Raw genomic sequence first — 54,112 nt, 5'->3', positions numbered from 1 at the left:
TTTTTGTATCACACATTCTGCCGTATTTATACCGCAATAAACGACACAAGCTGCCGCACGCTTGCGTGATGAGCGATGTGGTCGATCAGGCATTGGGGCAGGCGCTGCGCAAGCTGCGCACGGAGCGGGGCTGGAGTCAGTCCGACTTGGCCCTGCGCGTGCAGATGGATCGCAATTACCTGTCGCTGATCGAGCTGGGTCGCAGCAGCCCCAGCGTGCGGATGCTGCTGCGCCTGTGCGCGGCGCTGGATGTGCGGGCTGCCGATGTGCTGGACGATGTGGAGCGGCGCGTGCTGGCGCAGCAGTCCGGGTTGGCGGGGTGATGGTGTTTTAGGAAGCCAGGGCCAGCAGCAGCCCCAATATGCCCAGTACCAGCCCGGCGATGGACATGCCCCGGCCTGTGGTGTGGTGAAAGGTGCCGACGGCCCCCAGGGCGATGGCGATGCCGGCAAACATCAGGGTGCCGATGTAGACGTCCAGGTCGTCATCGGCTTCTGTCAGTCCAATGGCGGCCAGCAGCGCCAGAATGCCGATGATTAGCCCGGTGATGGGCAGCCAGAGTGCGTTGGTTGATGCCGTAGCAGCGGGCAGGTTTTGCGGTGCGCCGCAGTGCGGGCAGGTGGGGGCGGTTTCGTGCAGCGTGGTGCCGCAGCCTCGGCAAAAACTCATGGTGGGGCTTTCTGGATGTGGGGGCGGATTACCGGACTTCGCCGTTGTAGAAAATGCTGGCGTCGCCTTCTTTTTTGACCATCAGCTTGTTGCCTTCGGAAAAGGTTTCCACGTTTTCCGAGCAGCCGTCGATTTTGTGCTTGTCAGAGATGCTGTCTGCGGCTGTGTCCACTTGGAAGGCGTAGGTGGTGGCAGGGCAGATTTTTCCGTTCTCTCCGGTAGAGATGATGAAAATGTAGTTTTTGCCAAATTGGTAAATTTTTTCAAATCCCAGGTAGCCGATCATGTCAGTATCTTCAAATAAATAATCCAGCAGATTGGTATTTTTGTAGATGATATTTTTCGGATAGCTTGATATTTGAAATAGTTGCCCCGTTTCATTTTCTGAAAGGAAAAGAGGCTCGTATTTTTGTATGGAGGCGGTGTGCGGCTGGGATGCTTCCAATATGGGCACAGACCGGGGTGCTGCCGGGGGGCTGGGTGTGCTTGGGGTTTGGGCCAGCATGTCCAGCACTTCATCGGGGACGGAATTTTGGGCACGGTTTTCGTAGATCGCCACGCCGACACCAATCGCACCGCCGATGACGATCAACGCGCCGATGATGATGAAGGCCCAGCGGTTCCATTGCTTTTGCACGCGCTGGAAGTGTTCGACGCTGTCCCACTCCTTGTTCTGCCAGGCCCATTCGCGCCCTTTGATGCCCAGGACGATAGCCATGATGAGGCCGACGTAGGGGATGAGGGCGAGCAGGCCGATCCAGGTTTTGTTGCCGATGGCCCAGACCCAACTGAGCAGGAATGCGCCCCACGACCAGCCCCGGATGCCGTCGGGTACGGCTTTCTTTCCTGGCGCGGCAGGGGGCACGACGGCAGTTTGCGCTGCGCCGCAGTGCGGGCAATGTCGGTCGGCGGCGGCAATCTGTTGGCCGCATTGTGTGCAGAAGAGTGTGGACATGGTGGGCCTCCGTAATATCAGGCGTTGAAAATAATGGCGGCGATCAGGCTGCCAATCCAGAGGTAGAAATACAGGGGGCCGTCTTGCAGGTGTTTGCTTCTTTTGAAGATATACACGGGTACCAGCCATGCGGCACCGATGGGTTGGGTGTCGATACCGTGTTTTTTCAGGTGTTTTTCATCCTGTGTGCATAGCCCAATGTTCAGGATGACCGTGACCCAAAAGAAATAGCCATTGTGAAAAGCAGTGTCGGCTTGGATACTGCTGCTGTAGAAAATATGGGCGATGATGTATTCAAACAGCACACCAATAATCGGGGCAAAAGCTAATACCCAGATAAACCTGTTCAAAGGGCCAAAATAGCGGTTGCCCGTTGTGTCCAATGGCTGGGTCGGGTCGGCAACGTGCGGGGTGTTGTGTGCTTGCTTTTCGCCGGGATGGGCAAAGGGCGTTTTTTCCGCCAGGGGCGGCAAGGGCTGTTGTGCCAGCCGGTGTACCAGGCAGGATGGGTCGTGTTCCGGGGTAGGTTTGCCGCATTGGGAGCAAAAGGAGGACATGGGCTTCTTTCCATTCAAGGGTTGGATGGCGGGCGCAGCGGTGAAAGCCGGAGGCCGTGCAATCCAATGTAAGAAGCCGGTGCGGCACCTTGTGTCGGTTCGTCCAGGGTGCGTAAAAAAAGCGCCTCCAGATCGTGCTCTGGCAGGCGCCGGGGGCAGGAAAACCTGCGGAGCAGGTGTGGCAGGGGGCGTCAGCTCTGCCGGGCCATGGCTTCGCCCAGGCGCACGGGGCGGGCGGCTTGCCAGTCGGGATTGAATTGCAGTCCACCCTGCGGCATGAGCAGCACGACGGTGGAGCCGAGCAGGAAGCGCCCCATTTCCTCGCCGCGTTGCAGGTGGATGTGCTGGTCGGTGTAGTGCCATTCGCGCAGCGTGCCGGGGCGGGGCGGATTGACCAGTCCGTGCCAGACGGTGGCCATGCTGCCGACGATGGTGGCGCCGACCAGCACCAGCACGAAGGGGCCGAACTCGCCCTCGAAGACGCAGACCACACGCTCGTTGCGGGCGAACAGGCCGGGTACGCCCCGGGCGGTGGTGGGATTGACCGAGAACAGGTCGCCCGGCACGTGGATCATGCGCAGCAGCCGTCCGGCGCAGGGCATGTGGATGCGGTGGTAGTCACGCGGGCTTAAATAGATGGTGGCGAAGTGGCCGTGGGCGAATTGCGCGGCCAGTTGCGCGTCGCCGCCGACCAGGGCCTGGGTGCTGTAGTGGTGGCCCTTGGCCTGAAAAATCTGGTCGCCTGCGTTGCCGGTCAGGGCGCCCAGCTGGCTGATGGCACCATCGACGGGGCAGACCCAGTCGGCATCGGCCAGGGGGCGCACGCCGGGGCGCAGGGGCCGGGTGAAGAATTGGTTGAAGGTTTTGTAGGCGGCGGGGTTGCTGTCCAGCGCCTCGTGCATGTTCACCTTGTAGCGCTGGATGAACCAGCGGATGACCGCCGTGGTGGTGCGGCCGCCTTCCAGGCCGGCCAGGGTGCCCATAAGGCGGGTCAGGGCTTGCTTGGGCAGCAGGTATTGGGGCAGTACGGCAAGGCGGTCGGACATGGAGATTTTGATAAAAAACGCCCGCAAAGCAATGCCTGGCGGGCGTTGGTAGCTATTGAAAATTTTTTTAAATGATGGCGTCGGCAGGTAGGCGCTGGAGCATGGCCAGGCTGCTGGCGATGCGTTCGCGCAGGTCGCGGCGATCGACGATCATGTCCACGGCGCCTTTGTCCTGCAGGAATTCGGCGCGTTGGAAGCCTTCGGGCAGTTTCACGCGCACGGTGGTTTCGATCACGCGCGGGCCGGCAAAGCCGATGAGGGCGTTGGGTTCGGCCATGACGATGTCGCCGACGAAGGCGAACCCGGCAGAGACGCCGCCCATGGTGGGGTCGGTCAGCACGCTGATGTAGGGCAGCCCTTTTTGCGCCAGGCGGGTCAGGGCGGCGTTGGTCTTGGCCATCTGCATGAGCGAGAGCAGGCCTTCCTGCATCCGTGCGCCGCCGGTGGCGGTGAAGCAGATGAAGGGCACTTTCTGCTCGATGGCGGCTTCCACGCCCCGGCAGAAGCGCTCGCCGACGACGGAGCCCATGCTGCCGCCCATGAAGTCGAACTCGAAGCACGCGGCGACCAGTTCGATGCCTTTGACGGTGCCGCCCATGACGACCAGGGCATCGGTCTCGCCGGTGTTTTCCAGGGCTTCTTTCAGGCGCTCGGGGTATTTGCGGCTGTCCTTGAATTTCAGCGCATCGACGGGGATGACTTCCTGGCCGATTTCATAGCGGCCCTCGCCGTCCATGAAGTGGTTCAGGCGGTCGCGGGCGTTGATGCGGTGGTGGTGGCTGCAGGTGGGGCAGACGTTCTGGTTTTTCTGCAAATCGGTTTTGTACAGCACCGATTCGCAGCAGGGGCATTTCACCCACAGGCCCTCGGGGATCTGCTGGTGGCGCTCTTTGGGTTCGGTTGCTTGGGCCTTGGTCGGCAGCAGCTTTTCAAGCCAGGACATGGCTCCTCCTTCAATCTAGCGACAGCGGCCAGCCGGTATTGCTGGCCAAGGGCGGCATTATGCGTCCATTGCCTTGCGGATGCCGCGCAGGAAGTCCACCGCCAGGGGGGTGACTTTCTCGTGCGGCTGGTCTTCCAGCAGCTGGATGATACGGCTGCCGATGATGACGGCATCGGCCACCTGGGCCACGGTGTGCGCGGTCTGGCCGTCGCGGATGCCGAAGCCCACGCCCACGGGGATATGGACATGCTGCTTGATGCGGGCCAGCATCCGGGTGACGTCGTCGGTGTCCAGCGCTGCCGAGCCGGTCACGCCCTTGAGCGAGACGTAGTAGACGTAACCGGAGGCCACCTGGGCGATTTCCTGGATGCGTTCGTCGCTGCTGGTGGGGGCCAGCAGGAAGATCATGTCCATGCCGTGGGCCTTGAGCTGGGCGGCAAAGTCGGCGCACTCTTCGGGCGGGTAGTCCACCACCAGCATTCCGTCCAGCCCGGCAGCGGCGGCATCGCGCACGAAGGCACCGGCGCCGTGCTGCTGGTCGTAGCGCTCCACCGGGTTGGCGTAGCCCATCAGCACCACGGGGGTGTGCTGGTTCTTCTGGCGAAATTCGCGCACGTAGCCCAGTACCTTGGCCAGGTTCACGCCGTTGGTAATGGCGCGTTCCCCGGCTTTCTGGATGACGGGGCCGTCGGCCATCGGGTCGGAAAAGGGCACGCCCAGTTCGATGATGTCCACGCCTGCTTCCACCATGCCGTGCATCAGGCCGGGGGTGATGGCGGGAAAGGGGTAGCCGGCGGTGATGAAGGGGATCAGCGCCTGGCGGTCTTCGCTGCGCAGTCTGTCGAATGTTGCGGTGATGCGGCTCATGTTTTGTCGCTCCCTTTGACCTTCAGCCCTCGCATGGAGGGGCGATCGTAAAAATCTTCGCCGGACAGGTCGGCCACGGTGCCGATGTCCTTGTCGCCCCGGCCCGAGAGATTGACCAGGATGGATTGCTGCGGACGCATTTCCCGGGCCAGCTTCATGGCATAGGCCACGGCATGGCTCGATTCCAGCGCGGGGATGATGCCTTCGGTGCGGCACAGGCGGTGGAAGGCGGCCAGCGCTTCGTTGTCGGTGATGCCCACGTATTGGGCGCGGCCCAGTTCCTGCAGCCAGGCGTGTTCCGGGCCGACGCCGGGGTAGTCCAGCCCGGCGCTGATGCTGTGCGTTTCGGTGATCTGGCCGTCTGCATCCTGCAGGATGAAGGTGCGGTTGCCGTGCAGCACGCCGCTGGAGCCTTTTTGCAGCGATGCGGCGTGCTTGTCGGTATCCAGCCCCTCGCCTGCTGCCTCCACGCCGATCAGGCGCGTGTTCTCGAAGGGGATGTAGGGGTGGAAGATGCCCATGGCGTTGCTGCCCCCGCCCACGCAGGCGACCACCGCATCGGGCTGGCTGCCTGCCAGCTGCAGGCTGGCCAGCAGCTCGGGCATTTGCACGAGGCATTCTTCGCCGATCACGCGCTGGAAGTCACGCACCATCGCCGGGTAGGGCGCCGGGCCGGCCACGGTGCCGATGATGTAGAAGGTGTTGTCCACGTTCGCCACCCAGTCGCGCATGGCTTCGTTCAGCGCATCTTTCAGGGTCTTGCTGCCCGATTCGACCGGTACCACGGTGGCGCCCAGCAGCTTCATGCGGAACACGTTGGGGCTTTGGCGCTTTACGTCCTCTGCACCCATGTAGACGATGCACTCCAGGCCGTAGCGGGCGCAGATGGTGGCCGTGGCCACGCCGTGCTGGCCGGCGCCGGTTTCGGCAATGATGCGCGGCTTGCCCATGCGCCGGGCCAGCATGGCCTGGCCGATGACGTTGTTGATCTTGTGGGCGCCGGTGTGGTTGAGGTCTTCGCGCTTCAGGAAGATTTGCGCCCCGCCGATTTCCTGGCTCAGACGCTGGGCGTGGTACACGGGCGAGGGACGTCCCACGAAGTGCGCCAGCTCGCGCTGAAATTCGGCCTGGAAGTCGGCATCGTTCTGGTAGTGCGCCCAGGCGTCGCGCAGCTCTTTCAGGGCGAAGGTCAGTGTCTCGCTGGCAAAGCTGCCGCCGTAGGGGCCGAAGTGGCCGGTAGCGTCGGGGTAGTGGTATTCAAACATGGATCAATGGCTCAAAAAGGGGTGGCATCGGCTGCACGCACGGCAGCGACGAATTGCTGGATTTTTTCGGCATCCTTGATGCCTTTCAAAGCGCTGCCATCGGGCGCGGAGGCTTCCACGCCGGAGCTGACATCAACGGCCAGCGAGCGGCAGCGCGGGCGCAGCAGGCGCACACCATCGGTCACGTTTGCAGGTGTGAGTCCACCAGACAAAACGAGGTGAGCATCGACGTTTGGAGGAAGCAGTGACCAATTGAAGGTTTGGCCTGCGCCACCGTAGCCGTCCACATGGGCGTCCAGCAGGATGGCCTGGGCCTGAGAGTATTGATCGGCGTATTTTAATAGGTCAAAGCTGTGCCCGGCTTCGCCCAGTGGAATACGTGCGGCCCGCAGGAAGGGCAGCCGCCCGGCATCGCTAGCCTGCCAGCATTGCTGCGGTGTTTCATCGCCATGAAATTGCACGGTTGCGCCCGCCACCAAAGCGCAGGCAGCTATCACTTCTGTAGGCGTTGGATTGACGAACAGCAGCACCGGCGTGACGAACGGCGGCAGCCGCCGGGCCAGTTCGGCGGCCCGCTGGGCGGTCACGGCACGCGGGCTTTTGGCGTAAAGCACAAAGCCGATGGCGTCCGCCCCGGCGGCGACGGCGGCATCCACGTCCTGCTCGCGCGTCAGGCCGCAAATTTTGATACGGGTGCGGGCAAGTGAGGGGGTCATGTCAGGGCAGCCAGGCAAAGGCCGGGGTGCTGCCGGGCAGCCCCCAGCAGGGGTCGTATACGGGGCCGAGGAAGTACAGGCCGTCGGGGCTGAACGTGGGCGCTGCGGCATCGCGCGAACGGGCGTCCAGCACCTGCTGCATCCAGTCCACGGGCTGGCTGCCCTGGCCGATGTAGATCAGGCAGCCCATGATGTTGCGAATCATGTGGTGCAGGAAAGCGTTGCCCTCGAACTCGAAGCGCCAGTAGCCGCAGGGCATCTCCTGGTTCTCGCGCATCGGGGCATTGCCCGCCGGGGTAAAGGAAATATCGATGCGGTGCAGCGTTTTGACGGGCGTCTTGGCCTGGCAGGCCGAGGCGCGGAACGAAGAAAAATCGTGTTCGCCCAGCAGCAGTTGCGCTGCCTGGCGCATCGCCTCCGGTTGCAGGGGCATGAACACCCAGCCGACGCGCCCGGCCTCGACGCTGGGGCGCACGGGCGATTGCAGCAGCACGTAGGCATAGCGGCGGGCCATGGCGCTGGCGCGGCAGTGGAAACCTTCCGGCCCGCCCGGCACTTCCCGCGCCCAATGCACGGCAATGTCCGGCGGCAGAAAGGTGTTGGTGCCGCGCACCCAGGAGTTGGGTGCCCGTTGCAGGTCGGTATCGAAATGCACGACCTGCATCAGACCATGCACCCCGGCATCGGTGCGGCCTGCGCACAGGGTATGGATGCTCTGCGTAGCAAAGCGGCCTAGGGCCGCTTCGAGTTGGTCTTGAACGGTGTTGCCGCCGGGCTGGCTTTGCCAGCCCTGGTAGCGGCTGCCGCTGTAGCTCACCCCCAGGGCTATGCGCATGGCCGCTCCTGGACGCGATGGCGGGACGGAGTGCAGAAAATGGCCATCAGTCCAGTTCGCTCAACATTTTCTGGGCCCGTACTTTCAAGGTGCCGTCGGCTTCGGCCAGGACTTCCTCGATCAGTGCGCGGGCGCCTTCGGCATCGCCAATCGTGGCAAATTCCTGGGCCAGGTCCAGTTTCGTGGTGAGGGGATTGTTGGCGGCGCTGTCGGTGGGCAGGTCGTTGAACTGGATGGAATCCAGGCCCAGGTCGGGCGTTGCTGCCGGGGTGGCGGCGGAATCCCCCAGGTCGAGCTGGCTCAGGCCGAAGTCGTCCGGGGCAGCAGGCTGGTCGGCATCGCTGAAATCCAGGGTGCTTAAACCGAAGTCATCCGCCGTCGCTGCCGGTGCGGGCGTTTCAGGCAGGGCAAAGTTGCTGTCCAGGGAGAAGTCCAGCGTTTCCCCGCTGGGGGCAGCAGCTTCCGGCGCGGGTGTTGCAGCGGCGGTCGGCAGGTCCAGGTCCAGGGCGTTGAAGTCGAATGCCGGCACGGCATCCTGGGTGCTGGAGGGGCCTTCGGCGAACTGGGTATCTTGAATTTGCGAGGGCAGGTCCTGGTTCGAGGGCGGTGCGGCAACGTCAAGCTGGCTGTCCAGTGCGGCAATGAACTGGTCGGTTGCGTCGTCGCCGGGGGCAGCGGGTGCTGGCGCTGGTGCTGTGGATTCAGCCACGGCCTGGGCAAAACCGGAGGTGGCCGCAGGGGCTGTTGCCGGGACGGGCTGGTCGTCGGTGTACAGCGCGTTGTACGGATCCATGCTGAAGCCCAGGGCGCGTACCCGTTCCCAATCGGCGCCTGTGCCATGGGTCAGGTTATGCACCGTGCGGGCCGTGATTTCCAGCTGGGTCAGGTCTTGCTGCTTGGCGTAGATTTCAGCCAGCTTGACGTGCAAGGGCACCCGGTCGGGAGCGGTGCGCAGGGCTTCGCGCAGGATTTTCAGCGCTTCGTCTTCCTTGCCGTAGGCCAGATAGACATCGGCTTCGGCAATGGGGTCTACGTCGCCGCTGGCGTCCAGCTGGCTGGGGGAGTAGGCCATGGTGCTGGGGGCACCTTCGCTCTTGGTGTCCACTTGCTGGCCGCCGCTGCTGTCAAACAGCGAGTCTGGTGGCAATTGGCCTACGTCCAGGCTGGTGTCGGCAAAATTGGTGGGGCTGGGTTGCTGCTGCTTGCGTTTGCGCCATACCAGCAGGCCGAGCAAGGCCACGATACCGGCTGCACCGGCGGGCACCAGCGGATTGGCAAGCAGGTCGTCGACGAGCGATGGTTCCGGGGGCGGTGGCGGGGGCGCAACGGGTTGTTTCCGCGCGGGTTTCTTGGCTTCCTCGGACTGGGGAGCGGCGGCGGGTTCCGGTGCCGGTTGCTCGACGGCGACATCGGCTGCGGGGGTAGGCAGGTCGGCGGGCACGGCGAGCGTGGCGGCAGGTTCTTCGGGGGCTGCGTTGGGCGCGGCCGTGGTTTCAGGCGAAGCGGCTACGCTGCCGGCAACCACGGGGGCTTCCGGGGCAGCGTCGTTGCTGATTTTTTCCAGTTCGGCAAGGTTGCGCTGCAACTCTTGCGCCCGGGCGTTCTGGGCGGCAGCCTGTTTCTCTTGTGCCAGCTGCTCTTCTGCCTTGGCGGCGACAGCGCCTTTCGACAGCGTCAGCTTGTCGGCCGGGGTGCTTGCAGTGCCGCTGTCCTGCACCTGGGCTTGTACCTTGCCCGAGGCGCTGCGTTCGGCAGCGGCGACCTGTGCCTTGGCCGTGCGTTCGGCCAGCTTGCGCCGGTAGGCGTTGAAGTCTCTGCTCTGGGCAGCGACGATCTGCCGGGCTTCCCTGGCCGAAGTGCTGTGCGCTTGCTCGGCATCGGGCATGTTCAGGACGGCTCCGGCCTTGATGCGGTTGATGTTGCCGCCGATGAAGGCCGAGGGATTGCTGTGCAGCATGGCGACCAGCATCTGGTCGAGGGAGACGCCCGAGATGGCATGGGCTGCGGCAATGCGCCCGGCGGTATCCCCGGGGCGGACGGTGACGTTGCCGGCGGCCGGTGCGGTCGCAGCGGGGGCTGCCGTGGCCGGTACGGTGGCCTGTACCCGGGGCTGGGAACGGTAGCTGCGGCCTGTTTGCGCCGGGGGGCTGGCCTGGGCGGCCACGGTGGGCGCCGGGGCGGCTGTCACGGGGGGTGGATCCAGCAGCAGGGTGTAGCTGCGCGTAAGGTTGCCCGCGTTCCAGTTGGCCTGCAGGATGAGATCGATGAACGGATCGTTGACCGGCGTGGTGGTCGAGAGTTTGATTTTCGATACGCCCTGGGCACGATGCACCAGTTCGATACGCACGCTACGGGCAATGGCACCGAACTCCATGCCGTGGGCCTGGAAAATGTCCGGCGTGGCCATGGCGGTTTGCAGGGAGGCGGCTTCGGCCGCGCTCAGTTCCGGGATATCTATTTCGGCACGCAGAGGCTCGCCCAGATGCGACTGTACATGGATGGCGCCCAGTGAAAGTGCTGCGGCATTGGGGGCGTAGAACGCTGCGCATAGACAGGCAGCGGAGGCAAGGGCAGAGAATTTCCAACGGCGCATAGTTGTGTTCATATCCCGGTCATCAACCGCTTCTGGGCGGCAAGTTTTTTCTAGCAGCAGCGCGAGAGGTGCTGCCCTGTGCGATGTCATTGGAGCGACAGGCCAAGTAAAACGCAATTATGGCGACGCCCCATCTGTTTACCGAAGAATAAGCACAGGCAGGATGGCTTAGTCTGGGGAAAAGCGGTGATTGTGGCGACTAAAACACAGTTTGTTTTTTTCTGAAACAAAAAAGGAGGCCGCGTGGGCCTCCCTTTCTTCGTGACACGTCAAGACGTTGGGGTTTACGCCTTGAGCAGGATGCGCAGCATACGGCGCAGCGGTTCGGCAGCGCCCCACAGCAGCTGGTCGCCGATCACGAAGGCCGACAGGTACTGCGGCCCCATGTTCAGCTTGCGCACGCGGCCCACGCCCACTTGCAGGCCGCCGGTGATGCTGGCCGGCGTCAGTTCCTTGACGGTCAGGGCGCGGTCGTTGGCGACGAACTTCACCCAGGGGTTGCCCGCCTGGATCAGCGCCTCGATCTCGGCCAGGGGCAGGTCTTTTTTCAGCTTCAGCGTCAGCGCCAGCGAGTGGCAGCGCATGGCGCCCACGCGCACGCACAGGCCATCGACGGGAATGGTGGTCGGGGTGCCCAGGATTTTGTTCACCTCGGCCTGGCCCTTCCATTCTTCCTTGGACTGGCCGTTGTCCAGCTGAGCGTCAATCCAGGGGATCAGGCCGCCAGCCAGCGGCGCACCGAAGAACTCGGTCGGTACATCGCTGCGGATGGTCTGGGCCACCTGCCGGTCGATTTCCAGAATGGCCGACGACGGCGTGGCCAGCTTGTCGGCCACCGCGCTGTGGATCACGCCCATGCCTTTGAGCAGCTCGCGCATGTGGTTGGCGCCGCCGCCGGATGCGGCCTGGTAGGTCATGGAGCTGACCCACTCCACCAGCCCGGCCTTGAACAGGCTGCCCACGCCCATCAGCAGGATGGAGTTGGTGCAGTTGCCGCCAATCCAGTTCTTGCCGCCAGCGGCCAGCTTCTGCTCGATCAAGTCCTGGTTCACCGGGTCGAGGACGATGACCGCATCGTCCTGCATGCGCAGCGCCGAAGCGGCGTCGATCCAGTGACCATTCCAGCCCGCTGCGCGGATTTTCGGGAACACCTCGTTGGTGTAGTCGCCGCCCTGGCAGGTGATGACGATGTCGCATTTGGCCAGCTCGGCAATGTCGTGGGCGTCCTTGAGCTGGGTGTGCGTCCTGGCCATGTCGGGGGCGGCGCCACCGGCGTTGGAGGTGGAGAAGAACACCGGCTCGATCAGGTCGAAATCGCCTTCGGCCTGCATCCGTTCCATCAGCACGGAGCCGACCATGCCGCGCCAGCCTACGAGGCCAACCAATTGCTTACTCATAAAAACGCCCTTTCAGTTAGAAAACAGTGTCGCCGGACTGTTTCTGCCCGGCTCGTCAGGCCGGTTCCAAGGGCGCACGACGAGCCAGGCTGGATCAGCCGGTAATCGTGGTAGTGGTAATGGGGGCACGCGCAGCGCCGTCCGGCAGGGCGGACGGCAGGGAGCAGGGGGTGGGCAGCGCGTGGAACATAAGGGCTGGATTTTAGAGGAAACCCGATCACCGGCGTTACTTCTGAATGGCGATATCTTTCGTCGTTTTGACGAAAAGCTACGGTTGATTTGGTCGTTTCGATATTGCTTTGGTCTGGATGATGGCCCTGCCGGGATAAAAAGACTTCTTTAGAACACGTTCTTAAAATCCAGCCATTGTTTTGCGCGGCAGGGCCTGCGCATTTTTTTAGAACCTGTTCACGATCTCGGCGCGAAGGGGTGCGGGATGCGGATCGGGATGATCTGCCAGGCGCAAACCGCAGCCATAGCGGTGCTATGGCGAGGATTTGCAACGACGCAGAGCGCCCGAGACCGCGACTGCACACCCGCGCGGAGATCGTGAACAGGTTCTTATGCTCTTTCCCGGAAAACCTACGCCATGGACGCCCCCCACGTACTCTGCACCGAAGAAGAAATCACCGCCCTGGTGCATCGGTTCTACGACCGCATCCGCCAGCACCCGAACCTTGGCCCCATCTTCAATGGCCACATCGACGACTGGCCCGCGCACCTGGACAGGCTGGTGGACTTCTGGTCAAGCGTCCTGTTGCGCACCGGGCGCTTCAGCGGTGCGCCCATGCCCAAGCACGTTGCCCTGCCCGGTTTGAATGCCGAGCTGTTCCGCCAATGGCTGGCCCTGTGGCGCACGACCGCTGCCGAGCAAGCCAATCCGGCGCTGGCCGAGCAGGCCGTTGCTGCGGCCGAGCGCATTGCGCAAAGCCTGTGGATGGGCTATCAGGCGTATGCGCAGGGGGTGGATGTGCCGCAATCGCTGTAAACGACCTGCCAAATGCAACAAGGGCGCTACACCCCCAAAAGGTGCAGCGCCCTGGTCTTGATGGCGGCAATTACAGCGCTGCGACCACCGCATCGCCCATTTGCACGGTATTGACCTTGGTGGTGCCTTCGCTCCAGATGTCGGCGGTGCGCAGGCCCTGGGCCAGCACTTTCTGCACGGCGGCTTCGATGCGCTGGGCGGCGGCTTCGTGGCCCAGGCTGAAGCGCAGCATCATGGCGGCGGACAGGATGGTCGCCAGCGGGTTGGCGATGCCCTGGCCGGCGATGTCGGGGGCGCTGCCGTGGCTGGGTTCGTACAGGCCCTGCTTTTTGTCGTTCAGGCTGGCGCTGGGCAACATGCCGATGGAGCCGGTGAGCATGGAGGCTTCGTCGCTCAGGATGTCGCCGAACATGTTGCCGGTGACGACCACGTCGAAGCGCTTGGGGGCCTTGACGAGCTGCATGGCGGCGTTGTCCACGTACATGTGGTCCAGCTGCACGTCGGGGTACTGCTGGCCGACTTCGGTCATCACGTCTTTCCACAGTTGCGAGGTTTCCAGCACGTTGGCCTTGTCCACGCTGGTGACGCGCTTGCCGCGTTTTTGCGCAGCCTGGAAGGCGACGTGGGCGATGCGTTCGATTTCCGGGCGGCTGTAGCGCATGGTGTCGAAGGCTTCCTCGGTGCCGGGGAAGTGGCCGTCTGCGGCGGTGCGGCGGCCCCGGGGCTGGCCGAAGTAGATGTCGCCGGTCAGCTCGCGGATGATGAGGATGTCCAGCCCGGCAATCAGCTCGGGCTTGAGGCTGGAGGCGCCGACCAGCTGCTCGTAGCAGATGGCGGGGCGGAAGTTGGCGAATAGGCCCAGGGCCTTGCGCAGGCCGAGGATGGCCTGCTCGGGGCGCAGGGCGCGTTCCAGCGTGTCGTATTTCCAGTCGCCCACGGCGCCGAACAGGATGGCGTCGGCCTCTTGCGCCAGCTTCAGGGTGGCGGGCGGCAGGGGGTGGCCTTCGGCCTCGTAGCCGGCGCCGCCGACGGGGGCGGTTTCCAGGTGCAAATCCAGGTTCAGGGCGTTGAGGACTTTGACGGCTTCGGCGACGATTTCCGGGCCGATGCCGTCGCCGGGCAGGACGGCGATTTTTTGGGTCATAGGATTTCCTTGGATATTTTCGATAGCTGTTTCCGATGATTTTTATTGGTTTTCAGATATAAAACATCCTGAAATCCAATGTTTTACAGCGGAAACAGCTCTTGTTTTGGATGCGATCAGCGCTGCACCAGGCTGTGTGCCAGCCAGGGTTTGCGGGCCAGGCGCTCGGTCTCGAAGGCGGCGATCTTGTCCTTGTGGCGCAGGGTCAGGCCGATGTCGTCCAGGCCGCCGAGCAGGCATTCGCGGCGGAAGGGGTTGACGTCGAAGGGGATTTCTTCGCCCTGGGGGCGCACGATCACTTGACGCTCCAGGTCGATCGTCAGCTCGTAGCCGGGGAAGGCGAAGACTTCGTCGAACAGCAGATCGACGGTGGCCTCGGGCAGCACGATGGGCAACATGCCGTTCTTGAAGCAGTTGTTGAAGAAGATGTCGGCAAAGCTGGGCGCGATCACGCAGCGAAAGCCGTACTGCTCCAGCGCCCAGGGGGCGTGTTCGCGGCTGGAGCCGCAGCCGAAGTTCTTGCGGGCCAGCAGGACGCTGGCGCCCTGGTAGCGCGGCTGGTTCAGCACGAAGTCGGGATTGGGCTTGCGGTCGGATTCCGGCACGCCGGGCTGGCCGGGCTGGTCGAGGTAGCGCCATTCGTCGAACAGGTTGGGGCCGAAGCCGGTCTTCTTGATCGACTTGAGGAATTGCTTGGGGATGATGGCGTCGGTGTCCACGTTCTCGCGGTCCATCGGTGCCACCAGCCCTTGGTGGATGGTGAATTTCTGCATGTCAGTGAGGGGTTACTTGGAGATTTCCTGAATCTTCTCGCCCGCTTTTTCGATGCCCTCGCCCGTGGCCTGACCGGCACGTTTGGTGTCCTGCTTGACGCCGGACCAGGTGTTGCCGCAACCGCTCAGGGCGAAAGCCAGGGCCAGGGAGATGAATACAGCAGTCTTTTTCATGGTGTGCTCCTTGCAGGGGTGAATGAAAAACGAGGGGGTGAGAAACGGGGAAAAGTTCCGGTGCTTCGGATTCAGGCAAATTGGCGGATATCGACAAAATGCCCGTGGACGGCGGCCGCAGCGGCCATGGCCGGGCTGACCAGATGGGTGCGCCCGCCCGCGCCCTGGCGGCCTTCGAAGTTGCGGTTGCTGGTGCTGGCGCAGCGCTCGCCCGGCTCCAGCCGGTCGGCGTTCATGGCCAGGCACATGCTGCAACCGGGTTCGCGCCACTGGAAACCGGCGGCGGTGAAGATGGTGTCCAGCCCTTCGCTTTCGGCCTGGGCCTTCACCAGACCGGAACCGGGCACCACCATGGCCAGCTTGACGTTTTTCGCCACTTTGCGGCCCAGCTTCTGCACCACGGCGGCGGCGGCCCGCAGGTCTTCGATGCGGCTGTTGGTGCAGCTGCCGATAAAGACCTTGTCGATGCAGATGTCGGTGATCGGCTTGCCCGGCTCCAGCCCCATGTAGGTCAGCGCCCGCTCCATCGCGGCGCGTTTGTTGGCGTCTTTTTCCTTGTCCGGGTCGGGCACGCGGGTGTCGGCGCCGACGACCATCTCCGGGCTGGTGCCCCAGGTGACCTGCGGCACGATGTCCGCGCCTTGCAGGGTGACGATGGCGTCCCACTGCGCGTCGTCGTCCGAGTGCAGCGTCTGCCAGTACGCCACGGCCTGCTCCCACTCCACGCCCGTCGGGGCCAGGGGGCGGTTTTTCACGTAGGCGATGGTTTTCTCGTCCACGGCGACCAGACCGGCGCGGGCGCCGGCCTCGATGGCCATGTTGCACACCGTCATGCGCCCTTCGATGGACAGGTCGCGGATGGCCTGCCCGGCAAACTCGATGGTGTAGCCGGTGCCGCCGGCAGTGCCGATCCTGCCGATGATGGCCAGCACGATGTCCTTGGCGGTGATGCCCGGGGCCACCTTGCCGTCCACGCGCACCAGCATGTTCTTGGCCTTTTTGGCCAGCAGGGTCTGCGTGGCCATGACGTGTTCCACCTCGCTGGTGCCGATGCCGTGCGCCAGTGCGCCGAAGGCGCCGTGCGTGCTGGTGTGGCTGTCGCCGCAGACCACGGTCATGCCCGGCAGCGTTGCGCCCTGTTCCGGCCCCATGACGTGGACGATGCCCTGGCCCTTGTCCATGAAGGGGAAGAAGGCGGCAGCGCCAAACTCGGCGATGTTGCTGTTCAGCGTGGTGATCTGCTCCTTGCTGATCGGGTCGGCAATGCCGTCGTAGCCGCGCTCCCAGCCGTCGGTGGGGGTGTTGTGGTCGGCAGTGGCCACGACCGAGCTGATGCGCCACAGCTTGCGCCCGGCCAGACGCAGTCCCTCGAACGCCTGCGGGCTGGTCACTTCATGCACCAGGTGACGGTCGATGTAGAGGATGGAGGTGCCGTCGTCCTCGGTGTGGACGACGTGCTCGTCAAAAATCTTGTCGTACAGGGTGCGTCCCATGCTTGCTAACTCTCGGGTAGGGATGAAAAAAAGCCTGCCGCAGCAGGCTGTGGGAGGGATTCTAGGTAGCGTTCGGGGCGGCTGGCTCCCAGCCTTTTCCGAGGTGTTCCACCAGCAAACGCGATGTCACCGGCAAGGCGTCGAAGTCGCGGGCCACCAGGCTCAGGGTGCGCTGTGCCCAGGCATCGGTCAGCGGCACGCTGCGCAGGCGGCCCACGCCGTGCATCAGCTCGAAAGCACGGTGCGGAATCAGGCCCACGCCCAGGCCGTTGTCGATCATGCGGCACATGGCATCCAGGCTTGTCACCTGGATGCGCTGGCGCAGCGTCGTGCCGCTGCGGGTGGCTGCGCCGCGCATGGCCAGGCTGATGGAGCTGCCGCCGTGCAGGCCCACCACGTCCCAGTCCAGCACTTCGTCGAACGAGACGGCGGTGCGCTCGGTCAGCGGGTGGTCTTCCGGGGCCACCAGCACCAGGTGGTCGGCGCGGTAGGGGCGGGTCTGCAGGCCGTTGGGGTCGGTCTGGCCCATGTTGCAGATGCCGATGTCGGCCGTGCCCTCATGCACGGCTTGCAGCACGTCGGCGGACAGGTGTTCCTGCAGGTCGATCTTGATCTGGCTGTGTTCGCGGGCAAAGCTGCCCAGGTCTTCGGGCAGGAACTGCACGATCGACGAGATGGTGGCGTGCATGCGCACATGACCGCGCACGCCGTCGGAATATTCGGACAGTTCGCCCTGCATCCGCTCCAGCCCGTACAGCACGTTGCGGGCATGGTGCAGCAGGCTCTCGCCCGCCGGGGTCAGCGTCACGCCCCGGCTGTGGCGGTAGAGCAGGGCGGTGTCCACTGCGGCTTCCAGGTCGGACAGGCGCTTGCTCACCGCCGAGGCGGCGATGTACTCGCGGTCGGCCGCCCGGCCGATGCTGCCCAGCTCGCACACTGCAACAAACAGTTGCAATGAGGTCAGGTCGATGCGGCGGGCGAAGCTGCGTTCAGAATTTTTCATGGCAAGTCCTCTTGAATTACGAAGTATGAAGGCGAAAATCGCATAAACAACCGCTTTGGTATCGCAAAATGCGATTTCAAGCAGCGTTTTATGGAATCTCAGACATCGTTAATCATGCAGGCAAAACACCCGGCAGTGAAGACTTTTCGCCCCCTGCCTACACTGCCCGCCCTATGAACACCATCACCATCTTTCACAACCCCGGTTGCAGCAATTCGCGCGGCGCCCTGCAACTGCTGCGCGAGCGCGGCATCGAGCCGAACATCATCGACTACCTGGCCACCCCCCTGACCGCCCCGGAACTGGCCGAGCTGGTCGCCCACATCGGCCAGCCCGTGCGTGACCTGCTGCGTAGCAAGGAGGCGCAGTACCAGGCGCTGAACATCGACAACCCGGCTTTGAGCGAGGCGCAGATTTTTGAATTTGTGGCGCAGCACCCGAATCTGCTCAACCGCCCCATCGTCGTCACGCCCAGGGGGGCTGCCCTGTGCCGTCCGCCGGAGAAGGTGCTGGAATTGCTCTGACAACGGCGTTGGCGAGCGGTTACCGCTGATGCTGTAGGCCGAAAAGCCTTTCGATTGCATAAATCGAAAGGCTTTTTTTCAATACTGCCCCAGGGCATCCCTAGGTAGATCAACGTACCGCCGTTTGCCCTTAGGCACTTGCCCCAATGTGATGTAAGAAAACCGTAATTAGGATCGGCCGCTCAGATTTATTCATTTGTAGCGCATGAGTGACACGATTCTTCAAACCACCGGCCTGACCAAAGAGTTCAAGGGCTTCACTGCCGTCAGCGATGTGAATCTGGCCGTGCGCCGAGGCTCTATCCATGCGCTCATCGGGCCGAACGGCGCAGGCAAGACCACTTGTTTCAACCTGCTGACCAAGTTCCTGGTGCCGACCTCGGGCCGCATCGTTTTCAACGGGCAGGACATCACCCAGGAACAGCCGGCGCAGATTGCCCGCCGGGGGGTGATCCGCTCGTTCCAGATTTCTGCGGTGTTCCCCAACTTCACCCTGCTGGAGAACGTGCGGCTGGCCTTGCAGCGCAAGCTGGGCACCAGCTACCACTTCTGGCGCAGCAGCAAAAGCCTGCACCAGCTGGACGACCGCGCCCGCCAGTTGCTGGCCGAGGTGGGGCTGGAGGATTTGGCCGACGAGGTCACCGTCAACCTGCCCTATGGCCGCAAGCGTGCCCTGGAGATCGCCACCACCCTGGCGATGGAGCCGGAGCTGATGCTGCTGGACGAACCCACCCAGGGCATGGGCCACGAGGATGTCGATCGCGTCACGCAACTGATCAAGAAGGTGTCTGCGGGCCGCACCATCCTGATGGTGGAACACAACATGAAGGTGATCTCCTCGATTGCCGACCGCATTACGGTTTTGCAGCGCGGCACCGTGCTGGCCGAAGGCAATTACGCTGAAGTTTCAAGCAACCCGCAAGTGATGGAGGCCTACATGGGCAGCACCGACGGTGAATTGCAGGGGGCGCATTGACATGACGGCACCCGCACTGGAAATCAAGGACCTGCAGGCCTGGTACGGCGAATCGCATGTGCTGCACGGCGTGGACATGGTGGTGCAGCCCGGCGAGGTGGTCACGCTGCTGGGGCGCAACGGCGCAGGGCGCACTTCCACGCTTCGCGCCATCATGGGGCTGACGGGCGCCCGCCAGGGCTCGATCAAGGTCTACGGCCAGGAAACCATTGCCCTGCCCACCTACCGCATCGCCCACCTGGGGCTGGGCTATTGCCCGGAGGAGCGGGGCATTTTCTCCAGCCTGTCGTGCGAGGAGAACCTGCTGCTGCCGCCGCCGCTGAAAACCGGCCATGCCAGCATGTCGATTGAAGAAATCTATGGCATGTTCCCCAATCTGGCCGAGCGCAAGAACAGCCAGGGCACGCGCCTTTCGGGCGGTGAGCAGCAGATGCTGGCAGTGGCGCGGATTCTGCGCACGGGCGCCAAGCTGCTGCTGCTCGATGAAATCTCCGAGGGGCTGGCCCCGGTCATCGTGCAGGCGCTGGCCCGCATGATCACCATGCTGCGCGAAAAAGGCTTCACGGTGGTGATGGTGGAGCAGAACTTCCGCTTCGCCGCGCCCCTGGCCGACCGTTTCTACGTGATGGAGCATGGCCGCATGGTCGAACACTTCACCGCAGCCCAGCTGCAGGAAAAAATGCCTGTGCTGACCGAGTTACTGGGCGTTTGACCCGATTTTCCCCCCCAACCACAACAGGAGACAGACATGCAAACACGCAAACTCACCACACTGGCAGCCGCCCTGGGGGCCGCAGGCCTGGCCCTGTGCGCGTTCCAGGCCCAGGCGCAGGAGAAGGTCAAGATCGGTTTCATCACCGATATGTCCAGCGTGTACGCAGACGTGGATGGCAAAAACGGCGCCCTGGCCATCCAGATGGCCATCGACGACTTTGGCGGCAAGGTGCTGGGCAAGCCGGTGGAGCTGCTCTCGGCCGACCACCAGAACAAGCCCGACATTGCCGCCAGCAAATCGCGCGAGTGGGTGGACACGCAAAACCTGACCATGCTGTTTGGCGGCACCAACTCCGGCGTGGCCCTGGCAATGGCCAAGGTGGCGGACGAGAAAAAGCGCGTGTTCTTCGTGAACGGTGCCGGCTCTTCGGCGCTGACCAACGAGCAATGCACGCCCTATACCGTCCACTACGCCTACGACACCGTGGCGCTGGCCCGGGGCACGGGTTCTGCCGTGGTGAAGGACGGCGGCAAGAGCTGGTTCTTCCTGACCGCCGACTACGCCTTCGGCCATGCGCTGGAGGCCGATACCGCCAAGGTCGTCAAGGACAGCGGCGGCCAGGTGCTGGGCAATGTGCGCCATCCGCTGAATGCCTCGGACTTCTCCTCCTTCCTGCTGCAGGCGCAGAGCTCCAAGGCGCAGATTCTGGGCCTGGCCAACGCCGGGGGGGATTTTCAAAACGCGGTCAAGGCCGCGCGTGAATTTGGCATCAACAAGAATATGAAGATGGCCGGTTTGCTGGTGTTTTCCACCGACATCCACAGCCTGGGGCTGAAGAACACCGAAGGCCTGTACCTGACCACCAGCTGGGACTGGAACCTGAACGAGCAAAGCCGCGCGTTCGGCAAGAAGTTCTTCGCCAAGACCAAGCGGATGCCCACCGACGTGCAGGCGGCCAACTACTCGGCGACGATGAACTACCTCAAGGCGGTGGAGGCCGCCGGCACCATCGATGCCGATGCGGTGATGGCCAAGCTCAAATCCACGCCCATCGACGACTTCTACGGCAAGGGCGTGATCCGCCCCGATGGCCGCTATGCCCACGACATGTACCTGATGCAGGTCAAGGGCCAGAAGGAGTCCAAGGAAGCCTGGGACTACTACCGCGTCGTAGCCACCCTGCCTGCCGCACAGGTCTGGACGACCAAGGAAGAAACCAAGTGCGCCCTGTGGAAGTAACCGCGTCTGATCAACCCTTTTTGCAGTAGTCATTCCTATGGAAATTTTCGGTATCTCCGCCCCGGCGCTGCTCAGCCAGCTCCTGCTGGGGCTGGTCAATGGCTCGTTCTACGCCATTCTCAGCCTGGGGCTGGCGGTGATCTTCGGCCTGCTGAACGTCATCAACTTTGCCCACGGGGCGCTGTTCATGCTGGGGGCCTTGCTCACGTGGATGGGGATGGAGTACCTGGAAATCAACTACTGGGCGATGCTGCTGCTGGCGCCCTTGCTGGTGGGCGTCATCGGGGTGGTGATCGAGCGGCTGCTGCTGCGCTGGATCTACAAGCTCGATCACCTGTACGGCCTGTTGCTGACGCTGGGGCTGACCATGGTGATCGAGGGTGTGTTCCGCTCCATGTACGGTGTCTCCGGCCTGGGCTATGACGCGCCCGAGCTGCTCGAAGGCGCCACCAACCTGGGCTTCATGATCCTGCCCAACTACCGGGCCTGGGTGGTGGTGGCGTCGATCGTCGTCTGCCTGGCCACCTGGTACGTGATTGAGCGCACCAAGCTCGGCGCCTACCTGCGTGCCGGGACGGAAAACCCGCGCCTGGTCGAAGCCTTCGGCGTGAACGTGCCGGTCATGATCACGCTGACCTACGCCTTCGGAGCCGCGCTGGCCGCGTTTGCCGGGGTGCTGGCCGCGCCGGTCTACCAGGTCACGCCGCTGATGGGGCAGAACCTGATCATCGTGGTGTTCGCCGTGGTGGTGATCGGCGGCATGGGGTCGATCATGGGCTCCATCCTTACGGGCCTGGGGCTGGGCGTGGTCGAGGGGCTGACCAAGGTGTTCTACCCCGAGGCCTCGTCCACCGTGGTGTTCGTCATCATGGCGATTGTTTTGCTGATCCGCCCGGCGGGTCTGTTCGGTAAAGAAAAATAAGCAGGGGCCATAAACGCTATGAAGATGCAAAAAATTGCCCCCATCGGTTACGGCCTGCTGCTGCTGGCCCTGCTGGCGGCCCCGTTTGTCGGCGCCTACCCGATTTTTGTCATGAAGCTGCTGTGCTTCGCCCTGTTTGCCGTGGCTTTCAATCTGCTGCTGGGCTATACCGGGCTGCTGTCGTTCGGCCATGCTGCCTTCCTGGGCGGTGCGGCCTACGTCTGCGGCCATGTGGTCAAGGAGTGGAGCGCCACCCCCGAAATCGGCCTGCTCGCCGGCACCGCCAGCGGGGCGCTGCTGGGGCTGGTGATGGGCTGGTTCACCATCCGCCGCCAGGGCATCTACGCCACCATGATTACCCTGGCGCTGGCGCAAATGCTGTTCTTTGCCTGCCTGCAAGCACCGTTCACCGGCGGCGAGGACGGCCTGCAGGGCGTGCCGCGCGGCAAGCTGTTCGGCCTGCTGGACTTGTCCAACGACATGGTGATGTACTACGTGACCGTGGCCATCGTGGTGGCGGGCTTTTTGCTGATCGTGCGCACCATCCACTCGCCCTTCGGGCAGGTGCTCAAGGGCATCAAGGAGAACGAGGCGCGGGCCACCTCGCTGGGCTATGACACCAACCGCTTCAAGCTGCTGGCCTTTGTGCTGTCGGCGGCCATTGCCGGGCTGGCCGGGGCGCTGAAAACCCTGGTGCTGGGCTTTGCCACCCTGTCGGACGTTCACTGGAGCATGTCCGGCCACGTCGTGCTGATGACCCTGGTCGGCGGCATGGGCACCCTGAGCGGCCCGCTGGTCGGCGCCGCCGTGGTGGTGGCGCTGGAGAACAAGATCGGCGACCTGGGCGCCTGGCTGGCCCGAACCACCGGGATGGAATGGTTCAGCAGCCTGGGCGAATCGGTGACCATCGTCACCGGGCTGATCTTCATCGTGTGCGTGCTGGCCTTCCGCCGGGGCATCATGGGCGAGCTGATCGCCTGGCTGCAAGGGCGCGGCAAGCCGTAAGAACGTAAACACGTTCTAAAATCGGGTCTGTTGCCATTCTTAAAAAGAGAGCGCTTTGCGCTTGGTTTTCGCCATGTTTCATATTAAATATATGTGAAATGGCGTGAATCCAGCGGGAAGCGCTCCTTTTTTCTTTTCAATGCTCGATTCTCTTGCCAGCGCCGCCTGGCTGTGGGTGCCCTGCACCCTGTTTGCCGCTGCGGCGCAGACGGTGCGCAATGCCGCGCAGCGCTTGCTGACCGACGAAGTCGGCCCCCTGCCTGCCACCCTGGTGCGCTTCATGTTCGGCCTGCCCCTGACGTTGGCCTGGGTGGCCCTGCTCTATTGGGGGGATGGGGAGCAGGGCAGCACGGCCCGGCTGCCCGACTTCAACGCGCCCTACCTGGGCTGGATCGGCATGGGGGCGTTCTTCCAGATTTTTGCCACGGCGGCGCTGTTGCGGGCCATGCAGGAGCGCAACTTTGCCGTGGCCGTCACCCTCTCGAAAACCGAAGTGCTGCAGGTCGGCCTGTTCAGCGTGGTGCTGCTGCACGAGCTGCCCACCGGCATGGCCGTGGTCGCCATGCTGGTGGCGACCCTGGGCGTACTTACTTTGAGCCTGCCGCGCCAGGGGCAGATGCTGTCGTGGCGGGCGTGGTGCAGCAAGTCGGCGCTGTACGGGCTGCTGGCCGGGGCGGGGTTTGCCATTTCCACCATCGGTTTTCGGGGCGGAGCGCTGGCGCTGGGCGACGGGGTGGCCCCCTGGGTGGCCGGCGCCTGGGGCGTGCTGATTGCGCAGACCCTGCAATCCATCGGCCTGGGCGGCTGGGTGGCCTGGCGCACCGGCCTGGGGCCGATTTTCCGCAGCTGGCGCACTTCCCTGCTGGCCGGCAACATGGGCGCAGCCGCCTCGCTGGCCTGGTTTACCGCCTACGCCATGCACAACGTGGCCGACGTGCGCACCCTGGGCATGATCGAGGTAGTGTTCAGCTACCTCGTCTCGCGCCGCGTACTCAAGGAAAGCCTTTCGCGCCCGGAGCAGATCGGCATCGTCTTGATGCTGGTGGGGCTGGTGCTGATTTGCCTGCCGCTGGGCGGTGCATAAGGTTTTACTCGAACCGATCCCACAGGGCGGTTTTGAACCAGGCGGGCATTTGGTCGGTTTTCATCTCGATCTCCTGCCCTTCGGTCACTTCGGCTACCCACAGGCGATCGGTGCCCGAGTTGTCGAAGATATAGGCCCGGTTGGCATAGGTCACGGCATCGGCCAGGAGTGCCAGACTGCGGGTGTAGCGCTGGCGGATTTTGTCCTCCGGCACGGGGTGGCCGCCCATGGCAACCCGGTGCTGCACGCGCGAGACGTTGATGTCGGCATCTTCGGTCGCAACAAAATACAGGTAAGTGCGGTAGCCCGCCTGCTGGGCCTTGTGCAGGAAATCCACCTTGTCCCGGGAGGACATCACCGTTTCAAACGTGAAAGAACGCTGCGCCTGCAGCAGCCTGTGCCGGATGAAATCGGCCAGAACAGAGGCCCAGTAAGAACGTGTTTACGATCTTTTCCTGGTGCCCGTTGCCCCGCCAAGGCGGCAGATGCAAGGCGCAAACCGCAGACGCCCTGGTGGGGCGGCGAGGATTTGCAACGCCGCAGATGCCGCCTTGGCGGGGCAACCCTTGGGGCAAGGCAGCCAACAGCCGCACTCGTCGTTGCGCACCTTGACCAGGCCACCAGCCTGGCCTGCGGCACGCGCCTAGATTGCGGCTGTTGGCTGCCTTGCGGGCACCAGGAAAAGATCGTAAACACGTTCTAAGAGTTGGGCGCGACAGCGCCGAAAACGATGTGCGTGCCCTGCACCGTCAATTGTCGGGCTTGGGGCAGCAATCCGGTTTGGGCCAGCAAGCGAGAGGATTGCAGAAATGCCTGCAGTTCCGTGGTGTCGGTAGCGATCTGAAAAGGTGCCAAATCCAAAAAGCCATCGGCTCGGATGGCTTTTTCCATCTCGTCGGCATTGACGTAAATGCCCAGCCACTGCGGCGGCAGCATCTCATTGATGGTGCTTTTGCCGGAACCGTTAGGCCCGGCAAACATGCGCAGACGCGGGGCCGATGCGGTCATGCTTTGCGCTGGCGTTTTTGACCGATACGCACTGCGGTGGGCGGGGTGATGGTGCGGATGATACGTTCCACGCCGTCCTGGCGGGTTTCGATCAATTGGCCCTGGCGGGCGGTGATGACCCGTCCGCCCGAGGTCAGAGCCTGGTAATACGCCAGCTTCACGGCGCTGCTGGCCAGCTCGGGAATGCGGGCTTCCATGTACTGCATGGATTTTTCGTTCAGGGGCGCAGGGCGGGGCATAAACGGTCTCCAAAGGTTCTATGTGATGGTAGTGCATCCTGCGCGGATGCGGTTCCCTGGTGGATTTGCCTGCCGCTGGGCGCCTGAAGCGCCGGATGGCGACAATCGCCGGTTGTGACGACTGCCAGTTCTCCCCCCGCTCCCGCCCGCCGTGTGGCCCATCTGGACATGGATGCGTTTTTCGCCTCTGTGGAGCTGCTGCGCTATCCGCAGCTCAAGGACTTGCCGGTGGTCATCGGTGGCAGCCGCTTTACCCCGCAGCAGGAGGCGGCGCTGGTGCAGCGCTGGGGCAGTCTGGCGGACAGGCCGCTGGCAGCGTTCGAGCGTCTGGGCGGCTACGTGGGCCGGGGGGTGATCACCACCGCCACCTACGCGGCGCGGCAGTTTGGCGTGGGGTCGGCCATGGGGCTGATGAAGGCGGCGCGGCTGTGTCCGCAGGCGATTCTGCTGCCCATCGACTTTGCCCGCTACCGCGCCTATTCGCAGCGCTTCAAGGAGGCGATTCTGGCCCTGGCCCCGGTGATGGAGGATCGGGGCGTGGACGAGGTGTATATCGACTTCACCCACGCCCCCGGCGGGCAGGAAGCGGGCGGGCTGGCGCTGGCGCAGCGGCTGCAGGCGGCGATTCTGGCGGCGACGGGGCTGACCTGCTCGATCGGCGTGGCACCGAACAAGCTGCTGGCCAAGATGGCCAGCGAGTTCAACAAGCCGCGCGGCATCGCCATCGTCTGGCCGCACGATCTGGAAGCAAAAATCTGGCCGCTGCCCTGCCGCAAGATCAACGGCATCGGCCCCAAGGCCAATGCCAGGCTGGAGACCCTGGGCATCACCACCATCGGCCAACTGGCCGCCTACCCGGCGCACAAGCTGGTGCAGCACTTCGGCAAGGCCACGGGGGCATGGCTGCACCGCGCGGCGCAGGGGCTGGACGACAGGCCGGTGGAAACGCACAGCGAGCCGGTGAGCATGAGCCGCGAAACCACCTTCGACCGCGACCTGCACGCCGTGCAGGACAAGGCCGAGCTGGGCGCGACCTTCACCTGGCTGTGCGAGCGCGTGGCCGATGATTTGCAGCACGCGGGCTACAGCGGGCGCACCGTGGGCATCAAGCTGCGTTTCAGCGACTTTCGCAGCGTGACGCGCGAGATGACGGTGGATTACCTGTTGCAGGATGCCGCCACCATCCGCCGCCTGGCCGGGCTGTGCCTGCGCCGGGCGCCGCTGGCGCAGCGCATCCGTTTGCTGGGGGTGCGGGTCGGCAGTCTGGAAGAAGGCGCCCCGCCGCCCGAAGCTGCGGGGGCCGATCAACCGGTGGCTGCGCTGCGGGGGGTGACGCCGGATTTGTTTGGCGGCTTATAGATTGAATAGCTGGTTCCGCTGGTAAATATTGGATTTCAGATGGTTTTCTATCTGAAATCCTTTATTTATCAGCGCAGGAAGCTATTTTTTTCAGACAGTCAGCGCCGGGGGCGTGCGGCGGGTGGCGTTGCCGACGTCGAAGATGCTGATGACTTGCTCCAGCCGGGTGGCCTGCTCGCGCAGGGAGGCGGCGGCTGCGGCCGATTCTTCCACCAGGGCGGCGTTCTGCTGGGTCATCTGGTCGAGCTGCGTGACGGCGACGTTCACCCGGGTGATGCCGTCGCGCTGCTCGCCTGCGGAGGCGGTGATCTCGCTGATGAGGTCGCCGACGCGGCGCACGCCCTGGACGATTTCGTCCATCGTCTGGCCGGCTTCGGCCACCTGGGCGGAGCCGGTCTGCACCGTATCGACCGAGGCGCCGATCAGCGTCTTGATCTCCTTGGCCGCGTCGGCAGAGCGGCCGGCCAGCGCCCGCACTTCGCTGGCCACCACGGCAAAACCGCGGCCCTGCTCGCCGGCGCGGGCGGCCTCGACGGCGGCGTTCAGCGCCAGGATGTTGGTCTGGAAGGCGATGCCGTCGATGACGCCGATGATGTCGTTGATCTTGCGGCTCGATTCCGTGATGCGGGCCATGCTGCTGACCACCTGCTCCATCACCGCGCTGCCGCGCTGTGCGGCCTGGGCCGACTGGCCGGCCAGCAGGTTGGCCTGCTGGGCGGTTTCCACCGACTGGGTCACGGTGGCGGTGATCTGCTCCATGCTGGCCGAGGTTTGCTGCAGGCTGGAGGCCGTCTGTTCGGTGCGCATGGACAGGTCCTGGTTGCCATTGGCAATTTCGCTGGACGCCAGCGAGACGGTATTGATGCCCTGGTGCACTTCCCCGATCACGGTCTGCAACTGGCCCGCCATGTGCGACAGCGCCTGCAGCAGCACGCCGAACTCGTCGCGGCGGCGGTCGTGGGTCTGCACGGTCAGGTCGCCTTCGCCCATGCGTTCCGTGGCGCGGATGACCTGGTTCAGCGGCTGGGTGATGGTGCGCACCAGCGCCCAGGTCAGCAGCACGCCGATGGCAAAGAGCAGCACAAAGCCGGCGGCCCCGGCCCACAGGGCGCTGCGGCGGGCGGCAGCAGCGTCCTGCAGGGCCGTGTCGCGCTGGGCCTCCTGCAGTTTGACGAAGGCGTCGAAGCCCTGGAGGTAGTTGTCAAAAACCGGCATCAGCTCCTGGTAGACCAGGGTGTGCGTGGTGCCTTCGGCGCGGGCCTGGGGGATTTTTTTCAGCAGCGCCAGAACTTTGCTGCGCTCCTGGCCGATTTGCTCCAGCACCCGCTTGTCGGCATCGGACTGGGCGTTGGCATTGATGCGTTTCTGGATTGCGGCGGAGACGACCGAACCGGCCTCCTGGCGGCTGCTGAACAGTTTGGCGGTGGCATCGTCCGTCACCAGGATGGCGGCCAGCGTGCGCTCGATATTCGTATCGACAATGCCGCGCCATTGCACGGCATCGGTAATGGCCTGTTCGGCGTGCGCGATCTGCTGGTTGGCCTTGTCCACCACATGGGCAAAGCGCCACAGCGTCAGGCCGGCCACGGTCGGCAAGACCAGCAGCAGCCCCAGGATGGTGGCCCAAAGTTTGTGTGAAACCCGAATGTCGTTGATCTGCATGGGGTGCTTTCTTTTCAGCTACTTCCGTAGCGTGCGGCTGGCTCCGTGTGCGGGTGACGGACTATTTCAAAAATGAATAACTGTATCCGAATGCGCCGATTCGGCCCCCGTATTCAGTGATGGTACGCAACCATTTTCATGGGGAATGGGCGGCCCCGGCTGTGGCGGCGGCTGGTTGCCGCGCCTGCTGCTGCGCCCGCCATTGGCGCTCGAAGGCCTGGATCGGCATGGGCCGGGCGAAGAGCCAGCCCTGGGCCAGCTGCACGCCGTGCTGGCGCAGCCAGTCGGCCTGTTCAGGCGTTTCCACGCCTTCGGCGACCATTTTCAGGTTCAGCGATTGCGCCAGGGAAACGATGTGCGGCACGACGTTGGCCGTGACGGCGCCGGTGCCGATGGGTGTGACGAAAATCTTGTCGATTTTCAGGTAGTCCATTTCCATTTGCGCCAGGTACGACAGGCTGGAATACCCGGTGCCGAAATCGTCGATGGCAATGCCCACGCCCAGGTTGCGCAGCGCGTGGATCTGGGCCCCGGTCTGCCCGGCGTCCATGAAGACGCGCTCGGTGATCTCGCCGATCAGCTGGGTGGCCGGCAGCTGGTATTCGTCCAGCAGCGCCTGCCAGTGTTCGACGAAGCCGGCGTCGGACAGGTCGTCGCTGGCCAGATTGACGGCCAGGTGCAACTGGCCCGGGTAGGCCCTGAGCAGAGGCCCGGTTTCCCTGGCGACCTGCCGCAGCATCCACTGCGTGACGGCGCGGATTTGCCCGCTGCGCTCGGCGGCGGCAATGAAGATGTCCGGGGCAATGCTGTTGCCGCCGGGCCGCGTCCAGCGCATCAGGGCTTCCATGCCGACCCACTGGCCGCTGGCCAGGTCCACCACCGGCTGGTACACCATGTGAAATTCATGGTCGTGCAGGGCATGGCGAATCATGCTGGGCAGCGAGGTCTGGCGCTGCGTCAGCCAGGCCACGAGTGCGGCCAGCAGCAGCCCGATGACCAGCCCCGTGGGAATGGCCTGCGCCGCCTTGCTGCGCCAGCGCTGCTGCAGCGCCTGGATGGGGATGATGGCAAAGCCCGAATAGCCGAAGTCGGTGGGGAACTGGGCCACGATGTAGTTTCCGGCATCCCTGGGCCGGGGGTCGTGCGGTGCCAGCAAATCGGTGCGTACCGGGCCATGCGAGAACAGGACGGCGTTGGCCACCGGGTGGTACATGCCGATGGCGACCTGGCTATCGGGCAGCCAGCCCTGCACGTCGTCCGACCAGGTGGCTTTCATGATGGCCGAGAAGCCGGCGAAGGACGAAATCAGATAGCGTTGCCCCTGGCCGAACGGCAGCGCCACCTGCATCCGCAGCTCTGCCCCGGTGGCGCTGACCGCATTGCTCTTGCCGACTGGAATGCCGGGGGCAAAGCGCCCGATGGCGCTGCACAGGAGCTGGTCGTTTTCCACATAGCCCATGTCCACGACGAAATCGTTGCCGTAGCTCAGTTGCCGCATCAGGGCGATGTTGCTAGCGCTGCAGGGCCGCTGGCGGGCGTTTTTTTCCAGGGTGATGGCGGCGTCGTGGGTGTACTCCCGAATGCGCTGCGTGCGCAGGGCAGCGTATTCGGCCAGGTTGTTGGCAATGAGGCGGTACTCGTCAATGGTCTGCAACCGCGCCAGGTACACCGCCGAACCGGCAAACAGCGTGCCCAGCAGCAGTGCCATGAGCAGCGCCAAACGGATGCTGCGCTGGCCCAGCAGGGTGCGCAGCCGGTGCTTTGGGTGGGGTGGCGGGGCAGTGGGCATGGGGGAAATCCTGACAGGCAGCGTGTCACGACGGTGTCGGGGAGAGGGCGCACAACGCCCTTATGCCAGAGCGCCCGGTGGCAAGGTATCGGGGCTTGCCCGGGCAGCAAGCCGCTGCGGGTCAATGATTCGGATTGGGTGGGCATCGGCAGCGCCACCCAGGCGCCGTGCTACAGAAACCCTCGGCGGGGGTTCGTTTACGCTGAAAGAACGCGTTCCCACGCGCAGGGCTTGCCGTACAGCCAGCCCTGCGCCAGGGCGATGTCGTAGCTGTGCAGGGCGGTGTGCTGGGCCTCGGTCTCGATGCCTTCGGCCAGCACCTGACAGCCCCAGGCATGCAGTTGGGCCACGGCCTGCTGCAGCTCGGCGCGGGCCGCCGTGCCCAGGGTGGCATGCTGCACCACGGTGATGCACAGCTTGACGATGTCCGGGCGCAGCGCCTGGGCGGTGGCCAGGTCGGCAAAGCCGCAGCCGGTATCGTCCAGGGCCAGGCGCAGCCCCTGCCGGCGCAAATGGGCCAGCCCCTGGTGCAGCGCCTGGGCCTGATCGAGCGGGAGATGCTCGGTCAGCTCGACGACGACGTTGGTGTGCCCGTGCAAGGGCAGGCATTGCGGCTGCTGCGCCCAGTGCTGCAGTGCCTGGGGGCCCAGGTTCAGCGTCAGGTACTGGCCCGGGGGCAGGCGTCCGGCCGTGCGTTGCAGGGCCAGTGCGGCGCAGTGCAATTCCAGTGCCACCGTTTGGCCACAGGCCTGGGCGGCGGCAAAAAGCTGGTCGGGCCGCTCCAGGGGCGAGTTCACGGGGCCGCGTGTCAGCGCCTCGTAGCCGACGGTGCGCCGGTCGGCCATGCGCACGATCGGTTGCAGCAGCGTGCGCAGCGCCGGGCCATCGTGCAGAAAGGCCTGGATTTGCCGTGCGGCTGATGCTTCGTGATCGACGGCATCCTGCGCTTGCGGGGACAGGCGGGGGGGCACATCCGCCGCCGGCTGCGGCCAGCCTGTCGGGCCGGGCGTGCCTTGTGCCAGCCAGGCGTCCCACGCGGCCTGACCGAGCGGGCGCACCTCGACGGTGCAGGTCAGGCGCATCCCGGTGCCAGCGCCGAAGACCTCGTGGATTGCCTGCAGGAGCAGGTGCTGCCCTGCCGCTTCCAGGCTGGCGCAGACCTCCTGCGGGCTGCGCGGCAGGGCCGATGGGCGCTCGGTAAACAGGGTGGCCCACAGCCCTTGCGGGTCGCGCCGCAGGTGGGCCAGCGGGGCAAACTGGCCCAGCAGGCGCTGCAGCAGCGCGGTGACGGCATGCCCCAGGTGCTGTAGTGCCTGCCGGGCAATGTGCGGGCCGAAGATGTCCTGCAACTGCTGCGGATCGGTGCAGCGGATGACGATGGCCAGGGGCGTGGGTGGGGGCATGGCGGGCACCGGCTTCCTGGGTTGGGGGGCAGTCAGCGCAGCCTGGGCCGGGCGGCCGCTGTGCTGTCGAGCTGGAAAACGTTCACGGCCTGCGCCAGCTGGGCGGCCTGCTGCTTGAGGGCATCGGCGGCGGCTGCGCTTTCTTCCACCATGGCGGCGTTTTGCTGGGTGGTGTGGTCGAGTTGCTCAATGGCCTGATTGACCAGGCCGATGCCGCTGGACTGCTGCACCGCCGAGGCGCTGATGGCCGCGATCAGGCTGGCCACCTGCTGTGCCTGGGTGACGATGTCGGTCATGGTGGCGCCGGCGTGGCTGGCCAGTTGTTCCCCTTCGTGGACTTTGCTGATGCTGGCGTCGATCAGCTGCTTGATCTCTCCGGCGGCAGCGGCGCTGCGCTGGGCCAGGGCACGCACTTCGCTGGCGACCACGGCAAAGCCTTTGCCTTGCTCGCCGGCGCGGGCGGCCTCGACGGCAGCGTTCAGCGCCAGGATGTTGGTCTGGAAGGCGATGCCGTCGATCACGCCGATGATGTCGGCCATCTTGTGCGAGCTGGCCGTGATGGCCGCCATGGTGTGTTCCACCTGCGCCACCACGGAGCCGCCTTTTTGCGCGGACTGGCTGGCTTGCGTGGCCAGTTCGGTGGCCTGGCGGGCCGAATCGGCGGTGTGGTGGACGGTGGCGGTCATCTCCTCCATCGAGGCCGCCGTGTGCTGCAGGTGCGAGGCCTGCTCCTGCGTGCGCTGCAGCAGGCCGGCGTTGCCCCCGGCGATTTCCAGAGAGCCGTGGCTGACGGAGTGCGAGGCTTCGCGCACCTGATGCACCACCTGGGCCAGGCTGTCCTGCATCGCCGCCAGACTGGCCAGGACGCTGCCGGGCCGCAGGCTGCCCGTGCTGGCCTTCAGGCTGTGCAGATTGCCCTGGGCGACCTGGCGGGCCACTTCGGCCAGGGCCTGCGGTTCGGCCCCCAGTGCGCGGGTGATGCGCCGGGCCGCACGCCAGGCCACCAGCACGCTCAGGAGGATGGCAATCGCCAATGCGGTCAGCATGAAGGGCATGAAGCCGCCGGCCGTCTCCAGCGCGGCGCGGTTTTCGGCCTGGATGCGGGTTTCTTCAAAGTCGATCAGGGCGTTGATTGCCGCCAGCCACTGCGCGTACAGCGGCTTGGCCTGGCTCCACAGCTGTTCCCGCGCGGCAGCCTGGGCCTGCGGGTCATCGGTTTGCGCCTGGGCCAGGATGGCCGCTGTCGTGGCATTGGCCTGGGCTTCCAGCTTCTGGATGGCGGCGTACAGGGTGGCCAGCTGCGGGTCGGCGCCGGGGCGTTGGATGAGCTGCTCGATCGGCGTGACGGACTGGGCATAGAACGCAGCCAGGCGGTCGATGGCGGCGGCTTCCTTCTGCTGCTCGGCGGGAGTGCTGCTCAACACCACATCGCGCAAGGCGATGGCGCGGTCGTGCGCCGAGCCACGGAAATTGATGGCGTAGCGCTGGATCAGCACATGCTCCTCGCTATTGGCACGCAGGGCGGTGTCGATGGCGCGGACTTTGTACATGGCGATGCCGGTCACCACGGCCAGCAGGGCCACCAGCAGGCCGAACCCTGCGTACAAGCGTTGGGCCACCGTCCAGTGGCGGCGGGTGGGAGATTGTTTTTGGCTCATGAAGATGGTGGACAGGTGCTTGAGACCAGCATCCTATCTAAAAATAGAGAACAATAACTAAAAATTAACTATTGATAAATTAAGCTAAATCATTTGGCGTTTCCACTGCACACCTTCTAAGCTTGACCCCATTCCAGTGCCTGTTGCCCTGGGTTTTTTTAGGAGGACAAGTTATGCAACCCACCAAACTCACCACTGCCGCCGGCTGCCCCGTGGTAGACAACCAGAACGTCATGACGGCAGGCCCGCGCGGCCCGCAACTGCTGCAGGACGTCTGGTTCCTGGAAAAACTGGCGCACTTCGACCGTGAAGTGATTCCCGAGCGGCGCATGCACGCCAAAGGCTCGGGCGCCTACGGCACCTTTACCGTCACGCACGACATCACCCGCTTTACCCGCGCCAAACTGTTCTCGGAAATCGGCAAGAAAACCGACATGTTCGTGCGCTTCTCCACCGTGGCCGGCGAGCGCGGCGCGGCCGATGCCGAGCGCGACATCCGCGGCTTTGCCATGAAGTTCTATACCGAAGAAGGCAACTGGGATCTGGCCGGCAACAACACCCCGGTGTTCTTCCTGCGCGACCCGCTGAAATTCCCCGACCTGAACCACGCCGTCAAGCGCGACCCGCGCACCAACCTGCGCAGCGCCCGCAACAACTGGGATTTCTGGACGCTGCTGCCCGAGGCGCTGCACCAGGTCACCGTCGTCATGTCCGACCGGGGCATTCCTGCCAGCTACCGCCACATGCACGGCTTCGGCTCGCACACCTTCAGCTTCATCAACGCGCAAAACGAGCGCTTCTGGGTCAAATTCCACTTCAAGACCCAGCAGGGCATCAAGAACTGGACGGATGCCGAAGCGGCCGCCGCCGTCGCCAATGACCGCGAAACCCACCAGCGCGACCTGTACGACGCCATCGAGCGCGGCGACTTCCCCAAGTGGACGATGTACGTGCAGGTCATGCCCGAGCTGGATGCCGAAAAGGTGCCCTACCACCCCTTCGACCTGACCAAGGTCTGGCCCAAGGCCGACTATCCGCTGATCGAAGTGGGCGAGTTCGAGCTGAACCGCAACCCCGCCAACTACTTTGCCGAAGTGGAGCAGGCCGCCTTCAACCCCGCCAACGTGGTGCCGGGCATCAGCTTCTCGCCGGACAAGATGCTGCAAGGCCGCCTGTTCTCGTATGGCGATGCGCAGCGCTACCGCCTGGGCGTGAACCACGGCCAGATCCCCGTGAACGCCCCGCGCTGCCCCGTGCATAGCTACCACCGCGACGGCGCCATGCGCATGGACGGCAACTACGGCAGCACCCTGGGCTATGAACCCAACGGCTACGGCCAGTGGCAGCAGCAGCCCGACTTCCGCGAGCCGCCCCTGAAAATCGACGGCGCAGCCGATCACTGGGACTTCCGCCAGGACGATGCCGATTACTACAGCCAGCCGCGTGCCCTGTTCCGCCTGATGACGCCCGAGCAGCAGCAGGTGCTGTTCGACAACACCGCCCGCGCCATGGGCGATGCGCCGGAAGAAATCAAGCGCCGCCACATCCACAACTGTACGCAGTGCGACCCCGCCTACGGCGCAGGCGTGGCCAAGGCGCTGGGGCTGTAATTTAAGAACGTGTTCACGATCTCCGCGCGGGTGTGCCGTCGCGGCCTCGGGCGGTCTGCGGCGTTGCAAATCCTCGCCATAGCACCGCTATGGCTGCGGTTTGCGCCTAGCAGCCCATCCCGATCCGCATCCCGCACCCCTTCGCGCCGAGATCGTGAACACGTTCTAAAGCTAAAGCTGTTCTAAGCTACCAATAAAAGAGCTGCTACCGCTGGTGATTGAAAGGTTTCAGGTGTTTATATGCCTGAAATCATTTGAATACCTGCGATAGCAGCTCTTTTCTTTGGTGCGATGCGCCCCATCTACTGCTTTTGACCAGGATTGCCCCAATGAAAAAACCGGTTCTTTCCATGCTCGACCTGGTGGCCGTGCGCGAAGGCGGCACCGTGGCCGACGCCTTGCAGATTGCCGTGCGCACCGCCCGGTGCGCCGAGCGCCTGGGCTTTGCCCGCTACTGGCTGGCCGAACACCACAACATGCCGGGCATTGCCAGCTCGGCCACGGCGGTGCTGGTCGGGCATATCGCGGGGGCCACGCGCAGCATCCGCGTCGGCTCCGGCGGCATCATGCTGCCCAACCATGCGCCGCTGGTGGTGGCCGAGGCGTTCGGCACGCTGGCCGAGCTGTATCCGGGCCGCATCGACCTGGGCCTGGGCCGCGCCCCCGGTACCGACGGGCCGACCATGCGTGCCCTGCGTCGCAACCGGGTGGAGACGGAGGAGGACTTCCCCCGCGACGTGCAGGAGCTGCAACGCCTGCTCGGCCCGGCGCAGGCGGGCCAAGCCATCGTTGCCGTGCCGGGCGCCGGTACCAACGTGCCGATCTGGCTGCTGGGTTCCAGCCTGTTTTCGGCGCAACTGGCCGCACACCTGGGGCTGCCCTATGCCTTTGCCTCGCACTTTGCGCCGCGCATGTTGCACCAGGCGCTGGCGATTTACCGCCAGACCTTCCGGCCCGGCGCCGTGCTGGCCAAGCCCTACGCCATCGTCGGCGTGCCGGTGGTCGCCGCGCCGACGGATGCCGAAGCGCAATTCCTCGCCAGCAGCACCTACCAGCGCGTGCTGGGCATCCTGACGGGCAACCGCACGCGGCTGCCGCCGCCGGTCGAAGGTTTCATGGAACAGATCACCGAGCGCGAACGCGCCGCCATCGAGGATTTTCTGGCCGTCGGCGTCATCGGCGGGCCGCAGACGGTGCAGACCGGCTTGGCGGCGCTGGCCGAGGCCACGCAGGCCGATGAGTTCATGCTGGTCAGCGACGTGTTCGATGCCGACCTGCGCCTGCGCTCGCTGGAGCTGACGGCGCAGGCGATGGTTTAGAGCGTAAACACGTTCTTACGGCTTCGGCCCGATGGGGAAGGGCCAGATGGCCTTCGGGGCCAGGGCGGTGCTGGCGGCGGGTTTTGCTTTTAATTTGGTAGCTTTTTCCGCTTGCTTTACGGCGATTTCAGAGTCAATTGGCTCTGATTCTGTTTGTGTGTCGGCGGTATTAGCTACTTTTTTTGTTGTTTTGCCCGCACTGGCGGCTGTTTTGGTTTTTGCCGGTGCTTTGACGGCAGGGTCTTTTGTGGCGGGTTTCTTGGTCGTGGTGGCGGTGGCCATGGTCGGGTTTTCCTTGGGTGGGCGATGCGCCCGGCAGCATAGCGGCCTTGCCGGGATTTATCAAATTCCCGGGGGCAGCAGCAGGCGGTGGCGCAGGGCGGGGGGCAGCAGCGCCAGCAAGCGCGGCCAGTCGAAGCCCGGGCCGGGGTCGTGCTTGCGCCCCGGCGCGATGTGTTCGTGCCCGGCCAGGTGGGCCAGCGGGTACTGCGCGGCCAGTTGTTCCAGCAGCCAGGCCAGGGCGGGGTATTGATCGGCGGCGAAAGGGTGGCCTTCCAGCCCCTCCAGCTCGATGCCGATGGAGTCGTCGTTGCAGTTGCTGCGCCCGCGCCAGGCCGATGCCCCGGCGTGCCAGGCGCGGTCGTCGGCGCTGACGAACTGCCAGATCGCCCCTTCGCGCGTGATGAAGAAGTGGGCCGACACCTCCAGCCCCCGGATGCTCTGGAAGTACGGATGCGCCTCCCAGTCGAGCTGATTGGTAAAGAGCTGCGCCACGCAGCCGGTGCCGTACTGCCCCGGCGGCAGGCTGATGGAGTGCAGCACCGCCAGATCGATGCAGGCGTGGGCCGGGCGCGGGCCGTAGTTGGGCGAGGCCCGGTGCTGCACCCGGGGGGCCAGCAGCCAGCCGCCACGCCAGCCTGACGGCTGCGGGCCGGTGCTGGTAGGGACGGCGGGTGCGCTAGGACTGGAGGGTGTCGTCATGCAGTTGCACTTCGGGAGCGATGCAGATGTTCAGGCGCTCGATGCGGTAGCGCATCTGGCGCAGGTTCAGCCCCAGGCTGGCCGCCGCAGCGGTGCGGTTGAAGCCGTGGGCCTGGAGGGCGGCGACCAGGATGCGCCGCTCCTGCGCGTCCAGCCAGGATTGCAGGTCGTGCGGCAGGTCGGCGGGCCGGGGCGCAGGCGGTTCGGGCAGGGCCGCCGGGCCGGGCGGTGGTGCCGGTGGGGCGCAGGCGGCAGCGGGGCTGGCCAGCCCTTCGTCGCCGAGGGCCAGGTAACGGTGCAGCAGGTTCTCCAGCTCGCGCACGTTGCCGGGCAGGGGCAGGGTGTGCAGATGCTCCAGCAGGGCGGGGCTGGCCGTTTGTGCGGGCAGGCCGCTTTCTTCGGCCATGCCGGCCAGCAGGCGTGCGCACAGCAGGGGCAGGTCTTCGCGGCGCTCGCGCAGGGCGGGCAGATGCACGTCGATGACGTTCAGGCGGTAGAACAGGTCCTGGCGGAAGCGCCCGGCCTGCACGTCGCTGGCCAGGTTGCGGTGGGTGGCGCTGATGATGCGCACGTCCACGCTTTCTTCCTGCGTTGCGCCCAGGGCACGCACGCTGCGCTCCTGAATGGCCCGCAGCAGCTTGGCCTGCATGGCCAGGGGCAGTTCGCCCAGTTCGTCGAGGAACAGCGTGCCGCCGTTGGCCGCCTGGAAAAAGCCTTCGCGGTCGGCGGTGGCTCCGGTGAAGGCGCCTTTGCGGGCGCCGAAAAATTCTGCCTCCAGCAAATGCTCGGGGATGGCGCCGCAGTTCACTGCCACCCAGGGGCCGCTGCTGCGGTGGCTGCAGGCGTGCAGGGCGCGGGCGGCCAGTTCCTTGCCGGTGCCCGATTCGCCGGTGATGAGTACCGGGGCCATGCTGGGCGCCACCTTCTGGATGCGCTGGCGCAGTTGCTGCATGGCGCTGGAGGTGCCCACCAGGCGGGCCAGTGCGGTGCTGGCGACCGCCGTCGGCAGGCTGGCGGTGGCGGTTACGTCCTGGGGGGGGGGCGGGGTTTTGGGCTGGGGCAGCCCCTGCGTGGCCGAGGCGACGATGCGGCGGAACTGTTTCAGATCGACCGGCTTGGTCAGGTAGTCGAACGCGCCGTAGCGCAGCGCCTCGACGGCGTTCTCGGCGCTGCCGTAGGCGGTGATGACGATGCTGCGCTCCTGGCGCTGCTGCTGGTGCAGTTCGTGCAGCAGCGCCATGCCCAGGCCGTCGGGCAGGCGCATGTCGGTGATCAGCACGTCGAAGCGCTGGGCGGCCAGCAGCGCCCGCGCTTCCTGCAGCGTGCCGGCGGTGCTGACGCGGTGGCCGTCGCGCAGCAGGGTCAGTTCGTAGAGGGTGCGCAGGTCGGGTTCATCGTCCACGACCAGGATGCGGGCAGCAGGTGCTGGCATAGATCAATCCGATGCAGTGAATAAGGCGCCGGTCTGCCCCTGGGGCGCCGGGCTGCTGTGGGCAAAGAGCAGGGTGAAGGCGTTGCCGGCCGGGCCGTCGGGCTGCGCCGGGCAGGGCTGGCGCTGGTAGCGCAGGTTGGCGCCGTGGCGCTGGCACAGTTCGCGGCAGATGAACAGGCCCAGGCCGCTGGAGCGGCTGTGCGAGGAGAAAAACGGCTCGAACAGGTGGTTCTGCACGGCGGCCTCGATCTCCGGCCCGCTGCTCCACACCTGGAGCCACGCGCGGCCATTGCGCTGGCGGCCCGTGCCCAGCCACAGCTGCCGCGCTCCGCTGGCGTCGGCCTGGGCGTAGTTCTGGGCGTTGTCCAGCAGGTTGATGACGATGCGGCGCAGGTGCTCGCTGTCGAACGCCACGCTGCCGGGGCTGTTCAGGGCGCACCGGCCCTGGCGCTGGGCGCTGTCCTGGGCCAGCCATTCGCGCCAGATGGTGGCCGCTTCGGCATCCAGGGGCAGGCCGATGGAGGGGCTGTGCTGAATCTGCTGCTGTACGCGGGCGATGTCCAGCACGTCTTCCACGGTATGGGCGATGCGCTGGGCGTTGGCCGCGACCATCTGCACCAGGCGCTGCTGGGCGGGGTCGGCAATGTCTTCGGCCAGCAGGGCGTTGGCCTGGGTGATGGCCGCCAGGGGGTTGCGGATTTCGTGCGCCACGGCGGCGGACATGCGACCCATGGCCGCCATCTTTTCCGTGCGCAGGCGGGCCTCCAGCTCGCGCAGGTCTTCCAGAAACACCAGGAACTGCGTGCTGGACGGCGCGTACTGGCTGTCTTCGGCCAGAAAGGGGTGTTCGCTGCCGGGCAGGCCGTCGTCCTCGTTCGGCTGGCTGGGCCAGACGCGGGCGTACAGGCCCACCGGGGGCTGGCCGGCTTCCACCAGATGGATGCGGGCGTCCTGCGCCGTGCCGGTGGTCAGGGTTTGCAGCACCAGTTCGCACAGCGGCTGCCAGGCCGGGCGCTGGTGCAGCGTGGTCGGCAGCTGCCAGTCGCCGCCCAGCAGCTGGTGGGCGGCAGGGTTGGCCTGCAGGATGTGCAGGGCGCTATCGACGACCAGCACCCCTTCGGTCAGCTTGTCGATGATGAGGGTGTTGATGTCCACCTGCGTGCGGGCGATGCGGTGGTTGCGCCGGGCCAGGCGCTCCTGCCAGGCCAGCCGCTGCGCCAGATGGTGGGTGAGAAAGGCCACGGCAAAGTACCCGGCGCAGACGGTGGCCGCCTGCATGGTCAGCTCCCAGCCGTTGGTCAGTCCGTCCAGGGCCGCCAGGCTGTAGCCGCCCAGCAGCAGCAAGGTGATGCTGGCCGTGGTGGCCAGGGCCATGCGCAGGCTGCCCAGGCAGGCCGTGGCCAGCACCGGCAGCGCCAGCAGGGGCGAGAAATGCACCGTGCCGCCCGGCTGCCACAGCTGCAGCAGCTGGGTCAGGCCGATGATGGCGATCTCGATCGCCAGCGGCAGCAGCCACGGCAGTCCCCAGTGCTGGGCGGGCGGGCGGTTGCGCAGCAGCAGCCAGGTGCTGCAGGCCAGCACCAGGTACAGGCCGCCCAGGAGCCAGGAGAAGCTGGTCAGCGCCGAATGCAGGTGGTTGGTCTGCGGCACCAGCATGATCAGCAGCATCAGCGCCGAAAGCACCCGCCCCGTGCTGAACGCCCGCCACAGGCGCCGGGCCATGGCCAGGGGCAGGGTGGTGGTGGCGGGGGGCGCAGCCGTCGTCATGCCAGCCGGGCGTTACACCGATTGCGGCCCGGGCCGGGGGCCGAGCTGGCGGTGCGCCGGGCTGCAGTAATGCTGCTGCCCGGCGGGCACGGCATCGGTTTGCGGCAGGTGAACCCCGCAGTGGGCGCAGCGCACCATGGCCGCCGCAGGGCGGGGCGACGCGGGCCGTGGGCGGCGGGCCACCGTTTTGCGGTGCTTGTGCCGCCAGACCGTCACGGCGATCAGCAGCACCAGGGTGACCAGCAAATACTTGCTCATACTCCGCGCTCCAGCAGCACTTCCATGACGAAGCGCGAACCGGCGTAGCCCAGCAGCAGCATGATGGCCCCGGCGTAGACCATGTGTGTGGCATGGCGGCCGCGCCAGCCGAAACGGGCGCGGCCCAGCAGCAGGACGGCAAACACCGCCCAGGCCAGCAGGGAGAAGATGGTTTTATGGTCCAGGCGCCAGGGGTGGCCGTACAGCGCCTCGCTGAACAGCCAGCCGACCAGCAGGGTGGCCGTCAGCAGGACGAAGCCGGCATTCACGCAGCGGAACATGATGCGCTCCAGCGTCAGCAGGGGCACGCCCGGGCCATCTTCGCTGGCGCTGCGGATGCGCCGTTCGGCCCGGGTCATCAGCCCGGCATGGACGACGGCGGCGGCAAACAGGCCGTACGAGGCCACGCCCAGCGCCAGATGCAGCGGCAGCCAGACCGATTGCTCGCTGGTCAGCGAAGTGCCGGGAAACACCAGCGCCAGCAGCACGGCCACGGCCCCCATGCTGGCCAGAATGCTGGCTGCCCGCATCCGGGGGTAAAGCTGCTGCTCGATCAGGTACATGGTCAGCATCAGCCACGCGGTGATGGACAGCGCCGGGGCAAAGCCGAAATGCGGCGGGGGGCTGAACAGCCCGGCGGCCAGCGACAGCAGGTGCAGGCCCCAGGCCGTGTACAGGCTGGTGCGGGCATGGCCGAAGCGTTGTACGGAAAAAGCGGCCAGCAGATATGCCAGCATCGCCGCGATGGCCGGTGCCAGGGTCCAGAGAGAGGTGTGTACGGGAAAATGGGGTTGCAGCGCCATGCCCGCCATCATATCGCCGGCACCGCCGCACGGCGTGGCCCCCGGGGCCGCCGGTTGGGCCCCAGCAGGTAGAATTTACGGTTTTTGCTGGCTTCCTTCGGGGTTGAAATTTATGGCATCCGCACTTACCGACAAACTCTCGCGCCTGGTCAAGGAAATGCGTGGCCAGGCCCGCATTACCGAATCCAACGTGCAGGACATGCTGCGCGAAGTGCGCATGGCCCTGCTGGAAGCCGACGTGGCCCTGCCCGTGGTGCGTGACTTCATCGCCCGCGTCAAGGAAAAAGCCCTGGGCCAGGAAGTGCTGGGCAGCCTCAAACCCGGCCAGGCGCTGGTCGGCATCGTCAACGCCGAGCTGTCCGCCACCATGGGCGCAGGCGTGGCCGACATCAACCTGGCCGCCCAGCCCCCGGCGGTGATCCTGATGGCGGGTTTGCAAGGCGCCGGCAAGACCACCACCACCGCCAAGCTGGCCAAGCACCTGATCGAAAAGCGCAAGAAAAAGGTGCTGACCGTCTCCGGCGACGTGTACCGCCCGGCGGCCATCGAGCAGCTCAAGACCGTCACCGCCCAGGCCGGGGCCGAATGGTTTCCCAGCACCCCTGACCAGAAACCCCAGGACATCGCCCGCGCCGCACTGGATTACGCCAGGAAGCACTATTTCGACGTGCTGCTGGTCGATACCGCCGGCCGTCTGGCCATCGACGAACTGCTGATGCAGGAAATCAAGGACCTGCACGGCCTGCTCAACCCGGTGGAGACGCTGTTCGTCGTCGATGCCATGCAGGGCCAGGACGCGGTGAACACCGCCAAGGCCTTCAAGGAAGCGCTACCGCTGACCGGCATCGTCCTGACCAAGCTGGACGGCGACTCGCGCGGCGGTGCGGCGCTGTCGGTACGCGCCATCACCGGCGCTCCGATCAAGTTCGCCGGCGTCAGCGAAAAAATCGACGGCCTGGAAGTGTTCGACGCCGACCGCCACGCCCAGCGCGTGCTGGGCATGGGCGACATCGTGGCCCTGGTCGAACAGGTCACGCAGAACGTGGACATGGAAGCGGCGCAGAAACTGGCCGCCAAGGTCAAGAGCGGCGACGGCTTCGACCTGAACGACTTCCTGGCCCAACTGCAACAGATGAAGCAGATGGGCGGCCTGTCCAGCCTGATGGACAAGCTGCCCAGCGAAATCGCCAGCAAGGCCGGCAGCATGGACATGGACAAGGCCGAAAAAGAGGTGCGCCGCAAGGAAGGCATCATCTGCTCGATGACGCAGAAAGAGCGCAAGAACCCCGCCATCATCAAGGCCACGCGCAAGAAGCGCATCGCCGACGGCGCGGGCGTGCCGGTGCATGAGGTGAACCGCCTGCTCAAGGAGTTCGAGCAAATGCAGTCCATGATGAAAAAAATGAAGGGCAGCGGGATGATGAAGATGCTGAAAAAAATGGGCGGCGCCAAGGCCATGAAGGGCCTGATGGGCGGGGGCGGAATGCCCAAGCTGCCGTTCTGAATCATCGGATAAATACTATAAAAAAATAGCTGCTTGCGCTTATAAATAAACGATTTCAAGGTGTTTTATACCTGGATTTGTTTATTCATCAGCGCAAGCAGCTATTGATTTATTGGATGCCGCCATTGCCATAATGCCGCCATGCAGGAACCGGATACGCTCATCTCCCCCGCACGCCGCCAGGCAGGCCGTGACCTGGGCCGCCTGACCGCTGCGGCCTTGCTGCTGCTGGCCGGCTGTTCCAGCGCCCCGCCCAGGCGCAGCCCGGCGCGGCCCGCTGCGCCGCCTGTCGGTGCGCAAGGCTTGCGCCTGCCCGCCGAGCAGCGCGAACCGCTGCTGGCCCGCACCATGCTGGTCATCAACACCCCCTACACCTACGGCGGCAATACGCCCGAAGGCGGCTTCGATTGCAGCGGCCTGATCCAGTACGCCGTGCGCGGCATTACCAGCCAGCCGCTGCCGCGCACCACGGCGCAGTGGGCGCAGGCCAGCAGCCCGGTGCGGGGCCGGGGTCTGGCGCGGGGCGATTTCGTGTTCTTCAACACCCTGGGCGGACGCTATTCGCACATGGGGATTTTTGTCGGCAACGGCCAGTTCGTCCACGCCCCGTCCAGCGGCGGCACGGTGCAGCGCGTGCGCATGGACAACCCCTACTTCGCCAAGCGCTTTACCGAGGCCCGCAGCATTTTTGCCTAGGCCGCAGGGGCTGGGGCCGCCTCCAGCGCCTGGGCGCAGGCATGGGCGCTGGCCCAGGCCCACTGGAAGTTGAAGCCGCCCAGCCAGCCGGTGATGTCCACCACCTCGCCGATGAAGAACAGGCCGGGCTTGCCTTTGGCCTCCATGCTTTGCTGCGACAGGGCCTGCGTGTCCACCCCGCCCACGGTCACTTCGGCCTTGGCATAGCCTTCGGTGCCGCTGGGGGTGAGCTGCCAGCCGCTCAGGCTCTGCGCCAGTTGGGCCAGCGCCTTGTCGCTGCATTGGTTCACCGGGCCTTGCCATGCGCTTTGGCGCTGGCACCAGGCATCGGCCAGACGGCCGGGCAGCCATTGCGCCAGCACGTTGGGCAGCAGCTTTCTGGTGGTCGCCTTGGCCTTTTGCAGCGCGGCGGCCACGTCCAGTTGCGGCAGCAAATCGATGCGCAGCGACTGGCCGGGTTGCCAGTAGCTGGAGATTTGCAAAATCGCCGGCCCGGACAGTCCCCGGTGGGTAAACAGCAGGTCTTCCTCGAAGGCCATGGCCTGTTTTTTCTCGCCGGTGGCGATGCGCACGGGCAGGGCCACGCCCGCCAGACCGGCGTAGGGCGCCCAATCGTCTCCGGCAAAGCGCAAGGGCACCAGGCCTGGGCGCAGGGCCACGATGGGCAGGCCGAATTGTTTGGCAATGCGGTAGCCGAAATCGGTAGCGCCAATCTTCGGGATGGACAGGCCCCCGGTGGCCACCACCAGGCTGTGCGCCTGCACGATGCCTTTGGCAGTGTGCAGGCGGTAGCGGCCGGCCCCCTGTGCGGTGTTGCCGGTGTCGATGTGGTCGATGCGGTCGATGGTGCAGGGCTGCCAGCGCTGTACGCCGGTCCGGTCGCAGGCATCGAGCAGCATGGCGATGATGTCCTGGGCGCTGTGGTCGGCAAACAATTGGCCCTTGTGTTTTTCGTGAAAGGCAATGCCGTTGCGCTGCACCAGGGCGATGAAGTCCTGCGGCGTGAAGCGCGATAGCGCCGAGCGGGCAAATTGCGGGTTCTGCCCCAGGTAGTGCTGGTGGCCGGTGCGGATGTCCAGATGGCGGTTGGTGAAGTTGCAGCGCCCGCCGCCGGAGATGCGGATTTTTTCCGCCACGCGGCTGGCGTGGTCGAGCAGCAGCACCTTCAGGCCCCGTTGGCCCGCTTGCGCGGCGCAAAACAGGCCGGCTGCGCCTGCGCCGACAATCGCAACATCAAAATGAGGCATCAGGAGAACATAAGAAAAAAGCCAGTGTTTGCAACAAACACTGGCTTGGGGATGGTGGTCGTAGAGGGACTTGAACCTTCGACATCAGCATTATGAATGCTGCGCTCTAACCAACTGAGCTATACGACCGGGGTATCCGGGGTGGGGTTTTATGTGGTGGTCGTAGAGGGACTTGAACCTTCGACATCAGCATTATGAATGCTGCGCTCTAACCAACTGAGCTATACGACCGAAGCCGCGCATTATAAACAAAATTTGCGGCTTTTACGGCTTTTGCCGCTTTTACTGGTGGGTGAACTGCGCCGGGCGCTTGTTCAGGAAAGCGTCCATGCCTTCCTTCTGGTCCTGCGTGGCGAACAGGCTGTGGAACAGGCGGCGCTCGAACATCAGACCGTCGGACAGGGTGCCCTCGTAGGCGCGGTTCACGGATTCCTTGGCCGCCATGACGGTGATCTGCGAGAAGCCGCTGATGACGATGGCTGCGCCCAGGGCTTCTTCCATCAGCTTGTCCAGCGGCACGACGCGGCTGACCAAGCCGCTGCGCTCGGCCTCGGTGGCATCCATCATGCGGGCGGTCAGGCACATGTCCATGGCTTTGGATTTGCCGACGGCACGCGGCAGGCGCTGGGTGCCGCCGGCGCCGGGGATGACGCCCAGCTTGATCTCGGGCTGGCCGAATTTGGCGTTGTCGGCGGCGATGATGAAGTCGCACATCATGGCCAGCTCGCAGCCGCCGCCCAGGGCGAAGCCGCTGACGGCGGCGATGACGGGTTTGCGGATGCTGCGGATGGTTTCCCAGTTGCGCGTGATGAAGTCGCCCTTGTAGGCATCGGCAAAGCTGTACTTGGCCATGACGGAGATGTCGGCACCGGCGGCAAAGGCTTTTTCACTGCCGGTGATGATCATGCAGCCGATGTTCTCGTCGGCATCGAAAGCCTTGAGCGCTTCGCCCAGCTCGTTCATCAGCTGGTCGTTCAGGGCGTTGAGTTGCTTGGGGCGGTTCAGGGTGATGACGCCCACCTTGTCGGCTTCGATGCGTACTTCAATGGTTTCGTAGGCCAAGAGATGCTCCTTTCAGTGGTCTTGTTGGGCAAACTTTAACTATACCGAAGCTGTTGCCTGCAGCCACTGGGCCAACCGGGTGTTATCACTGGTACGTAGTTGCACGTTGCTCAAGGGCTGCTCTACCGCTTGCGGTAGCTGCAATGCCAGGCGCAGCAGCTGCTTGTCGCGGGCGACGAGGGCGGTGACGGCGCTGCCCGGGGGGGCGTACAGCGCCAGCTCGTCCAGCTTGCCGATGCGCCAGCTCTGGCCGGCGGCCTCGATGCCGTACCACTCGTCCCCGGCCATCATCCCCGCCTGTTCTGCCGGGCTGCCGCGCAGCACCTGGTGGATGGCGATGCTGCTGCCTTCCTGCACGCGCAGGCCCAGGGCTTGCGCCGGGGCGGCGGGCTGGCTTTCCACGGCGACGCCAAAGGCGGCCAGCAGGTCGGCCAGCGGCAAATCCCCGGTGCCATGCACCCAGGCGGCGATTTCTGCCTGCCAGTCGCGCCCGGTCAGGGCGTGCAGGCTGGCGGTAATGCGCTCTTGCGTCACCTGCCGGTCGGGGCAGTGCTGCCAAAGGTGGCGCATCAGGGCATCGAGGCTGCTGTCCTCGCGGCGCAGTTGCAGGTCCAGGCACAGGCCGACCAGCGCCCCCTTGGTGTAGTAGCTGACGGTGGCGTTGGCGGTGTTCTCGTCCTGGCGGTAGTACTTCACCCAGGCGTCAAAGCTGGCCTGGGCCACGCTTTGCACGGTGCGCCCCGGGGTTTGCAGCACCTGGTTGATGGTTTTGGCCAGCAGCTTGAAGTAGGCGGGGGTGTCGATCAGGCCGGTGCGGTGCAGGATGAGGTCGTCGTAGTAGCTGGTCAGCCCCTCGAAGAACCAGAGCAGCTCGGTGTAGTTTTCCCGGTCGTAGTCGTAGGGAGCAAAGGCTGCCGGGCGCAGGCGCTTGACGTTCCAGGTGTGGAAGTATTCGTGGCTGATCAGGCCGAGCAGGGTGGTGTAGCCCTCGGCCTGCTGCGCCACGCCGTGCCGGGGCAGGTCGGCGCGGTTGCAGATCAGGGCGGTGCTGTGGCGGTGTTCCAGGCCGCCATAGCCGTCGTGCGTGGCATGGAGCATGAAGACGTAGTTTTGCTGCTCCGGCGTGCTGCCATCGGGGTGCCACAGCTGGATTTGCGCAGCGCAGATTTTCTGCGTATCGGCCAGCAGGCGCTCGGCGTCGAAAGTGGCCAGGGCGCCGGCGACGGCAAAGTGGTGGGCCACGCCGCCGGCGGTAAAGCGGCCATGCCAGAAGCAGCCCATTTCCACCGGGCTGTCGACCAGTTCGTCATAGTTCCTGGCGCGGTAGCGGCCAAAGCCGGTTTCCTCTATTTTGATAGCTGGCAGCGCTGTTATTAGCTGCCAATTCGGATAGTTTTCATGCTGAAATACTTCCAGATCGTGCGGAAGATGCTCCTGATTATGAATACGCAACAGCAGGCCCGTGCCGTTGAAAAAGCCCCGGCGCTGGTCCAGCCAGGCCATGCGCACGGAGTTGTCGTAGGCGCTGACGAGGTAAGTGAGGACCAGCGGCGCACCATCCGTGCAGTCCATGCGCCAGCGGTGCTTGTCGCACTGCGTGATGGCGCAGGGCTGGCCGTTTTGGTGGGCGGCAAGCTGGTGCAGGTTCTTGGCAAATTCACGCACCAGATAGCTGCCGGGAATCCATACGGGCAGGCTCGCTTCCTGCTGTCTGGCAGGTTGGGCGACGGTCAGGGTGACGCGGAACAGGTGGGCATGCACATCGTGCAACGCCACTTGGTAGTGGATGGGGGCAGGAGCAGTGGAATGGGGCATGGCAGGGCAGCATTGGCCCTGCCGCCACGGGCGTGAGTGTGAATGAGGGAAGAAAAAAGGGCGCTCAGGGATGGGCTGCCGCCAGATACTTTTCCACGTCCGGGGCCCGCAGGGCGCCCGGCACGCGGGAGCCGTCGGCAAAGATGATGGTCGGGGTGCTGGTGATCTTGTACTTGTGGCTGAACGCCAGGTTGCGCTCCAGCGCGTGGGTGTCGCAGCTGGCGGCGGTGGTTTTCTCGCCCCGGATCATGTAGTCCTGCCAGGCTTTCACCCGGTCTTTGGCGCACCAGATGTTGCGTGATTTCTCGACCGAATCGGGGCTGAGGATGGGCACCAGGAAGACGTACATCGTCACGTTGTCGACGCTTTGCATGTCCCGCTCGAAGCGCTTGCAAAAGCCGCAGTTCGGGTCTTCGAACACGGCCAGCTGGCGTTCGCCCTTGCCGTGGACGATCTTGATCGCATCCTGCAGGGGCAGGTCCTGGAAGCGCACGGCGGTCAGCGCCTTGATGCGGTCCTCGGTCAGGTTGCGCCGGGCCTGGATGTCGATCAGCTCGCCCTGGATCAGGTAGTTGCCCTGGGCGTCGGAGTAAAACACGTCCGTGCCCACGCGCACTTCGTACAGGCCTGGCATGGGGGTGGGGCGGACTTCGTCGATCTTGGCCAGTTGCGGAATGCGCTCGGCCAGGGTTTTGCGGATGGCTTCTTCCGGCGGTGCTGCCCAGGCGCTGCCCAGGGCAAGCATGGCGAAAACGGCAGTGGCAAGCAGCTTCATGCGAATATCCAGTTGGTCATGTGATAGAGCGGGATTGGGCCGTCGGCCCGCGGAAAGGTTCCCCGTCGGGCGGAAGGTCAGCGTAGCCCCATGGCCTGCTGGGTCACCCAGTGCTTGAGGGGGGCGCAGCGCTCGAACTGGTTCATGCCCCAGTTGCGCAGAACCTGGAGGCTGGGCTCCGTGCGGGTAAAGAGCTGCTGGATGCCGTCCATGGCCAGCCCCAGGGGCAGCAGGGCGGCCTTGCGCGTGCGGGCGTACCGGCGCAGCAGCCGCAGGTCGCCCGTGCCCTGCCATTCCTTGCGCTGTTGCAGGATGTGGCCCAGGGCCTGCACGTCGGCCAGCCCCAGGTTCAGTCCCTGGCCCGCCAGGGGATGCACGTTGTGCGCTGCATCGCCCACCAGCACCCAGCTGCCCGTGTGGCCGCTGGCCTGTGGCATCAGGCCGCACCAGCGCCGGGCCGTGGCCTGCTGCAGGGGCCAGGCCACGCGCGGGCCTTGCAGCGTCAGCTCGCCCAGGGCGTGGTTGCTGATGCTGCCCAGGAGGTCGGTAAATGCCTGGGGATCGGCCTGCTGCCATTGCGTTGCAGATTCTGCTGGCGCCGACCACACCACCGCAACGCTGTGTCCCTGGGGGCCACCCAGGGGGAGGAACGCCAGAATGCCCAGTGGGCTGAACCACTGGCGGGCCACCTGGGCGTGGGGCAGGGCGCAGTCCAGGCGGGTGGCAATGGCGGTCTGCCCATAGGGGGTTACGTCGAACTCCACCCCCAGCTCGGCCCGGGTAGTGCTGGCGCGGCCTTCGCAAATCGCCGTCAAGGGCGCGGCCACCGGGGCCGCCACCACTTCGATCAGGGGCTGGTAGCGCACGGCTTCGGCCAGGCGCTGCTCCAGCGCGGGGACATCCACGATCCAGGTCAGGGCTTCCTGGCCCTGCGCCCGGGCGTCGAACTGCGCCTGGCTGTTGCCATCGCCATGCACTTCCATGCGTTCGATGGCGGTGGCGTGCAGGGCATCCGGCCAGGCCCGCAAGCTGTCCAGCAACTGCTGCGATGCGGTGTTGAGCGCGTAGGCCCGCACATCGGCAGGATGGTCGGCCGGGCGCGGCGGAGCGACCAGGGCCACACGCAGGCGTTCACGCGCCAGAAGCAAGGCTAAAGCGCGGCCAACGATGCCGGCGCCACGGATACAGATGTCGAAGGTTTGGGCCATGGCCCGATTGTAGAAGCGCAACCGGCAGCAAAAAATGCTGCCGCCTGGACGCAAAAGTACCTAAGATGCGCCCGCTTTCGTAACAAGCCGAGGGGATGTGAGGGTATGAAAAAAATCTTTGGATACATCGCAGCCATTGCCATAGCGGGTGTGCTGCAGGGGTGCGCCAATACCACCGAATCCGGGGCCATTGGCCTGCAGCGCAGCCAGTTGCTGCTGGTGTCCAGCGAAGCGCTGAATGCCCAGGCGGCGCAAGGGTTTCAGAAGCTCACTGCCGATGCGCAGTCCAAGAAAAAGCTCAATACCAATGCCAAACAGACCCAGCGGGTGCGCAGGATCGGTCAGGATTTGATCGCCCAGACCACCGTGTTCCGCGCAGATGCCAGGGATTGGGCCTGGGAAATCAATGTTTTCGATTCCGATGAGATCAACGCCTTTTGCGCCCCTGGCGGCAAGATCGGTGTCTATACCGGCATCATCGATCGCCTGAAGCTGACCGACGATGAGCTGGCCGCCGTCATGGGGCACGAGATCGCCCATGCCCTGCGCGAGCATTCGCGGGAAAAAGCCTCGCAACAGGCTCTCTCGAATTTGCTGACCTCGACCGTGTCTGCGGCTACCGGTGTCCATGGCGGTCTGCTGGACATGGGCACCCAGATGATGGTGCATCTGCCCAACTCGCGCGGCATGGAGCTGGAGTCCGACGTGATGGGCCTGGAATTGATGGCCCGCGCCGGTTACGACCCGCGCAATGCCCCCAACCTGTGGCGCAAAATGCAAAAGGCCAGTGGCGGCGACCAGGGACTGGCGTTCCTGAGTACCCACCCGACCGGGGATGACCGGATTGCCGCGATGGAGGGCACCATCCCCAAAGTGCTGGGGCTTTACCAGGAGGCCCAGGCACAAAAATCGACCAACACCCGCAAACCTGCGCCAAAAAAGAAAAAAACCGGCCCGTAAATCCGTTGGGGATGGGCGCTGCCTGGGCCAGCGCAGTGCCTTTAATTACAATGCGCACAGATTTTCAGGGCAGCAAACGGGCTGCCCTCGTTTTTTTAAGGAATTCCTCATGAGCCTCAAATGCGGCATCGTCGGTTTGCCCAATGTCGGTAAATCCACCCTGTTCAATGCGTTGACCAAAGCTGGCATTGCGGCGGAAAACTACCCCTTCTGCACCATCGAGCCCAACACCGGCGTGGTCGAGGTGCCCGATCCGCGCCTGCAGCAACTGGCGCAAATCATCCAGCCCGAGCGCATCGTCCCGGCCATCGTCGAGTTTGTCGATATTGCCGGTCTGGTCGCTGGTGCCAGCAAGGGCGAGGGCCTGGGCAACCAGTTCCTCGCCCACATCCGCGAAACCGACGCCATCGTGAACGTGGTGCGCTGCTTCGAGGATGAAAACGTCGTCCACGTCGCAGGCAAGGTGGATCCGATTGCCGACATCGAAGTCATCCAGACCGAGCTGTGCCTGGCCGATCTGGCGACGGTCGAAAAAGCGCTCAATCGCTACAGCAAGGCGGCCAAATCGGGCAACGACAAGGAAGCGGCCAAGCTGGTGTCGCTGCTTACCCCTATTCAGGAAGTCCTCAATGAAGGCAAGCCTGCCCGGCTGGTGCCGGTGTCCAAGGAAGATGCCCCGCTGTTGAAACCGTTCTGCCTGATTACCGCCAAACCCGCCATGTTTGTCGGCAACGTCGCCGAAGATGGTTTCGAGAACAACCCCCTGCTGGACAAGCTCACTGCCTACGCCGATGCGCAAGGTGCGCCGGTGGTGGCCATTTGCGCCAAGATCGAAGCCGAAATGGCCGAGATGGACGACGAAGACCGCGATATGTTCCTGCAGGAGATGGGGCTGGCCGAGCCGGGCCTGAACCGCCTGATCCGCGCCGGCTTCACGCTGCTGGGCCTGCAAACCTACTTCACGGCAGGCGTGAAAGAAGTCCGCGCCTGGACCATCCGTATCGGCGATACGGCTCCGCAGGCTGCAGGCGTCATCCACGGCGACTTCGAGCGTGGCTTCATTCGTGCCCAGACCATTGCCTTTGACGACTTCATCGCCTACAAAGGCGAACAGGGTGCAAAAGATGCCGGCAAGATGCGTGCCGAAGGCAAGGAATACGTCGTCAAGGATGGCGATGTGATGAATTTCTTGTTTAACGTCTGATTCTTTTGCTAGAATCCGCCGCTTCTCCAAGATGGGCAGCGCTGAATGCCGCTTATCTCTAGGTTTTGACCCTATCGTCTAGAGGCCTAGGACATCACCCTTTCACGGTGAGTACCGGGGTTCGAATCCCCGTAGGGTCGCCATACTGCCAGGAGCGGTAGTTCAGTTGGTTAGAATACCGGCCTGTCACGCCGGGGGTCGCGGGTTCGAGTCCCGTCCGCTCCGCCAGGAATTGCAAAGCCAGATCGCACGGTCTGGCTTTTTTTATGCCCGCTTTCCGGCGTGGGCCAATGTGTATGTAGCGAATAGGGCAAAACTCATGGTTTTTATGGAGTGTTTGAATACATATTTTGTATACATTTTGACCTCTGTCCTCATTTGAAAAGGTTCTGTGATGAAGAAAACTCTCTTGGCCGTTGGTGCTGCATTGGCTTGCCTGGGTGCTGCGCAGGCGCAAAGTTCGGTGCAGGTGTCTGGTTTGCTCGATACCTACGTGGGTTCGATGCGCATGGCTGGCGCTGCAGGGCGTACCAACGTGGTCGGTTCTGGCGGGATGACCACTTCCTGGGTCGGTTTTTCGGGGACGGAGGACCTGGGCAATGGCCTGAAAGCGACTTTCGCGCTGAATGCCTTTCTGCGTGTGGATACCGGAGCGCCCGGGCGCTTTGACGGGGAGCCGTTCTTTTCGCGCGATGCCAATGTGGGGCTGACGGGGGGCTTTGGCGCTGTGACCCTGGGCCGGGGCAAGGCGCCCAACTTCCTGCCGACGATTTTGCTCAACCCCTTTGGCGATTCGTTCACCGTTTCCCCCCTGGTGTTGCACGCCAACGTGAATCCCAATGCCAACTGGGCCTACCGCAGCACGCCGGCGGATACGGGCTGGAGCAACCAGATCACCTATTCCACCCCGTCGCTGCATGGCTTGAAGGCCAACCTGCATTACCAGTTCGGTGAGCAGGCGAACGCTTCGGGCAAGCGCAACGTGGGTTTCAACGTGATGTACGCCAACGGCCCGGCGGCGGTGATGGCGTTTTACGAAAATGCGGATATCAACAACCCGGTGGCCCCGAATACCGTGCGCAACCGCAAGACGGACTGGATGCTCGGCGGCTCGTACAACTTCGACGTGGTGAAGCTGTTTGCCACCTATGGTCAGGCCAAAGAGAAAAAAATCGACCTGAAAACCAAAACCTGGTCGCTCGGGGCCGACATCCCGGTGAACAAGGCCGGTTCCGTGAAGTTGGCCCTGGCCCACACCAAGGCCGATCTGGCGGCCCCGGCTGCCGATGCCACGCGCAAGACGTACAGCCTGGGGTATGACCATTTCCTGTCCAAGCGCACCGATGTGTATACGGTGGCGATGCGTGACAGTATCAGCCGCCAGAAATCCGGTACCAGCGTGCTGCTGGGCATCCGCCACCGTTTCTGAAGAAAAATCCTTTTCCCGATCAGGCCAGCGCCCAGACCAGGGCGCTGGTCATGACGAGGTAGCGCAGGAACTTGCCCACCGCCATATAGGCGCTGCACGGCCAGAAGGGCAGGTGCAGCCAGCCGGCCACGGCGCACAGCGGGTCGCCCACGATGGGCAGCCAACTGAGCAAACAGGTTTTGGGCCCCCAGCGGCGTAGCCAGACATGGGCCAGGCGCTCGTGGCGGCTGCGTTTTGGCCTGCTTGCCCTGTGGGTTGCGCTCCAGGCCCGCTGGGCCCCCCGGCCCATCCACCAGCTGACCATGCCGCCCAGGGTATTGCCGGCCGTGGCGACGAAAATGGCCGGCCAGAACAAATCCGGGCGCAATTGCAGCAGGCCGATCACCGCAGGTTCCGAACCCATGGGCAGCAAGGTGGCCGAAATCAGGGCGATGACGAACACGGTGCTGAGGCCAAATTCCGGCAAGGCCAGCCAGTGCAAGAGGGTAGGAATCCACGCATCCATAAGGGGGCCAAGTGTAGGTGGGTTTCTTCCTAAGGAGCGGCTGCCCAAATTTTAGGCAGCTACAATACGGCCCCCGCGCGTCCGGGCCGCTTCTTTCCGGTTTTCTCCCCGCTTTTTCCTTGCCGATTGCCATGTCCTCCTTGTGTCTGGGCCCGTACACGCTGGCCAATACGCTGTTTGTCGCGCCCATGGCGGGGGTGACGGATCGGCCTTTTCGCCAGTTGTGCAAGCGCCTGGGCGCGGGCTATGCTGTCAGCGAGATGGTCACTTCGCGCAAGGATTTGTGGCAAAGCCTGAAAACCAGCCGCCGTGCCGACCATGCGGGCGAGCCGGGGCCGATTGCCGTGCAGATTGCCGGCACCGATGCGGCCATGATGGCCGAGGCGGCGGTGTTCAATATCCAGCGCGGGGCGCAGATCATCGACATCAACATGGGTTGCCCGGCCAAGAAGGTGTGCAACAAGTGGGCAGGCTCCGCGCTGATGCAGAACGAAGCCCTGGCCGAGGAAATTGCCGCCGCCGTGGTGGCCGCCTGC

The 54,112-nt window shown here is 64.6% G+C and carries 53 protein-coding genes and 4 tRNA genes (1 of these 57 running past the window's edge); 20 read left to right on the top strand and 37 right to left on the bottom strand.

The genetic code is table 11. The features are described from left to right. Positions 1-68: 68 nt before the first annotated feature. A complete protein-coding gene (locus ACFO3A_RS02315; protein WP_377723601.1) occupies positions 69-323 on the top strand; it encodes a helix-turn-helix domain-containing protein in 255 nt (84 codons plus the stop codon). A 7-nt stretch (positions 324-330) separates the two neighbouring features. Here the strand turns inward: ACFO3A_RS02315 and ACFO3A_RS02310 are convergent, their stop codons facing one another. The 11 genes from ACFO3A_RS02310 to asd (ACFO3A_RS02260) all read right to left on the bottom strand — a co-directional run bounded on the left by ACFO3A_RS02310 (position 331) and on the right by asd (ACFO3A_RS02260) (position 11,843). Further along, complete coding sequence (locus ACFO3A_RS02310; RefSeq protein WP_377723599.1) at positions 331-669, bottom strand: hypothetical protein; 339 nt, start codon at positions 667-669, stop codon at positions 331-333. Positions 670-697: 28 nt separating this feature from the next. Beyond that, positions 698-1,624, bottom strand: a complete 927-nt coding sequence (locus ACFO3A_RS02305; RefSeq protein WP_377723597.1) for a zinc ribbon domain-containing protein — start codon at positions 1,622-1,624, stop codon at positions 698-700. Between the two features lie 17 nt (positions 1,625-1,641). After that, entirely contained in the window at positions 1,642-2,181 is a 540-nt protein-coding gene (locus ACFO3A_RS02300; protein WP_377723595.1) for a hypothetical protein, read from the bottom strand. Between the two features lie 191 nt (positions 2,182-2,372). Beyond that, positions 2,373-3,227 (bottom strand): archaetidylserine decarboxylase, encoded by an 855-nt coding sequence (gene asd / locus ACFO3A_RS02295; protein WP_377723593.1) that lies wholly within the window; start codon positions 3,225-3,227, stop codon positions 2,373-2,375. Positions 3,228-3,294: 67 nt separating this feature from the next. Next, on the bottom strand, positions 3,295-4,170 hold the full coding sequence (gene accD, locus ACFO3A_RS02290) for an acetyl-CoA carboxylase, carboxyltransferase subunit beta (RefSeq protein WP_377723591.1): 876 nt from the start codon (positions 4,168-4,170) through the stop codon (positions 3,295-3,297). Between the two features lie 57 nt (positions 4,171-4,227). Next, on the bottom strand, positions 4,228-5,037 hold the full coding sequence (gene trpA, locus ACFO3A_RS02285) for a tryptophan synthase subunit alpha (RefSeq protein WP_377723590.1): 810 nt from the start codon (positions 5,035-5,037) through the stop codon (positions 4,228-4,230). Continuing rightward, positions 5,034-6,302 carry a tryptophan synthase subunit beta gene (gene trpB, locus ACFO3A_RS02280; protein WP_377723588.1) on the bottom strand — a complete coding sequence of 423 codons (1,269 nt, stop codon included), beginning with the start codon at positions 6,300-6,302 and terminating at the stop codon, positions 5,034-5,036. Before trpB ends, trpA begins: the two co-directional genes overlap by 4 nt. 11 nt (positions 6,303-6,313) lie before the next feature. Then, on the bottom strand, positions 6,314-7,018 hold the full coding sequence (locus ACFO3A_RS02275) for a phosphoribosylanthranilate isomerase (RefSeq protein ID WP_377723586.1): 705 nt from the start codon (positions 7,016-7,018) through the stop codon (positions 6,314-6,316). Between the two features lies 1 nt (position 7,019). Next, on the bottom strand, positions 7,020-7,853 hold the full coding sequence (gene truA, locus ACFO3A_RS02270; RefSeq protein ID WP_377723584.1) for a tRNA pseudouridine(38-40) synthase TruA: 834 nt from the start codon (positions 7,851-7,853) through the stop codon (positions 7,020-7,022). Positions 7,854-7,899: 46 nt separating this feature from the next. Beyond that, on the bottom strand, positions 7,900-10,446 hold the full coding sequence (locus ACFO3A_RS02265; protein ID WP_377723582.1) for a motility hub landmark protein FimV: 2,547 nt from the start codon (positions 10,444-10,446) through the stop codon (positions 7,900-7,902). A 284-nt stretch (positions 10,447-10,730) separates the two neighbouring features. After that, entirely contained in the window at positions 10,731-11,843 is a 1,113-nt protein-coding gene (gene asd / locus ACFO3A_RS02260) for an aspartate-semialdehyde dehydrogenase (RefSeq protein WP_377723581.1), read from the bottom strand. 589 nt (positions 11,844-12,432) lie between these two features. Between asd (ACFO3A_RS02260) and ACFO3A_RS02255 the strand changes: the two genes are divergently transcribed. Further along, positions 12,433-12,831, top strand: a complete 399-nt coding sequence (locus ACFO3A_RS02255; RefSeq protein WP_377723579.1) for a group III truncated hemoglobin — start codon at positions 12,433-12,435, stop codon at positions 12,829-12,831. Between the two features lie 70 nt (positions 12,832-12,901). Here ACFO3A_RS02255 and leuB read toward each other — a convergent pair whose 3' ends face one another. The 5 genes from leuB to ACFO3A_RS02230 form a co-directional block, all read right to left on the bottom strand. Next, positions 12,902-13,975 carry a 3-isopropylmalate dehydrogenase gene (gene leuB, locus ACFO3A_RS02250; RefSeq protein ID WP_377723577.1) on the bottom strand — a complete coding sequence of 358 codons (1,074 nt, stop codon included), beginning with the start codon at positions 13,973-13,975 and terminating at the stop codon, positions 12,902-12,904. Between the two features lie 116 nt (positions 13,976-14,091). Further along, positions 14,092-14,748, bottom strand: a complete 657-nt coding sequence (leuD, locus tag ACFO3A_RS02245; protein WP_377723575.1) for a 3-isopropylmalate dehydratase small subunit — start codon at positions 14,746-14,748, stop codon at positions 14,092-14,094. Between the two features lie 12 nt (positions 14,749-14,760). Next, positions 14,761-14,922, bottom strand: a complete 162-nt coding sequence (locus ACFO3A_RS02240) for an entericidin domain-containing protein (protein ID WP_377723573.1) — start codon at positions 14,920-14,922, stop codon at positions 14,761-14,763. A gap of 71 nt (positions 14,923-14,993) precedes the next feature. Beyond that, the gene (gene leuC / locus ACFO3A_RS02235; protein ID WP_377723571.1) at positions 14,994-16,415 is read right to left on the bottom strand and encodes a 3-isopropylmalate dehydratase large subunit; all 1,422 of its coding nucleotides are present in this window, start codon (positions 16,413-16,415) and stop codon (positions 14,994-14,996) included. Positions 16,416-16,476: 61 nt separating this feature from the next. Beyond that, entirely contained in the window at positions 16,477-17,418 is a 942-nt protein-coding gene (locus ACFO3A_RS02230) for a LysR family transcriptional regulator (protein WP_377723569.1), read from the bottom strand. 173 nt (positions 17,419-17,591) lie between these two features. Here ACFO3A_RS02230 and arsC point away from each other — a divergent pair, with 173 nt between their 5' ends. The 7 genes from arsC to ACFO3A_RS02195 all read left to right on the top strand — a co-directional run bounded on the left by arsC (position 17,592) and on the right by ACFO3A_RS02195 (position 23,883). Then, positions 17,592-17,942: an arsenate reductase (glutaredoxin) gene (gene arsC / locus ACFO3A_RS02225; protein ID WP_377723567.1), complete on the top strand. Its 351-nt coding sequence runs from the start codon at positions 17,592-17,594 to the stop codon at positions 17,940-17,942. Between the two features lie 205 nt (positions 17,943-18,147). Continuing rightward, positions 18,148-18,918: an ABC transporter ATP-binding protein gene (locus ACFO3A_RS02220; RefSeq protein ID WP_377723566.1), complete on the top strand. Its 771-nt coding sequence runs from the start codon at positions 18,148-18,150 to the stop codon at positions 18,916-18,918. A gap of 1 nt (position 18,919) precedes the next feature. Then, the gene (locus ACFO3A_RS02215) at positions 18,920-19,630 is read left to right on the top strand and encodes an ABC transporter ATP-binding protein (protein WP_377723564.1); all 711 of its coding nucleotides are present in this window, start codon (positions 18,920-18,922) and stop codon (positions 19,628-19,630) included. Positions 19,631-19,666: 36 nt separating this feature from the next. After that, a complete protein-coding gene (locus ACFO3A_RS02210; RefSeq protein WP_377723562.1) occupies positions 19,667-20,872 on the top strand; it encodes an ABC transporter substrate-binding protein in 1,206 nt (401 codons plus the stop codon). A gap of 37 nt (positions 20,873-20,909) precedes the next feature. Beyond that, positions 20,910-21,794 carry a branched-chain amino acid ABC transporter permease gene (locus tag ACFO3A_RS02205; protein WP_377723560.1) on the top strand — a complete coding sequence of 295 codons (885 nt, stop codon included), beginning with the start codon at positions 20,910-20,912 and terminating at the stop codon, positions 21,792-21,794. An 18-nt stretch (positions 21,795-21,812) separates the two neighbouring features. Continuing rightward, the gene (locus ACFO3A_RS02200) at positions 21,813-22,799 is read left to right on the top strand and encodes a branched-chain amino acid ABC transporter permease (protein ID WP_377723558.1); all 987 of its coding nucleotides are present in this window, start codon (positions 21,813-21,815) and stop codon (positions 22,797-22,799) included. Positions 22,800-22,938: 139 nt separating this feature from the next. Next, positions 22,939-23,883 (top strand): EamA family transporter, encoded by a 945-nt coding sequence (locus tag ACFO3A_RS02195; RefSeq protein ID WP_377723556.1) that lies wholly within the window; start codon positions 22,939-22,941, stop codon positions 23,881-23,883. 4 nt (positions 23,884-23,887) lie between these two features. Here the strand turns inward: ACFO3A_RS02195 and ACFO3A_RS02190 are convergent, their stop codons facing one another. From ACFO3A_RS02190 to ACFO3A_RS02180, 3 genes are all read right to left on the bottom strand, one after another. Next, positions 23,888-24,289 carry a zeta toxin family protein gene (locus ACFO3A_RS02190; RefSeq protein WP_377723708.1) on the bottom strand — a complete coding sequence of 134 codons (402 nt, stop codon included), beginning with the start codon at positions 24,287-24,289 and terminating at the stop codon, positions 23,888-23,890. 293 nt (positions 24,290-24,582) lie between these two features. Further along, a complete protein-coding gene (locus ACFO3A_RS02185; protein WP_377723554.1) occupies positions 24,583-24,891 on the bottom strand; it encodes a hypothetical protein in 309 nt (102 codons plus the stop codon). Further along, positions 24,888-25,130, bottom strand: a complete 243-nt coding sequence (locus ACFO3A_RS02180) for a hypothetical protein (RefSeq protein WP_377723552.1) — start codon at positions 25,128-25,130, stop codon at positions 24,888-24,890. The genes ACFO3A_RS02185 and ACFO3A_RS02180 overlap by 4 nt, the downstream gene beginning before the upstream one ends. A 168-nt stretch (positions 25,131-25,298) precedes the next feature. Between ACFO3A_RS02180 and dinB the strand changes: the two genes are divergently transcribed. Continuing rightward, a complete protein-coding gene (dinB, locus tag ACFO3A_RS02175) occupies positions 25,299-26,489 on the top strand; it encodes a DNA polymerase IV (RefSeq protein ID WP_377723707.1) in 1,191 nt (396 codons plus the stop codon). A 90-nt stretch (positions 26,490-26,579) separates the two neighbouring features. Here the strand turns inward: dinB and ACFO3A_RS02170 are convergent, their stop codons facing one another. From ACFO3A_RS02170 to ACFO3A_RS02155, 4 genes are all read right to left on the bottom strand, one after another. Then, complete coding sequence (locus tag ACFO3A_RS02170; protein WP_377723550.1) at positions 26,580-28,151, bottom strand: methyl-accepting chemotaxis protein; 1,572 nt, start codon at positions 28,149-28,151, stop codon at positions 26,580-26,582. A 136-nt stretch (positions 28,152-28,287) separates the two neighbouring features. Continuing rightward, the gene (locus ACFO3A_RS02165; protein ID WP_377723548.1) at positions 28,288-29,940 is read right to left on the bottom strand and encodes an EAL domain-containing protein; all 1,653 of its coding nucleotides are present in this window, start codon (positions 29,938-29,940) and stop codon (positions 28,288-28,290) included. 197 nt (positions 29,941-30,137) lie between these two features. Continuing rightward, positions 30,138-31,343 carry an EAL domain-containing protein gene (locus tag ACFO3A_RS02160; RefSeq protein ID WP_377723546.1) on the bottom strand — a complete coding sequence of 402 codons (1,206 nt, stop codon included), beginning with the start codon at positions 31,341-31,343 and terminating at the stop codon, positions 30,138-30,140. Between the two features lie 32 nt (positions 31,344-31,375). Continuing rightward, complete coding sequence (locus ACFO3A_RS02155; RefSeq protein WP_377723543.1) at positions 31,376-33,001, bottom strand: methyl-accepting chemotaxis protein; 1,626 nt, start codon at positions 32,999-33,001, stop codon at positions 31,376-31,378. Between the two features lie 173 nt (positions 33,002-33,174). Between ACFO3A_RS02155 and ACFO3A_RS02150 the strand changes: the two genes are divergently transcribed. Beyond that, positions 33,175-34,611 (top strand): catalase, encoded by a 1,437-nt coding sequence (locus ACFO3A_RS02150; protein ID WP_377723542.1) that lies wholly within the window; start codon positions 33,175-33,177, stop codon positions 34,609-34,611. Positions 34,612-34,940: 329 nt separating this feature from the next. After that, positions 34,941-35,930, top strand: coding sequence for an LLM class flavin-dependent oxidoreductase (locus ACFO3A_RS02145; protein WP_377723540.1), 990 nt, complete (start codon positions 34,941-34,943; stop codon positions 35,928-35,930). Between the two features lie 15 nt (positions 35,931-35,945). Here the strand turns inward: ACFO3A_RS02145 and ACFO3A_RS02140 are convergent, their stop codons facing one another. Genes ACFO3A_RS02140 through ACFO3A_RS02115 form a run of 6 tightly spaced genes read right to left on the bottom strand, consistent with a single transcriptional unit; the run spans position 35,946 to position 41,171 of the window. Further along, the gene (locus tag ACFO3A_RS02140) at positions 35,946-36,212 is read right to left on the bottom strand and encodes a hypothetical protein (protein WP_377723539.1); all 267 of its coding nucleotides are present in this window, start codon (positions 36,210-36,212) and stop codon (positions 35,946-35,948) included. 60 nt (positions 36,213-36,272) lie between these two features. Next, the gene (gene ampD, locus ACFO3A_RS02135) at positions 36,273-36,911 is read right to left on the bottom strand and encodes a 1,6-anhydro-N-acetylmuramyl-L-alanine amidase AmpD (RefSeq protein WP_377723537.1); all 639 of its coding nucleotides are present in this window, start codon (positions 36,909-36,911) and stop codon (positions 36,273-36,275) included. Further along, on the bottom strand, positions 36,889-38,343 hold the full coding sequence (locus ACFO3A_RS02130) for a sigma-54-dependent transcriptional regulator (RefSeq protein ID WP_377723535.1): 1,455 nt from the start codon (positions 38,341-38,343) through the stop codon (positions 36,889-36,891). Before ACFO3A_RS02130 ends, ampD begins: the two co-directional genes overlap by 23 nt. A gap of 3 nt (positions 38,344-38,346) precedes the next feature. Further along, the gene (locus ACFO3A_RS02125) at positions 38,347-40,110 is read right to left on the bottom strand and encodes an ATP-binding protein (RefSeq protein WP_377723533.1); all 1,764 of its coding nucleotides are present in this window, start codon (positions 40,108-40,110) and stop codon (positions 38,347-38,349) included. 12 nt (positions 40,111-40,122) lie between these two features. Then, a complete protein-coding gene (locus ACFO3A_RS02120; protein ID WP_377723531.1) occupies positions 40,123-40,368 on the bottom strand; it encodes a PP0621 family protein in 246 nt (81 codons plus the stop codon). Further along, the gene (locus ACFO3A_RS02115) at positions 40,365-41,171 is read right to left on the bottom strand and encodes a cytochrome C assembly family protein (protein ID WP_377723530.1); all 807 of its coding nucleotides are present in this window, start codon (positions 41,169-41,171) and stop codon (positions 40,365-40,367) included. The genes ACFO3A_RS02120 and ACFO3A_RS02115 overlap by 4 nt, the downstream gene beginning before the upstream one ends. A gap of 112 nt (positions 41,172-41,283) precedes the next feature. On the opposite strand from ACFO3A_RS02115, the gene ffh reads away from it, so the two are divergent. Together ffh and ACFO3A_RS02105 are read left to right on the top strand one after the other, a co-directional pair. Next, positions 41,284-42,675, top strand: a complete 1,392-nt coding sequence (gene ffh / locus ACFO3A_RS02110) for a signal recognition particle protein (RefSeq protein ID WP_377723528.1) — start codon at positions 41,284-41,286, stop codon at positions 42,673-42,675. Positions 42,676-42,816: 141 nt separating this feature from the next. After that, positions 42,817-43,371 carry a C40 family peptidase gene (locus tag ACFO3A_RS02105; RefSeq protein ID WP_377723527.1) on the top strand — a complete coding sequence of 185 codons (555 nt, stop codon included), beginning with the start codon at positions 42,817-42,819 and terminating at the stop codon, positions 43,369-43,371. Here the strand turns inward: ACFO3A_RS02105 and ACFO3A_RS02100 are convergent. The 7 genes from ACFO3A_RS02100 to ACFO3A_RS02070 form a co-directional block, all read right to left on the bottom strand. Then, a complete protein-coding gene (locus ACFO3A_RS02100; RefSeq protein ID WP_377723525.1) occupies positions 43,368-44,618 on the bottom strand; it encodes a BaiN/RdsA family NAD(P)/FAD-dependent oxidoreductase in 1,251 nt (416 codons plus the stop codon). The two genes, ACFO3A_RS02105 and ACFO3A_RS02100, sit on opposite strands and share 4 nt — an antisense overlap. A gap of 52 nt (positions 44,619-44,670) precedes the next feature. Continuing rightward, positions 44,671-44,747, bottom strand: a tRNA-Met gene (locus ACFO3A_RS02095). A gap of 25 nt (positions 44,748-44,772) precedes the next feature. Further along, a tRNA-Met gene (locus ACFO3A_RS02090) sits at positions 44,773-44,849 on the bottom strand. Between the two features lie 51 nt (positions 44,850-44,900). After that, positions 44,901-45,680 (bottom strand): enoyl-CoA hydratase, encoded by a 780-nt coding sequence (locus ACFO3A_RS02085; RefSeq protein WP_377723523.1) that lies wholly within the window; start codon positions 45,678-45,680, stop codon positions 44,901-44,903. Between the two features lie 39 nt (positions 45,681-45,719). Further along, entirely contained in the window at positions 45,720-47,495 is a 1,776-nt protein-coding gene (locus tag ACFO3A_RS02080) for a M61 family metallopeptidase (protein ID WP_377723521.1), read from the bottom strand. A gap of 64 nt (positions 47,496-47,559) precedes the next feature. Beyond that, positions 47,560-48,270 (bottom strand): DsbC family protein, encoded by a 711-nt coding sequence (locus ACFO3A_RS02075; RefSeq protein ID WP_377723519.1) that lies wholly within the window; start codon positions 48,268-48,270, stop codon positions 47,560-47,562. Positions 48,271-48,347: 77 nt separating this feature from the next. Further along, complete coding sequence (locus ACFO3A_RS02070) at positions 48,348-49,478, bottom strand: FAD-dependent monooxygenase (protein WP_377723518.1); 1,131 nt, start codon at positions 49,476-49,478, stop codon at positions 48,348-48,350. Positions 49,479-49,583: 105 nt separating this feature from the next. Here ACFO3A_RS02070 and ACFO3A_RS02065 point away from each other — a divergent pair, with 105 nt between their 5' ends. The 5 genes from ACFO3A_RS02065 (at position 49,584) to ACFO3A_RS02045 (ending at position 53,071) form a co-directional block, all read left to right on the top strand. Beyond that, a complete protein-coding gene (locus ACFO3A_RS02065) occupies positions 49,584-50,438 on the top strand; it encodes a M48 family metallopeptidase (RefSeq protein WP_377723515.1) in 855 nt (284 codons plus the stop codon). A gap of 109 nt (positions 50,439-50,547) precedes the next feature. Further along, positions 50,548-51,642 carry a redox-regulated ATPase YchF gene (gene ychF / locus ACFO3A_RS02060; RefSeq protein WP_377723513.1) on the top strand — a complete coding sequence of 365 codons (1,095 nt, stop codon included), beginning with the start codon at positions 50,548-50,550 and terminating at the stop codon, positions 51,640-51,642. A gap of 67 nt (positions 51,643-51,709) precedes the next feature. After that, positions 51,710-51,785: transfer RNA gene (locus ACFO3A_RS02055), tRNA-Glu, on the top strand. Between the two features lie 8 nt (positions 51,786-51,793). Continuing rightward, positions 51,794-51,870: transfer RNA gene (locus ACFO3A_RS02050), tRNA-Asp, on the top strand. 166 nt (positions 51,871-52,036) lie between these two features. Continuing rightward, a complete protein-coding gene (locus tag ACFO3A_RS02045; RefSeq protein ID WP_377723511.1) occupies positions 52,037-53,071 on the top strand; it encodes a porin in 1,035 nt (344 codons plus the stop codon). Positions 53,072-53,090: 19 nt separating this feature from the next. Here the strand turns inward: ACFO3A_RS02045 and ACFO3A_RS02040 are convergent, their stop codons facing one another. Then, the gene (locus ACFO3A_RS02040; RefSeq protein ID WP_377723509.1) at positions 53,091-53,576 is read right to left on the bottom strand and encodes a YqaA family protein; all 486 of its coding nucleotides are present in this window, start codon (positions 53,574-53,576) and stop codon (positions 53,091-53,093) included. A gap of 131 nt (positions 53,577-53,707) precedes the next feature. Between ACFO3A_RS02040 and dusB the strand changes: the two genes are divergently transcribed. Beyond that, positions 53,708-54,112, top strand: the beginning of a protein-coding gene (gene dusB, locus ACFO3A_RS02035) for a tRNA dihydrouridine synthase DusB (RefSeq protein ID WP_377723507.1). Its footprint extends 672 nt past the window's final position; the window shows 405 of its 1,077 coding nt (coding positions 1-405); the start codon lies at positions 53,708-53,710; the stop codon falls past the right edge of the window.

It is taken from the genome of Comamonas nitrativorans (assembly GCF_042654765.1).
GTDB classification, from domain to species: Bacteria; Pseudomonadota; Gammaproteobacteria; order Burkholderiales; family Burkholderiaceae_C; genus Comamonas; species Comamonas nitrativorans.
This window is presented reverse-complemented; position numbering and strand designations above follow the sequence as displayed.

What these genes read in the sequence shown, in the direction of transcription:
- asd (WP_377723581.1), bottom strand. Translation starts at nt 11,843, where the DNA reads ATGAGTAAGCAATTGGTTGGCCTCGTAGGCTGGCGCGGCATGGTCGGC.
- ACFO3A_RS02120 (WP_377723531.1), bottom strand. Translation starts at nt 40,368, where the DNA reads ATGAGCAAGTATTTGCTGGTCACCCTGGTGCTGCTGATCGCCGTGACG.
- ACFO3A_RS02195 (WP_377723556.1), top strand. Translation starts at nt 22,939, where the DNA reads ATGCTCGATTCTCTTGCCAGCGCCGCCTGGCTGTGGGTGCCCTGCACC.
- truA (WP_377723584.1), bottom strand. Translation starts at nt 7,853, where the DNA reads ATGCGCATAGCCCTGGGGGTGAGCTACAGCGGCAGCCGCTACCAGGGC.
- leuC (WP_377723571.1), bottom strand. Translation starts at nt 16,415, where the DNA reads ATGGGACGCACCCTGTACGACAAGATTTTTGACGAGCACGTCGTCCAC.
- ACFO3A_RS02040 (WP_377723509.1), bottom strand. Translation starts at nt 53,576, where the DNA reads ATGGATGCGTGGATTCCTACCCTCTTGCACTGGCTGGCCTTGCCGGAA.
- ACFO3A_RS02070 (WP_377723518.1), bottom strand. Translation starts at nt 49,478, where the DNA reads ATGGCCCAAACCTTCGACATCTGTATCCGTGGCGCCGGCATCGTTGGC.
- ACFO3A_RS02220 (WP_377723566.1), top strand. Translation starts at nt 18,148, where the DNA reads ATGAGTGACACGATTCTTCAAACCACCGGCCTGACCAAAGAGTTCAAG.
- asd (WP_377723593.1), bottom strand. Translation starts at nt 3,227, where the DNA reads ATGTCCGACCGCCTTGCCGTACTGCCCCAATACCTGCTGCCCAAGCAA.
- ACFO3A_RS02275 (WP_377723586.1), bottom strand. Translation starts at nt 7,018, where the DNA reads ATGACCCCCTCACTTGCCCGCACCCGTATCAAAATTTGCGGCCTGACG.
- ACFO3A_RS02230 (WP_377723569.1), bottom strand. Translation starts at nt 17,418, where the DNA reads ATGAAAAATTCTGAACGCAGCTTCGCCCGCCGCATCGACCTGACCTCA.
- ACFO3A_RS02265 (WP_377723582.1), bottom strand. Translation starts at nt 10,446, where the DNA reads ATGCGCCGTTGGAAATTCTCTGCCCTTGCCTCCGCTGCCTGTCTATGC.
- leuD (WP_377723575.1), bottom strand. Translation starts at nt 14,748, where the DNA reads ATGCAGAAATTCACCATCCACCAAGGGCTGGTGGCACCGATGGACCGC.
- ACFO3A_RS02100 (WP_377723525.1), bottom strand. Translation starts at nt 44,618, where the DNA reads ATGCCTCATTTTGATGTTGCGATTGTCGGCGCAGGCGCAGCCGGCCTG.
- ACFO3A_RS02240 (WP_377723573.1), bottom strand. Translation starts at nt 14,922, where the DNA reads ATGAAAAAGACTGCTGTATTCATCTCCCTGGCCCTGGCTTTCGCCCTG.
- ACFO3A_RS02105 (WP_377723527.1), top strand. Translation starts at nt 42,817, where the DNA reads ATGCAGGAACCGGATACGCTCATCTCCCCCGCACGCCGCCAGGCAGGC.
- ACFO3A_RS02145 (WP_377723540.1), top strand. Translation starts at nt 34,941, where the DNA reads ATGAAAAAACCGGTTCTTTCCATGCTCGACCTGGTGGCCGTGCGCGAA.
- ychF (WP_377723513.1), top strand. Translation starts at nt 50,548, where the DNA reads ATGAGCCTCAAATGCGGCATCGTCGGTTTGCCCAATGTCGGTAAATCC.
- ACFO3A_RS02310 (WP_377723599.1), bottom strand. Translation starts at nt 669, where the DNA reads ATGAGTTTTTGCCGAGGCTGCGGCACCACGCTGCACGAAACCGCCCCC.
- ACFO3A_RS02065 (WP_377723515.1), top strand. Translation starts at nt 49,584, where the DNA reads ATGAAAAAAATCTTTGGATACATCGCAGCCATTGCCATAGCGGGTGTG.
- ACFO3A_RS02305 (WP_377723597.1), bottom strand. Translation starts at nt 1,624, where the DNA reads ATGTCCACACTCTTCTGCACACAATGCGGCCAACAGATTGCCGCCGCC.
- ACFO3A_RS02045 (WP_377723511.1), top strand. Translation starts at nt 52,037, where the DNA reads ATGAAGAAAACTCTCTTGGCCGTTGGTGCTGCATTGGCTTGCCTGGGT.
- ACFO3A_RS02185 (WP_377723554.1), bottom strand. Translation starts at nt 24,891, where the DNA reads ATGACCGCATCGGCCCCGCGTCTGCGCATGTTTGCCGGGCCTAACGGT.
- ACFO3A_RS02200 (WP_377723558.1), top strand. Translation starts at nt 21,813, where the DNA reads ATGAAGATGCAAAAAATTGCCCCCATCGGTTACGGCCTGCTGCTGCTG.
- ACFO3A_RS02125 (WP_377723533.1), bottom strand. Translation starts at nt 40,110, where the DNA reads ATGACGACGGCTGCGCCCCCCGCCACCACCACCCTGCCCCTGGCCATG.
- dinB (WP_377723707.1), top strand. Translation starts at nt 25,299, where the DNA reads ATGGATGCGTTTTTCGCCTCTGTGGAGCTGCTGCGCTATCCGCAGCTC.
- ACFO3A_RS02170 (WP_377723550.1), bottom strand. Translation starts at nt 28,151, where the DNA reads ATGCAGATCAACGACATTCGGGTTTCACACAAACTTTGGGCCACCATC.
- ACFO3A_RS02315 (WP_377723601.1), top strand. Translation starts at nt 69, where the DNA reads ATGAGCGATGTGGTCGATCAGGCATTGGGGCAGGCGCTGCGCAAGCTG.
- ampD (WP_377723537.1), bottom strand. Translation starts at nt 36,911, where the DNA reads ATGACGACACCCTCCAGTCCTAGCGCACCCGCCGTCCCTACCAGCACC.
- ACFO3A_RS02210 (WP_377723562.1), top strand. Translation starts at nt 19,667, where the DNA reads ATGCAAACACGCAAACTCACCACACTGGCAGCCGCCCTGGGGGCCGCA.
- arsC (WP_377723567.1), top strand. Translation starts at nt 17,592, where the DNA reads ATGAACACCATCACCATCTTTCACAACCCCGGTTGCAGCAATTCGCGC.
- ACFO3A_RS02300 (WP_377723595.1), bottom strand. Translation starts at nt 2,181, where the DNA reads ATGTCCTCCTTTTGCTCCCAATGCGGCAAACCTACCCCGGAACACGAC.
- ACFO3A_RS02115 (WP_377723530.1), bottom strand. Translation starts at nt 41,171, where the DNA reads ATGGCGCTGCAACCCCATTTTCCCGTACACACCTCTCTCTGGACCCTG.
- leuB (WP_377723577.1), bottom strand. Translation starts at nt 13,975, where the DNA reads ATGACCCAAAAAATCGCCGTCCTGCCCGGCGACGGCATCGGCCCGGAA.
- accD (WP_377723591.1), bottom strand. Translation starts at nt 4,170, where the DNA reads ATGTCCTGGCTTGAAAAGCTGCTGCCGACCAAGGCCCAAGCAACCGAA.
- ACFO3A_RS02080 (WP_377723521.1), bottom strand. Translation starts at nt 47,495, where the DNA reads ATGCCCCATTCCACTGCTCCTGCCCCCATCCACTACCAAGTGGCGTTG.
- ACFO3A_RS02155 (WP_377723543.1), bottom strand. Translation starts at nt 33,001, where the DNA reads ATGAGCCAAAAACAATCTCCCACCCGCCGCCACTGGACGGTGGCCCAA.
- trpA (WP_377723590.1), bottom strand. Translation starts at nt 5,037, where the DNA reads ATGAGCCGCATCACCGCAACATTCGACAGACTGCGCAGCGAAGACCGC.
- ACFO3A_RS02255 (WP_377723579.1), top strand. Translation starts at nt 12,433, where the DNA reads ATGGACGCCCCCCACGTACTCTGCACCGAAGAAGAAATCACCGCCCTG.
- ACFO3A_RS02150 (WP_377723542.1), top strand. Translation starts at nt 33,175, where the DNA reads ATGCAACCCACCAAACTCACCACTGCCGCCGGCTGCCCCGTGGTAGAC.
- ACFO3A_RS02205 (WP_377723560.1), top strand. Translation starts at nt 20,910, where the DNA reads ATGGAAATTTTCGGTATCTCCGCCCCGGCGCTGCTCAGCCAGCTCCTG.
- ACFO3A_RS02180 (WP_377723552.1), bottom strand. Translation starts at nt 25,130, where the DNA reads ATGCCCCGCCCTGCGCCCCTGAACGAAAAATCCATGCAGTACATGGAA.
- ACFO3A_RS02130 (WP_377723535.1), bottom strand. Translation starts at nt 38,343, where the DNA reads ATGCCAGCACCTGCTGCCCGCATCCTGGTCGTGGACGATGAACCCGAC.
- ACFO3A_RS02215 (WP_377723564.1), top strand. Translation starts at nt 18,920, where the DNA reads ATGACGGCACCCGCACTGGAAATCAAGGACCTGCAGGCCTGGTACGGC.
- ffh (WP_377723528.1), top strand. Translation starts at nt 41,284, where the DNA reads ATGGCATCCGCACTTACCGACAAACTCTCGCGCCTGGTCAAGGAAATG.
- trpB (WP_377723588.1), bottom strand. Translation starts at nt 6,302, where the DNA reads ATGTTTGAATACCACTACCCCGACGCTACCGGCCACTTCGGCCCCTAC.
- ACFO3A_RS02140 (WP_377723539.1), bottom strand. Translation starts at nt 36,212, where the DNA reads ATGGCCACCGCCACCACGACCAAGAAACCCGCCACAAAAGACCCTGCC.
- ACFO3A_RS02075 (WP_377723519.1), bottom strand. Translation starts at nt 48,270, where the DNA reads ATGAAGCTGCTTGCCACTGCCGTTTTCGCCATGCTTGCCCTGGGCAGC.
- ACFO3A_RS02165 (WP_377723548.1), bottom strand. Translation starts at nt 29,940, where the DNA reads ATGCCCACTGCCCCGCCACCCCACCCAAAGCACCGGCTGCGCACCCTG.
- ACFO3A_RS02160 (WP_377723546.1), bottom strand. Translation starts at nt 31,343, where the DNA reads ATGCCCCCACCCACGCCCCTGGCCATCGTCATCCGCTGCACCGATCCG.